The 53,647-nt window shown below is 68.9% G+C and carries 66 protein-coding genes (1 of these 66 cut by a window edge); 22 read left to right on the top strand and 44 right to left on the bottom strand.

Annotated features, from left to right (window positions below; translation table 11 throughout):
• From ACIBKY_RS26965 to ACIBKY_RS26950, 4 genes are all read left to right on the top strand, one after another.
• A protein-coding gene (locus ACIBKY_RS26965; RefSeq protein WP_397100622.1) for a 2Fe-2S iron-sulfur cluster-binding protein crosses the window boundary here: on the top strand, positions 1–637 show its 3' portion. 368 nt of this gene lie to the left of the window's left edge; the window shows 637 of its 1,005 coding nt (coding positions 369–1,005); its start codon lies off the left edge, out of view; it ends in the stop codon at positions 635–637.
• A gap of 147 nt (positions 638–784) precedes the next feature.
• Positions 785–1,732, top strand: coding sequence for an MBL fold metallo-hydrolase (locus ACIBKY_RS26960; RefSeq protein WP_397101317.1), 948 nt, complete (start codon positions 785–787; stop codon positions 1,730–1,732).
• The gene (locus ACIBKY_RS26955; RefSeq protein ID WP_397100620.1) at positions 1,711–3,243 is read left to right on the top strand and encodes an FAD-dependent monooxygenase; all 1,533 of its coding nucleotides are present in this window, start codon (positions 1,711–1,713) and stop codon (positions 3,241–3,243) included. The genes ACIBKY_RS26960 and ACIBKY_RS26955 overlap by 22 nt, the downstream gene beginning before the upstream one ends.
• Before the next feature lie 13 nt (positions 3,244–3,256).
• Complete coding sequence (locus ACIBKY_RS26950; RefSeq protein ID WP_397100618.1) at positions 3,257–4,642, top strand: trehalose-6-phosphate synthase; 1,386 nt, start codon at positions 3,257–3,259, stop codon at positions 4,640–4,642.
• Here ACIBKY_RS26950 and ACIBKY_RS26945 read toward each other — a convergent pair.
• A complete protein-coding gene (locus ACIBKY_RS26945) occupies positions 4,623–4,901 on the bottom strand; it encodes a DUF4235 domain-containing protein (protein WP_397100616.1) in 279 nt (92 codons plus the stop codon). The genes ACIBKY_RS26950 and ACIBKY_RS26945 overlap by 20 nt on opposite strands.
• A 79-nt stretch (positions 4,902–4,980) precedes the next feature.
• On the opposite strand from ACIBKY_RS26945, the gene valS reads away from it, so the two are divergent.
• The gene (gene valS, locus ACIBKY_RS26940) at positions 4,981–7,479 is read left to right on the top strand and encodes a valine--tRNA ligase (protein ID WP_397100615.1); all 2,499 of its coding nucleotides are present in this window, start codon (positions 4,981–4,983) and stop codon (positions 7,477–7,479) included.
• On the opposite strand, the gene ACIBKY_RS26935 is transcribed toward valS, so the two are convergent.
• Entirely contained in the window at positions 7,476–9,614 is a 2,139-nt protein-coding gene (locus ACIBKY_RS26935; RefSeq protein WP_397100613.1) for a DUF6351 family protein, read from the bottom strand. The genes valS and ACIBKY_RS26935 overlap by 4 nt on opposite strands.
• A gap of 86 nt (positions 9,615–9,700) precedes the next feature.
• Between ACIBKY_RS26935 and ACIBKY_RS26930 the strand changes: the two genes are divergently transcribed.
• Genes ACIBKY_RS26930 through ACIBKY_RS26905 form a run of 6 tightly spaced genes read left to right on the top strand, consistent with a single transcriptional unit; the run spans position 9,701 to position 13,711 of the window.
• Positions 9,701–10,909 carry an AI-2E family transporter gene (locus ACIBKY_RS26930; protein WP_397100611.1) on the top strand — a complete coding sequence of 403 codons (1,209 nt, stop codon included), beginning with the start codon at positions 9,701–9,703 and terminating at the stop codon, positions 10,907–10,909.
• Positions 10,910–10,920: 11 nt separating this feature from the next.
• On the top strand, positions 10,921–11,475 hold the full coding sequence (locus ACIBKY_RS26925) for a PaaI family thioesterase (RefSeq protein ID WP_397100609.1): 555 nt from the start codon (positions 10,921–10,923) through the stop codon (positions 11,473–11,475).
• A 20-nt stretch (positions 11,476–11,495) separates the two neighbouring features.
• Positions 11,496–11,975, top strand: a complete 480-nt coding sequence (gene dut, locus ACIBKY_RS26920; protein ID WP_397101315.1) for a dUTP diphosphatase — start codon at positions 11,496–11,498, stop codon at positions 11,973–11,975.
• Positions 11,976–11,987: 12 nt separating this feature from the next.
• Positions 11,988–12,626, top strand: a complete 639-nt coding sequence (locus ACIBKY_RS26915; RefSeq protein WP_397100607.1) for a DUF3710 domain-containing protein — start codon at positions 11,988–11,990, stop codon at positions 12,624–12,626.
• Between the two features lie 28 nt (positions 12,627–12,654).
• Complete coding sequence (locus ACIBKY_RS26910) at positions 12,655–13,044, top strand: OB-fold nucleic acid binding domain-containing protein (RefSeq protein ID WP_184971835.1); 390 nt, start codon at positions 12,655–12,657, stop codon at positions 13,042–13,044.
• A gap of 4 nt (positions 13,045–13,048) precedes the next feature.
• Positions 13,049–13,711, top strand: coding sequence for a DUF3159 domain-containing protein (locus tag ACIBKY_RS26905; RefSeq protein ID WP_397100605.1), 663 nt, complete (start codon positions 13,049–13,051; stop codon positions 13,709–13,711).
• Between the two features lie 409 nt (positions 13,712–14,120).
• Here ACIBKY_RS26905 and ACIBKY_RS26900 read toward each other — a convergent pair whose 3' ends face one another.
• Positions 14,121–14,780 carry a potassium channel family protein gene (locus ACIBKY_RS26900; protein ID WP_379609728.1) on the bottom strand — a complete coding sequence of 220 codons (660 nt, stop codon included), beginning with the start codon at positions 14,778–14,780 and terminating at the stop codon, positions 14,121–14,123.
• Positions 14,780–15,445, bottom strand: a complete 666-nt coding sequence (locus tag ACIBKY_RS26895; protein WP_397100603.1) for a potassium channel family protein — start codon at positions 15,443–15,445, stop codon at positions 14,780–14,782. The genes ACIBKY_RS26900 and ACIBKY_RS26895 overlap by 1 nt, the downstream gene beginning before the upstream one ends.
• 102 nt (positions 15,446–15,547) lie before the next feature.
• Here ACIBKY_RS26895 and ACIBKY_RS26890 point away from each other — a divergent pair, with 102 nt between their 5' ends.
• Positions 15,548–17,590, top strand: a complete 2,043-nt coding sequence (locus tag ACIBKY_RS26890) for an APC family permease (protein WP_397100601.1) — start codon at positions 15,548–15,550, stop codon at positions 17,588–17,590.
• On the opposite strand, the gene ACIBKY_RS26885 is transcribed toward ACIBKY_RS26890, so the two are convergent.
• Positions 17,568–19,214 (bottom strand): alpha/beta hydrolase, encoded by a 1,647-nt coding sequence (locus tag ACIBKY_RS26885; RefSeq protein ID WP_397100599.1) that lies wholly within the window; start codon positions 19,212–19,214, stop codon positions 17,568–17,570. The genes ACIBKY_RS26890 and ACIBKY_RS26885 overlap by 23 nt on opposite strands.
• An 88-nt stretch (positions 19,215–19,302) precedes the next feature.
• Here ACIBKY_RS26885 and ACIBKY_RS26880 point away from each other — a divergent pair, with 88 nt between their 5' ends.
• Positions 19,303–20,532, top strand: coding sequence for a class I SAM-dependent RNA methyltransferase (locus tag ACIBKY_RS26880; RefSeq protein WP_397101313.1), 1,230 nt, complete (start codon positions 19,303–19,305; stop codon positions 20,530–20,532).
• Positions 20,533–20,684: 152 nt separating this feature from the next.
• Here ACIBKY_RS26880 and ACIBKY_RS26875 read toward each other — a convergent pair whose 3' ends face one another.
• The gene (locus ACIBKY_RS26875; RefSeq protein ID WP_397100597.1) at positions 20,685–20,924 is read right to left on the bottom strand and encodes a GntR family transcriptional regulator; all 240 of its coding nucleotides are present in this window, start codon (positions 20,922–20,924) and stop codon (positions 20,685–20,687) included.
• Positions 20,925–21,196: 272 nt separating this feature from the next.
• Here ACIBKY_RS26875 and ACIBKY_RS26870 point away from each other — a divergent pair, with 272 nt between their 5' ends.
• The 3 genes from ACIBKY_RS26870 to ACIBKY_RS26860 are packed head-to-tail and all read left to right on the top strand — an operon-like array spanning position 21,197 to position 24,206.
• Positions 21,197–22,099 carry a hypothetical protein gene (locus ACIBKY_RS26870; RefSeq protein ID WP_397100595.1) on the top strand — a complete coding sequence of 301 codons (903 nt, stop codon included), beginning with the start codon at positions 21,197–21,199 and terminating at the stop codon, positions 22,097–22,099.
• Positions 22,096–24,063: a hypothetical protein gene (locus tag ACIBKY_RS26865; RefSeq protein WP_397100593.1), complete on the top strand. Its 1,968-nt coding sequence runs from the start codon at positions 22,096–22,098 to the stop codon at positions 24,061–24,063. The genes ACIBKY_RS26870 and ACIBKY_RS26865 overlap by 4 nt, the downstream gene beginning before the upstream one ends.
• Positions 24,027–24,206 carry a hypothetical protein gene (locus tag ACIBKY_RS26860; RefSeq protein WP_397100591.1) on the top strand — a complete coding sequence of 60 codons (180 nt, stop codon included), beginning with the start codon at positions 24,027–24,029 and terminating at the stop codon, positions 24,204–24,206. The genes ACIBKY_RS26865 and ACIBKY_RS26860 overlap by 37 nt, the downstream gene beginning before the upstream one ends.
• Before the next feature lie 191 nt (positions 24,207–24,397).
• Here ACIBKY_RS26860 and ACIBKY_RS26855 read toward each other — a convergent pair whose 3' ends face one another.
• The 7 genes from ACIBKY_RS26855 to ACIBKY_RS26825 all read right to left on the bottom strand — a co-directional run bounded on the left by ACIBKY_RS26855 (position 24,398) and on the right by ACIBKY_RS26825 (position 27,131).
• A complete protein-coding gene (locus tag ACIBKY_RS26855) occupies positions 24,398–24,760 on the bottom strand; it encodes a hypothetical protein (protein WP_397100590.1) in 363 nt (120 codons plus the stop codon).
• A complete protein-coding gene (locus ACIBKY_RS26850; RefSeq protein ID WP_397100588.1) occupies positions 24,757–25,014 on the bottom strand; it encodes a hypothetical protein in 258 nt (85 codons plus the stop codon). The genes ACIBKY_RS26855 and ACIBKY_RS26850 overlap by 4 nt, the downstream gene beginning before the upstream one ends.
• Complete coding sequence (locus tag ACIBKY_RS26845; protein WP_397100586.1) at positions 25,011–25,172, bottom strand: hypothetical protein; 162 nt, start codon at positions 25,170–25,172, stop codon at positions 25,011–25,013. The genes ACIBKY_RS26850 and ACIBKY_RS26845 overlap by 4 nt, the downstream gene beginning before the upstream one ends.
• Before the next feature lie 56 nt (positions 25,173–25,228).
• Positions 25,229–26,068: a helix-turn-helix domain-containing protein gene (locus tag ACIBKY_RS26840; RefSeq protein ID WP_397100584.1), complete on the bottom strand. Its 840-nt coding sequence runs from the start codon at positions 26,066–26,068 to the stop codon at positions 25,229–25,231.
• 14 nt (positions 26,069–26,082) lie between these two features.
• Entirely contained in the window at positions 26,083–26,616 is a 534-nt protein-coding gene (locus tag ACIBKY_RS26835) for a DUF6879 family protein (protein WP_397100582.1), read from the bottom strand.
• Positions 26,613–26,819: a hypothetical protein gene (locus ACIBKY_RS26830; RefSeq protein ID WP_397100580.1), complete on the bottom strand. Its 207-nt coding sequence runs from the start codon at positions 26,817–26,819 to the stop codon at positions 26,613–26,615. The genes ACIBKY_RS26835 and ACIBKY_RS26830 overlap by 4 nt, the downstream gene beginning before the upstream one ends.
• A 102-nt stretch (positions 26,820–26,921) precedes the next feature.
• Complete coding sequence (locus ACIBKY_RS26825; protein WP_397100579.1) at positions 26,922–27,131, bottom strand: hypothetical protein; 210 nt, start codon at positions 27,129–27,131, stop codon at positions 26,922–26,924.
• A gap of 150 nt (positions 27,132–27,281) precedes the next feature.
• Between ACIBKY_RS26825 and ACIBKY_RS26820 the strand changes: the two genes are divergently transcribed.
• Positions 27,282–27,890, top strand: a complete 609-nt coding sequence (locus tag ACIBKY_RS26820) for a DUF4352 domain-containing protein (protein WP_397100577.1) — start codon at positions 27,282–27,284, stop codon at positions 27,888–27,890.
• Positions 27,887–28,459, top strand: coding sequence for a hypothetical protein (locus tag ACIBKY_RS26815; RefSeq protein ID WP_397100575.1), 573 nt, complete (start codon positions 27,887–27,889; stop codon positions 28,457–28,459). Before ACIBKY_RS26820 ends, ACIBKY_RS26815 begins: the two co-directional genes overlap by 4 nt.
• Positions 28,460–28,519: 60 nt before the next feature.
• On the opposite strand, the gene ACIBKY_RS26810 is transcribed toward ACIBKY_RS26815, so the two are convergent.
• Positions 28,520–28,798 (bottom strand): hypothetical protein, encoded by a 279-nt coding sequence (locus ACIBKY_RS26810; protein WP_397100573.1) that lies wholly within the window; start codon positions 28,796–28,798, stop codon positions 28,520–28,522.
• A 66-nt stretch (positions 28,799–28,864) separates the two neighbouring features.
• Positions 28,865–29,242: a hypothetical protein gene (locus ACIBKY_RS26805; protein ID WP_397100571.1), complete on the bottom strand. Its 378-nt coding sequence runs from the start codon at positions 29,240–29,242 to the stop codon at positions 28,865–28,867.
• Positions 29,243–29,350: 108 nt separating this feature from the next.
• Here ACIBKY_RS26805 and ACIBKY_RS26800 point away from each other — a divergent pair, with 108 nt between their 5' ends.
• Positions 29,351–29,608, top strand: a complete 258-nt coding sequence (locus tag ACIBKY_RS26800) for a hypothetical protein (RefSeq protein ID WP_397100569.1) — start codon at positions 29,351–29,353, stop codon at positions 29,606–29,608.
• Between the two features lie 9 nt (positions 29,609–29,617).
• Here the strand turns inward: ACIBKY_RS26800 and ACIBKY_RS26795 are convergent, their stop codons facing one another.
• From ACIBKY_RS26795 to ACIBKY_RS26735, 13 genes are all read right to left on the bottom strand, one after another.
• Positions 29,618–30,364 carry an N-acetylmuramoyl-L-alanine amidase gene (locus tag ACIBKY_RS26795; RefSeq protein WP_397100567.1) on the bottom strand — a complete coding sequence of 249 codons (747 nt, stop codon included), beginning with the start codon at positions 30,362–30,364 and terminating at the stop codon, positions 29,618–29,620.
• Positions 30,365–30,366: 2 nt separating this feature from the next.
• Positions 30,367–30,636, bottom strand: a complete 270-nt coding sequence (locus tag ACIBKY_RS26790) for a hypothetical protein (protein WP_397100565.1) — start codon at positions 30,634–30,636, stop codon at positions 30,367–30,369.
• An 11-nt stretch (positions 30,637–30,647) separates the two neighbouring features.
• A complete protein-coding gene (locus tag ACIBKY_RS26785; RefSeq protein ID WP_397100563.1) occupies positions 30,648–30,923 on the bottom strand; it encodes a hypothetical protein in 276 nt (91 codons plus the stop codon).
• The gene (locus ACIBKY_RS26780) at positions 30,920–32,740 is read right to left on the bottom strand and encodes a hypothetical protein (protein ID WP_397100561.1); all 1,821 of its coding nucleotides are present in this window, start codon (positions 32,738–32,740) and stop codon (positions 30,920–30,922) included. Before ACIBKY_RS26780 ends, ACIBKY_RS26785 begins: the two co-directional genes overlap by 4 nt.
• Positions 32,741–32,752: 12 nt before the next feature.
• Positions 32,753–34,198, bottom strand: coding sequence for a hypothetical protein (locus tag ACIBKY_RS26775; RefSeq protein ID WP_397100559.1), 1,446 nt, complete (start codon positions 34,196–34,198; stop codon positions 32,753–32,755).
• Positions 34,177–34,587: a hypothetical protein gene (locus ACIBKY_RS26770; protein ID WP_397100558.1), complete on the bottom strand. Its 411-nt coding sequence runs from the start codon at positions 34,585–34,587 to the stop codon at positions 34,177–34,179. The genes ACIBKY_RS26775 and ACIBKY_RS26770 overlap by 22 nt, the downstream gene beginning before the upstream one ends.
• A gap of 47 nt (positions 34,588–34,634) precedes the next feature.
• Positions 34,635–35,075, bottom strand: coding sequence for a hypothetical protein (locus ACIBKY_RS26765; protein WP_397100556.1), 441 nt, complete (start codon positions 35,073–35,075; stop codon positions 34,635–34,637).
• Positions 35,075–35,617: a hypothetical protein gene (locus ACIBKY_RS26760; protein ID WP_397100554.1), complete on the bottom strand. Its 543-nt coding sequence runs from the start codon at positions 35,615–35,617 to the stop codon at positions 35,075–35,077. The genes ACIBKY_RS26765 and ACIBKY_RS26760 overlap by 1 nt, the downstream gene beginning before the upstream one ends.
• The gene (locus ACIBKY_RS26755; protein ID WP_397100552.1) at positions 35,614–35,877 is read right to left on the bottom strand and encodes a hypothetical protein; all 264 of its coding nucleotides are present in this window, start codon (positions 35,875–35,877) and stop codon (positions 35,614–35,616) included. Before ACIBKY_RS26755 ends, ACIBKY_RS26760 begins: the two co-directional genes overlap by 4 nt.
• Positions 35,878–35,886: 9 nt before the next feature.
• Positions 35,887–38,796: a hypothetical protein gene (locus ACIBKY_RS26750; RefSeq protein ID WP_397100550.1), complete on the bottom strand. Its 2,910-nt coding sequence runs from the start codon at positions 38,794–38,796 to the stop codon at positions 35,887–35,889.
• 153 nt (positions 38,797–38,949) lie between these two features.
• On the bottom strand, positions 38,950–39,471 hold the full coding sequence (locus tag ACIBKY_RS26745) for a hypothetical protein (RefSeq protein WP_397100548.1): 522 nt from the start codon (positions 39,469–39,471) through the stop codon (positions 38,950–38,952).
• Entirely contained in the window at positions 39,471–39,929 is a 459-nt protein-coding gene (locus ACIBKY_RS26740) for a phage tail tube protein (RefSeq protein ID WP_397100546.1), read from the bottom strand. The genes ACIBKY_RS26745 and ACIBKY_RS26740 overlap by 1 nt, the downstream gene beginning before the upstream one ends.
• Positions 39,929–40,333 (bottom strand): minor capsid protein, encoded by a 405-nt coding sequence (locus ACIBKY_RS26735; RefSeq protein WP_397100544.1) that lies wholly within the window; start codon positions 40,331–40,333, stop codon positions 39,929–39,931. The genes ACIBKY_RS26740 and ACIBKY_RS26735 overlap by 1 nt, the downstream gene beginning before the upstream one ends.
• 117 nt (positions 40,334–40,450) lie before the next feature.
• On the opposite strand from ACIBKY_RS26735, the gene ACIBKY_RS26730 reads away from it, so the two are divergent.
• Positions 40,451–40,891 carry an HNH endonuclease gene (locus tag ACIBKY_RS26730; protein ID WP_397100542.1) on the top strand — a complete coding sequence of 147 codons (441 nt, stop codon included), beginning with the start codon at positions 40,451–40,453 and terminating at the stop codon, positions 40,889–40,891.
• Here the strand turns inward: ACIBKY_RS26730 and ACIBKY_RS26725 are convergent.
• The 5 genes from ACIBKY_RS26725 to ACIBKY_RS26705 all read right to left on the bottom strand — a co-directional run bounded on the left by ACIBKY_RS26725 (position 40,880) and on the right by ACIBKY_RS26705 (position 42,621).
• The gene (locus ACIBKY_RS26725) at positions 40,880–41,227 is read right to left on the bottom strand and encodes a hypothetical protein (RefSeq protein WP_397100540.1); all 348 of its coding nucleotides are present in this window, start codon (positions 41,225–41,227) and stop codon (positions 40,880–40,882) included. The two genes, ACIBKY_RS26730 and ACIBKY_RS26725, sit on opposite strands and share 12 nt — an antisense overlap.
• On the bottom strand, positions 41,224–41,538 hold the full coding sequence (locus ACIBKY_RS26720; protein ID WP_397100539.1) for a hypothetical protein: 315 nt from the start codon (positions 41,536–41,538) through the stop codon (positions 41,224–41,226). The genes ACIBKY_RS26725 and ACIBKY_RS26720 overlap by 4 nt, the downstream gene beginning before the upstream one ends.
• Positions 41,531–41,962, bottom strand: a complete 432-nt coding sequence (locus tag ACIBKY_RS26715; protein WP_397100537.1) for a hypothetical protein — start codon at positions 41,960–41,962, stop codon at positions 41,531–41,533. The genes ACIBKY_RS26720 and ACIBKY_RS26715 overlap by 8 nt, the downstream gene beginning before the upstream one ends.
• A gap of 70 nt (positions 41,963–42,032) precedes the next feature.
• Positions 42,033–42,386 carry a hypothetical protein gene (locus ACIBKY_RS26710; RefSeq protein ID WP_397100535.1) on the bottom strand — a complete coding sequence of 118 codons (354 nt, stop codon included), beginning with the start codon at positions 42,384–42,386 and terminating at the stop codon, positions 42,033–42,035.
• A 1-nt stretch (position 42,387) separates the two neighbouring features.
• Positions 42,388–42,621 carry a hypothetical protein gene (locus ACIBKY_RS26705; protein WP_397100533.1) on the bottom strand — a complete coding sequence of 78 codons (234 nt, stop codon included), beginning with the start codon at positions 42,619–42,621 and terminating at the stop codon, positions 42,388–42,390.
• 174 nt (positions 42,622–42,795) lie between these two features.
• Between ACIBKY_RS26705 and ACIBKY_RS26700 the strand changes: the two genes are divergently transcribed.
• Positions 42,796–42,954: a hypothetical protein gene (locus ACIBKY_RS26700; RefSeq protein WP_397100531.1), complete on the top strand. Its 159-nt coding sequence runs from the start codon at positions 42,796–42,798 to the stop codon at positions 42,952–42,954.
• A gap of 20 nt (positions 42,955–42,974) precedes the next feature.
• On the opposite strand, the gene ACIBKY_RS26695 is transcribed toward ACIBKY_RS26700, so the two are convergent.
• The 7 genes from ACIBKY_RS26695 to ACIBKY_RS26665 form a co-directional block, all read right to left on the bottom strand.
• On the bottom strand, positions 42,975–43,310 hold the full coding sequence (locus tag ACIBKY_RS26695) for a hypothetical protein (RefSeq protein ID WP_397100529.1): 336 nt from the start codon (positions 43,308–43,310) through the stop codon (positions 42,975–42,977).
• Positions 43,311–43,322: 12 nt separating this feature from the next.
• Positions 43,323–44,336, bottom strand: coding sequence for a major capsid protein (locus ACIBKY_RS26690; protein ID WP_397100527.1), 1,014 nt, complete (start codon positions 44,334–44,336; stop codon positions 43,323–43,325).
• Between the two features lie 23 nt (positions 44,337–44,359).
• The gene (locus ACIBKY_RS26685) at positions 44,360–44,971 is read right to left on the bottom strand and encodes a hypothetical protein (RefSeq protein WP_397100525.1); all 612 of its coding nucleotides are present in this window, start codon (positions 44,969–44,971) and stop codon (positions 44,360–44,362) included.
• Between the two features lie 70 nt (positions 44,972–45,041).
• Positions 45,042–46,169: a phage minor capsid protein gene (locus ACIBKY_RS26680; protein ID WP_397100523.1), complete on the bottom strand. Its 1,128-nt coding sequence runs from the start codon at positions 46,167–46,169 to the stop codon at positions 45,042–45,044.
• Positions 46,170–46,370: 201 nt separating this feature from the next.
• On the bottom strand, positions 46,371–47,912 hold the full coding sequence (locus ACIBKY_RS26675; RefSeq protein ID WP_397100521.1) for a hypothetical protein: 1,542 nt from the start codon (positions 47,910–47,912) through the stop codon (positions 46,371–46,373).
• A gap of 893 nt (positions 47,913–48,805) precedes the next feature.
• A complete protein-coding gene (locus ACIBKY_RS26670; protein WP_397100519.1) occupies positions 48,806–50,065 on the bottom strand; it encodes a PBSX family phage terminase large subunit in 1,260 nt (419 codons plus the stop codon).
• Complete coding sequence (locus ACIBKY_RS26665; RefSeq protein ID WP_397100517.1) at positions 50,062–50,568, bottom strand: helix-turn-helix domain-containing protein; 507 nt, start codon at positions 50,566–50,568, stop codon at positions 50,062–50,064. The genes ACIBKY_RS26670 and ACIBKY_RS26665 overlap by 4 nt, the downstream gene beginning before the upstream one ends.
• A gap of 130 nt (positions 50,569–50,698) precedes the next feature.
• Between ACIBKY_RS26665 and ACIBKY_RS26660 the strand changes: the two genes are divergently transcribed.
• Positions 50,699–51,325 (top strand): hypothetical protein, encoded by a 627-nt coding sequence (locus tag ACIBKY_RS26660; protein WP_397100516.1) that lies wholly within the window; start codon positions 50,699–50,701, stop codon positions 51,323–51,325.
• Between the two features lie 195 nt (positions 51,326–51,520).
• Here ACIBKY_RS26660 and ACIBKY_RS26655 read toward each other — a convergent pair whose 3' ends face one another.
• The 4 genes from ACIBKY_RS26655 to ACIBKY_RS26640 all read right to left on the bottom strand — a co-directional run.
• Positions 51,521–52,018, bottom strand: a complete 498-nt coding sequence (locus tag ACIBKY_RS26655; protein WP_397100514.1) for a hypothetical protein — start codon at positions 52,016–52,018, stop codon at positions 51,521–51,523.
• A 29-nt stretch (positions 52,019–52,047) separates the two neighbouring features.
• The gene (locus tag ACIBKY_RS26650; protein ID WP_397100512.1) at positions 52,048–52,740 is read right to left on the bottom strand and encodes a hypothetical protein; all 693 of its coding nucleotides are present in this window, start codon (positions 52,738–52,740) and stop codon (positions 52,048–52,050) included.
• Between the two features lie 21 nt (positions 52,741–52,761).
• A complete protein-coding gene (locus tag ACIBKY_RS26645) occupies positions 52,762–53,157 on the bottom strand; it encodes a DUF6248 family natural product biosynthesis protein (RefSeq protein WP_397100510.1) in 396 nt (131 codons plus the stop codon).
• A 103-nt stretch (positions 53,158–53,260) separates the two neighbouring features.
• Positions 53,261–53,647, bottom strand: a 387-nt coding sequence (locus ACIBKY_RS26640; RefSeq protein ID WP_397100508.1) for a hypothetical protein, incomplete at its 5' end; no start/stop codon positions are given.

Below are 53,647 nucleotides of genomic sequence, written 5' to 3'. Positions count from 1 at the left end.
GCTGACCACCACGCTGGAAGTCGAGCCGCTCAGCCGCTTCACCCTCGTGTACGGCAACAGAACCGCCAGAGAGGTCATGTTCGCCGAGGAACTGGCCGACCTGAAGGACATCTACGGCAGCCGACTCAACCTCCTCCACGTCCTCAGCCAGGAGCCCCAGGAGGCGCCGATCGCCAGCGGCCGCATCGACGCGGACAAGATGCGCACCCTGCTGCCCCTGCTGGGCGAGGCCGACGAGTACTACCTGTGCGGCCCGATCGGCCTGGTCGAGACGGTCAGGGGGATGCTGGGAGGCAGGCGGGTCCACTACGAGCTGTTCTACGCGGGGGAGCCGGTCGCGAGGGCGCACGCCGTACCGGATGGGGCGGTTTTCGACTTCACGCTCGACGGCCGCACCACGCGCGTGAACCTGCGCGACGACGAGAGCCTGCTCGGCGCCGCGCTGAGGGTGCGCGCGGACGCGCCCTACGCGTGCAGGGGCGGCGTCTGCGGCACCTGCCGCGTCCGGCTGAGCCGCGGTGAGGTCACGATGGACCAGAACTACGCGCTGGAGCCCGGAGAACTGGCGGCCGGCTACAGGCTGGCCTGCCAGAGCCACCCCGTCACCGGTCACGTCACAGCGGACTTCGACGCCTGAGAACGCCCAAAAACCCGAGAACCCCAGAACGCCCGAACGCCCGAACGCCCGAGGGCCTGAGAAACGCCTGAACGCCTGAGAAACGCCTGAACGCTTGAGGAACGCCTGAACGCCTGAGAAACGCCTGTCGTGAAGGAGTGGAAGAAGATGGCCAAGCCGTTCGCCTCATCGGAGGATCTGGGCGAGAAGCGGCAGACGCTGCACGTCCTGGCCGAGGGCGTCTACGCGCTCACCGCCGAAGGCGACCCCAACGTGGGCGCGGTCGAGGGCGAGGATTTCGTGGTGTGCTTCGAGGCGCTGGCCACCCCGGTCGCCGCCCGCGAGTGGCTGGCGAAGCTGCGTGAGCACACGGACAAACCGGTGCGCTACCTGGTCCTGTCCCACTACCACGCGGTGCGGGTCCTGGGCGCCTCGGCGTTCGGCGCGGACGTGATCGTGGCGCACGAGAAGACCCGCGAGCTCATCGCCGAGCGCGGCGAGCAGGACTGGGCCAGCGAGTACGGCAGGATGCCGCGCCTGTTCAAGGAACCCGCCTCGATCCCCGGCCTGACCTGGCCCACCGCCACGTTCAGCGACCGCTTCACCATCGAGCTCGGCGGTGACAGGGGCGAGCTGGTTCTGCACTACTGCGGGCGCGGCCACACCGAGGGCGACCTGGTGATGTGGCTGCCGAAGCACCGGATCATGTTCGCCGGAGACCTCGTGGAGTCGCAGGCCGCCCTGTACACCGGCGACGCCTTCCACCGCGACTGGGCGTCGGGCACGCTCGACCGGGTGGCGGCGTTCGGTGCCGAGACGCTGGTCGGCGGCAGGGGCGCGGTGGCGACGGGCAAGGACGGGGTCGAGGCGGCCATCGCGCAGACCCGCGAGTTCCTGGACGTGATGATCAGGGAGGTGGGCGGCAGCCGTACGCTCAAGGAGGCCTTCGAACGCACCCACGCGGCGCTCGCGCCCCGCTACGGACGCTGGCCGATCTTCGAGCACTGCCTGCCGTTCGACGTCTCGCGGTTGTGGGACGAACTGCACGGGATCGAGCGCCCGGTCATCTGGACCGCCGAGAGGGACAGGGACGTATGGGCGGCTCTGCAGTCATAGTGGTCGGCGCGGGCCCGGTCGGTCAGACGGCGGCGCTGCTGCTGGCCCGCTGGGGGCTGCCGGTGCTGGTCCTGGACCGCAGGCCGGCGCGCGACCTGGAGGGCTCGCGTTCGATCTGCCAGCAGCGCGACGTGCTCGACCTCTGGTCGTGGCTGGGCGTGCCGCAGGTGGCCGAGGAGGGTTTGACCTGGACCACCGCGCGCACCTACTACCGCGACCGCGAGCTGTTCTCGTGGAGCTTCGGCGCGCAGGGCCCGCTGCCGCCGTTCGTCAACATCTCGCAGGCCCGCACCGAGGAACTGCTCGACGCGGCCATCGCCGCGGAGCCGCTGATCGAGGTGCGCTGGGACCACGAGGTGACCGGCCTGGAACAGGACGGCGAGGGGGTGACGGTCCGCTGCGGCGATCGGGTGACGCGCGCGCCCTATGTGCTGGCCTGCGCGGGCGCCCGCGCCCACGGGGTACGGCAGGCGCTCGGCGTCACCTTCGACGGGCACTCCTTCGACGACCAGTTCCTCATCTGCGACATCCGGGCCGATCTGCCGGGCTGGGAGCAGGAGCGCCGCTTCTACTTCGACCCGGAGTGGAACCCCGGCCGCCAGGTCCTCATCCACCCGTGTCCCGGCTCGACGTATCGGATCGACTGGCAGGTCCCGCCCGGCTACCTCGCAACATCAGATGATATTTCGCGAAAAATCAGGCAAATCATTGGTGATCGGCCGTATGAGCTCGTCTGGCAGTCGGTCTACCGCTTCCACTCCCGGATCGCCTCCCGGATGCGCGTGGGACGGGTCCTGCTGGCCGGGGACTGCGCCCACCTCGTGGCCCCCTTCGGCGCCCGCGGGCTCAACTCCGGCGTGCCCGACGCCGAGAACGCCGCCTGGAAGCTGGCCGCCGTCCTGCGTGGCTGGGCTCCGGAGGAACTGCTGGAGACCTACCACGACGAACGGCACGCCGCCGCCCGGGAGAACCTGGAGGTCACCACGGCCACCATGCGCTTCCTGGTGCCCACGGACGAGGCCGGGCGGGCGCACCGGCGCGACGTGCTGGAGCGGGGCGCGATCGAGGAGGTCGACTCCGGGCGCTTCGCCGAGCCGTACTGGTATGTGGACTCCCCGCTGACCACGCCGGGCCGACCCTTCGCCGGGCGCCCGCCCAGGGGACAGGCCCCGGCCCCGGCGCCCGGGGTGATCCTTCCGGACTGTCCCGTGCCGGGCGGACGGCTGCGCGAGATGTGCAGAAGCGGTTTCCTGCTACTCCTGGGTGAAATGTGTGATTCGGGTTTGTTTGCCCAGATCCCGGGGAAGGTGACTACGGCGCCGCTCGCCGTTCGCGAGCTCGCGGAGATCGATGGGACCGGAGCCCTGGCCGAGACTCTCGGTGCGGCGCCGGATGAGGCATGGCTCGTCAGGCCCGACGCCCACATCGCCGCGATGATCCCCCATGCGGGGACCGAAGAGGTGGCGGCCGCCGTGAGCCGTGCCTTGCGGCTTGCGTACAGTGAGTCGTAGGAGGGAATCCTTGGTGACCAGCCGTAGCTCGTTCCTGATCGTGGCGAACCGCCTGCCGGTGGACCGCACGGTGGGGCCTGACGGAACGGCATCGTGGCGTCGAAGCCCCGGAGGACTGGTCACCGCCATCGCCCCGGTCATGCAACGCCGCAAAGGCGCCTGGCTCGGCTGGCACGGCGCCGCCGACGAACTCCTGGAGCCGTTCGAGAACGACGGCATGGACCTCATCCCGGTCCCGCTGACCTCGGAAGAGGTCGAGCTCTACTACGAGGGCTTCTCCAACTCGACCCTCTGGCCGCTCTACCACGACGTGGTCGCGCCGCCGGTGTTCGAACGCGAGATGTGGGAGTCCTACCGCACCGTCAACGAGCGCTTCGCGCAGGCCGCCGCCGAGGTCGCCGAGCAGGGCGCGGTGGTGTGGGTGCAGGACTACCAGCTGCAGCTGGTTCCGGCCATGCTCCGTGAGATGCGGCCGGACCTGCGCATCGGGTTCTTCCTGCACATCCCGTTCCCGCCCGTCGAGCTGTTCTGGCGGCTGCCGTGGCGGCGCGAGCTGGTCGAAGGGCTGCTCGGGGCGGACCTGGTCGGCTTCCAGCTGCCGGGCGGGGCGGCCAACTTCCGGATGCTGTGCAGGCGGCTGCTCGGCCTGCCGTACAAGAGCAACGAGATCTTCCTGGAGGACCGGGTCGTCACCACCCAGGCCTTCCCGATCTCCGTCGACTTCTCCGAGCTGGACACGCTCGTGCGCGAGCCGCACATCATGCACCGGGCCAAGGAGATCCGGGTCGAGCTTGGCGACCCCGAGCACGTGCTGCTCGGCGTCGACCGGCTCGACTACACCAAGGGCATCGGCCAGCGGCTCGAAGCCTTCGGGGAGCTGCTGCGCGATGAGAGCCTGGCTCCGGGTGAGGCGGTGTTCGTGCAGATCGCGACGCCCAGCAGGGAGCGGGTCGAGGAGTACCGGCGGCTGCGCGACGACATCGAGCTGCAGGTCGGCCGGATCAACGGCGAGCACTCGGTGCTGGGGGCCCAGCCGGTGCAGTACTTCCACCAGTCCTATGACCGGGAGGAACTGGCCGCGCTCTACCTGGCCGCCGACATCATGGTCGTGACGCCGCTGCGCGACGGGATGAACCTCGTGGCCAAGGAGTACGTCTCCTGCCATCACGATCTGCAGGGCGCGCTGGTGCTGAGCGAGTTCGCCGGGGCCGCCTCCGAGCTGCGCTCGGCGTACCTGGTCAATCCGTACGACGTGGAGGGACTCAAACGGGAGATGATGGCCGCCATGAACGCCTCGCCGCACGAGCTGGCCCGGCGCATGCGCACGATGCGGCGCCGGGTGGCCACCTACGACGTCGACCGCTGGGCCAGCGAGTTTCTCACGGCTTTGGAGTCTTGAGCGCCTTCCAGGCGTCATAGCGCTTCTTCGCGGTCTTGTTGACCACGATCTGCGCCACCGACATGCCGACGCCCATCACGACCGCGTAGCCGATGGCCTCACCCATGCTGACCTCGGGGGACTCCGAGTCGATCGGGGGCTCCTTGCCCGTCGCCTTGACCCAGACGAACCCGAGCAGCTTCTTGGCCGCCCAGGCGGTCGCCAGACCCACCAGGCCGCCGATCACCCGCCATGCGACATCCGGCTTGTCGTCCGCCATTCTGATCACTCCTTCGCCTATGTAACGAACACTAGTCTCTAGCTTCTGCGAGCCGTGCGAAGCCGTACCATACGGAGGCATGACTCAACAGCGACTACGCCATGCCGCCATGCCGGAGAAACCGACTCTCGACGGCCTGGAGCAGGTATGGGTAGCGCGCTGGGAAGAGGAAGGCGTCTACCGCTTCGACCGTACCCGTGAGCGGCCCGAGATCTTCTCGGTCGACACCCCGCCGCCCACCGTCTCCGGCTCGCTGCACGTCGGACACGTCTTCTCCTACACCCACACCGACATCATGGCCCGCTACAAGCGGATGGCGGGCTACGAGGTCTTCTACCCGATCGGCTGGGACGACAACGGCCTGCCCACCGAACGCCGGGTGCAGAACGTCTACGGCGTGCGCGGCGACGCCTCCCTGCCCTACGATCCGGAGTTCGCTCCACCGGACAAGCCGGGCAAGCGGGAGATCCCCATCTCGCGGCGCAACTTCGTCGAGCTGTGTCACAAGCTGACCGCCATCGACGAACGGGCCTTCGAGGAGGTCTGGCGGCGCGTCGGCCTGTCGGTCGACTGGTCGCTGCTCTACACCACGATCGGCGACGACTCCCGCGCGGTGTCGCAGCGCGCCTTCCTGCGCAACCTCGCGCGCGGCGAGGCCTACCTCGCCGAGGCGCCGACGCTCTGGGACGTCACCTTCCGCACCGCCGTCGCCCAGGCGGAGCTGGAGGATCGCGAGTGGCCGGGCGCCTTCCACCGGATCTCCTTCTACGGCGACCAGGGGCCGGTCTTCATCGAGACCACCCGCCCCGAGCTCATCCCCGCCTGCGTGGCGCTGGTGGCCCACCCCGACGACGAGCGCTACAAGCCGCTGTTCGGCACGAGCGTGCTCACGCCGCTGTTCGGCGTCGAGGTGCCGATCGTGGCCCACCGCCTGGCCGAGATGGACAAGGGCTCCGGCATCGCGATGATCTGCACCTTCGGCGACGTCACCGACGTCACCTGGTGGCGCGAGCTGGGGCTGGCCACGCGCTCCGTCATCGGCTGGGACGGGCGCCTGCTGCCCGAGCCGCCGGAGGGCGTGGACGGCGAGCCGTACAAGGAACTGGCCGGCAAGACCGTCCACAGCGCCCGCGAGCGGATCGTGGAGATGCTGCGCGAGTCCGGCGACCTCGACGGCGAGCCCAAGCCCGTCCAGCGCACGGTGAAGTTCTACGAGCGCGGCGACAAGCCGCTGGAGATCGTCACCACCCGCCAGTGGTACATCCGCAACGGCGGGCGCGACCAGGCGCTGCGCGAGCGGCTGCTGGAGCGCGGGCGGGAGCTGAAGTGGCATCCGCCGCACATGCGGGTGCGCTACGACAACTGGGTCGAAGGGCTCAACGGCGACTGGCTCATCTCCAGGCAGCGCTTCTTCGGCGTGCCGTTCCCCGTCTGGTACAAGCTCGACGGCTCCGGCAACCGGCTGCACGACGAGCCGATCCTGCCGCCGGAGGAGATGCTGCCGATCGACCCGTCCTCCGACGTGCCGCCCGGCTACACCGAGGACCAGCGCGGCGTGCCCGGCGGCTTCGCCGGTGACACCGACGTCATGGACACCTGGGCCACGTCGTCGCTGACGCCGCAGATCGCCGGTCGCTGGGAGACCGACGACGACCTGTTCCGCCGGGTCTTCCCCATGGACCTGCGCTCGCAGTCGCACGAGATCATCCGCACCTGGCTGTTCGCCACGGTGACCCGCTCGCACCTGGAGTTCGGCGGCCTGCCGTGGAGCGACGCGGCGGTGTCGGGGTGGATCCTCGACCCCGACCGCAAGAAGATGTCCAAGTCCAAGGGGAACGTCGTCACCCCGATGGCGCTGCTGGAGCAGTACGGCTCCGACGCCGTGCGCTACTGGGCCGCCAACGGCCGCTACGGCGTGGACACCGCCTTCGACCCCGGCCAGCTCAAGGTCGGCCGCAGGCTGGCCATCAAGATCCTCAACGCCTCGAAGTTCGTCCTCGGCTTCGGCGACGTCGGCGGCGAGGTGACCGAGGCGCTGGACCTGTCCATGCTGGCCGCGCTGGACGAGGCCGTCGGCGAGGCGGGCCGGGCCTTCGAGTCCTACGACCACACCAGGGCCCTGGAGGTCGCCGAGCGGTTCTTCTGGTCGTTCTGCGACGACTATCTGGAGCTGGTCAAGGCGCGGGCGTACGAGGGGGACGCCTCGGCGGTCGTGGCGCTGCGGCGGGCGCTGGAGACACAGCTGCGGCTGTTCGCGCCGTTCCTGCCGTTCGTCACCGAAGAGGTCTGGTCGTGGTGGCGCGAGGGCTCGGTCCACCGCGCCGCGTGGCCGCAGTCCGCCCCCGGCGCGGGCGACCCCGCCGTGCTGACCGTGGCCTCGGAGATCCTGCGCCGGGTGCGCAAGGCCAAGTCCGAGGCCAAGCAGTCGATGCGGGCCGAGGTGTCCAGGCTGACCGTCACCGGCCCCGAGGTGGCGCTGGTACGGCTGGCCCAGGACGACCTCTGCGGCGCCGGCAACGTCGAGGAGTTCGTCCTGGAACCGGGAGAGTCGCTCACCGTCGAGGTGGAGCTCGGCTAGTAGTCGCACACCCCCGCCGGGAAGACCGCGTCCAGGCGGGCGCGCTCGGCGGGGGCCGGCGTCCACGTGCCGTACAGGCCGCGGGCGATCGCCTTGGCGACCGGCTGCAGCCGGCACTTGAAGACCCCGCCCTCGATCGGGCCGCCCGCCACGATCCGGCTCGTCGAGTACAGCGGGAACGCCTTCGTGCAGGCGCCCGGCTCACGGCGGTCGAGGATGCCGTTCCACACGCCGCGACCGGCCGCGATCTGCGTGCCGTCGGTGGCGAAGCAGCGGTCCACCGCCAGCGGCGGCTTGTTGCCCGGCACCCCGCGCCACGGGCGCTCGCGGATGTTGGCCATCCACGCGTCGATGACCTCCAGCGCCTGCGGTGTCTGGTCGAAGCGTGGCCCGTCCGGCCGGGCGTCGGTGAACCAGATCACCTGGTTGCCGGCGTCGCCGTCATGGTCGAGCATCCGCTGCCGCGAGGCGAACGACTGGTGGCTGTTGTGCATGTCGAGCTGGTCTTCCAGGTAGTGGCGCCAGTCGATGACCGGGATGTCGATGTCGCCCCTGAAGACCAGGCCGCTGCGCTCGACGTTGCGGATCGCGACCGGGTCGCCGGTCCTGCGGCCGGTGGCGACGTTGCGGGCGCTCCACGGGTCCCAGCCGGCCGGGCAGGCGGCCGGGACGAACGGGCAGCCCTCCTGGACCATGTCGCGTGACTCCTTCCACGAGCCCGCCTTCTCGTTGACGTCCAGGAACTCCTCGGGGGTGATGGCGCCGTCACGCAGGGCCTTCAGGCCGTACTGCACGCCGACGTTGTCCCAGGGGGAGCGGGCGTAGCCGTCGGGGCCGACGCCGTAGACGTTCCTGAGGTCTTCCCAGTGGGTCCAGTGGACGGTGTCCTTGACGCCAGGCGGGTCCATCTTGGCCCACTCGGGGTCGTTGTCGTCGGTCCACTTCGGGTTCATGGCCAGCGGGGTCAGGCCGCGCCAGCCGATCACGCACTCGCTGGCGCCCGGCTGCCTCGTGTAGGGGTTGGCGACGGTGTCGCTGGCGTTCAGGCCGATCAGGGCGGTCCTGGAGTCCCAGTTCGCCCAGCGCGGGGTGGCGTCCATGTAGCGTTCGAGCAGCTCGCAGTCGCCGATGTGGATGGTCTGGGTGACCATGTCGGGATAGGAGTACTGGGGGATGGCGGCGTCGATGATCCGGTCGCCGTGGTTCTGGCCGTAGATGTATTGCTGGATGGCGCCGCCGGAACCGCCCACGCCCACGGTGTAGAGCGGCCTGCCGTACAGCTCGATGAAGCGTTCCTTGACCATCAGCGCGGTCTCGCCGCCGACGATCAGGTTGTAGTGGGTCGAGGTACGCGTGCCGGAGGAGTGCAGGATCGCGTAGCCCAGGCCCAGGCCGTGCGGGTCGAGGGCGCTGCCGCCGAGCGTGCCCTGGTCGCGGCCGATCGCGACGCCGCCGTCGAAGCGGTACATGGCCCGCTGGTTCCAGCCGCCCTCCACGACCGCGATCGAGTAGAGGAAGCGGTTGATGACGCCGCGCTCGCGTTTGACCACGAAGTCGACGGTGCGGCCGTCGAGCAGCTTCGTCGTGGACATGTCGGCCGGGCGCTCGGCGGGCATCGGCTTCCACTGGCCGCCGGTCGAGCGGTAGATCCGGTCGGTGACCGAGGGCGCGAAGCAGTCCTTGCTCCAGCCGCCCTCGACCCGGTAGCCCTGCCGGGCCTGGTTGTCGGCCACGGGCGGGCCGAGGCCCGTGCGCTCGGTCTTGCAGACGAACGGGTACTGCTGCGGTCCCGAGAAGATCGGTCCCGAGATCGGGTGGTTGCGCAGCCGCAGCACGTCCCGGTACGGCCGCGCCGTCGCGGTGACCAGGTTCTCGCCCGAGCGCAGGCCGGTCACCAGGCCGGTCGCCGTCCTGCCGCCCGGGTCGGGGACGAAGGCCGAGGTCACGTCCTCGCCGTTGCGCAGCACTTTCAGCCGCGGGGCGAGCCGTACCCTCAGCAGGGCATCGCCGCCGCTCACCTGGTCGGCGCGGCTGGAGAGCACCTCCAGCGCGAGGCCGCCGCCCGCGTGGGCGGGTAAGGCGGTGAGACCGGACAGCGCCATGAGGAGCGCCACTAAGATCGGGACAGCCTTCATGCGTCGAACGTGACATGGGCCGCTGACGTTGCACAGGCCCGAATATGTGCGCGCATCTGTCGGTGGGACGTGCCAGTCTTGAACACGTGTTCTCCGACCGACTGACGAAACTCGTGCCGCCCTTCCTGGCCCGGATGGCGGCGTGGAGTGCCTGCCTGATCCTCGTCGGCGTGGTCGTCTACGTCTTCGCGCAGGTCATCGCCCGGCTCAGCTTCGTGGCGCTGCCGGTGGCGATCGCGCTGCTGCTGGCCGCTCTGCTCTATCCGCTGACGCGCTTCTTCCGCGGCGTCGGGCTGCGCCCGATCTACGCCACCTGGCTGACGATGCTGGTGGCGCTGGCCATCCTGGGCGGCACCGGCTGGCTGGTGGGCGCGCGGGCCAGCGAGGAGTTCCCCCAGCTGACCAAGCAGATCACCGCGACGATCAACAACGTGCGCGACTGGCTGCTGATGGGCCCGCTGCACCTCAGCGAGGCCGAGCTCAGCAACTGGACCGGGCAGATCACGAACTGGATCAGCCAGCAGCAGGCGGCGCTGACCAGCACGGCGCTGGCCGCCGGTCAGGTCTTCGTGGAGATCCTGGCCTCGATCGTGCTGCTGCTGTTCGTCACGTTCTTCCTGCTCAAGGATGGCGACCGGATCTGGGGCTGGTTCCTGAAAGGGTTCGGCGGCATGGCGCCGCGGGTCGACAGGGCCGGCACCGCCGCGTGGGTCACGATCTCCCACTATGTCCAGGGCACGGTCGCGGTCGCCGCGGTGCACGGCGTGATCATGGGCATCGTGCTGGCCGGGCTGGGGGTGCCGCTCTGGGCGGCGCTGGCCGTACTGATCTTCCTGGCGAGCTTCATCCCCATCGTCGGCATCTTCTTCGCCGGCACCGTGGCCACGCTGGTCACGCTCGGCTCGGTCGAGCCGTGGAAGGCGCTGGTCTTCCTCATCGTGCTCATCGTCGAGCAGCAGCTGGAGAACCACGTGCTGCAGCCTCTGATCGTCGGGCGGGCGCTCAACTTCCACCCGCTGGCGATCATCCTGGTGCTGGCGGTCGGCGGCATCATGGGCGGCATCGCGGGCGCCGTGGTGGCGGTCCCGGTGGCCGCCGTCATCTACCGCGCGCTGCCCGAACTGCGCCACGATCCGCCGCAGGAGCTCCCGGCCGCGAACCCGTCCACGCCGCAGGAGCTCCCGGCCGCGAACCCGTCCACGCCGCAGGCCCCCGAGAAGCCCGCACCCGGCAAGCCCGGCGTCCCCCCGCCGGAAGCGGCCGCCGAGGACGTGGCGGCCTCCGGCAAGGAGTAACCTCGTCACCCGTGACACGTTCCTCCCTGACCACGCCTCCCGAGGGCGCGGACCAGCCGAAGGCGCACCTCAACGCGCCCCCGCCGGGTTCGGCGCTCGGCTCCCACTACAGCCGGTGCTTCGGCTGCGGCGCCGACCACCCGACCGGCCTCCACCTCGCCGCCCGCACGCCCGACGGGGCCACGGTCGAGGCGGAGTTCACCGTCGGCACGGCCCACCAGGGAGCGCCGGGGCTGGCGCACGGCGGCGTGCTCGCCGCCGCGATGGACGAAGTCATCGGAATGTCCATCTGGCTGTTCCACAAGCCGTATGTCACGGCCCGCCTGGAGACCGACTACCTCCTCCCGGTTCCCGTGGGCACGACACTCCACCTGCGTGCCTGGTGCACCGGTATGGCGGGGCGGAAGGCGTACCTTGAGGCTGAGGGGCGCGTCGGCGCCCCGGACGGCCCGGTCGCCGTCCGCGCCGCGGCGCTGTTCGTAGAGGTGAACATGGAGCACTTCGCGCAGCACGGCGACGCCGAGGCCATGGCGGCCGAACATCACGAGTACGAGGTGAACCCGTGAGCGGGAGTGAGTCCGGCGCAGTGGGCGGAGCGGACGGGCGGCGTGCGAGCCTCGCGCGCCCGACGGACACAGAGGTCCTGATCCAGCGGCTCGACCGCGAGCTGCCGCCGCCGTCCTATGCCCATCCGGGCGACGCGGGTGCCGACCTCTACGCCGCCGAGGACGTCGAACTGCTGCCCGGCGAGCGCGCGATGGTCGGCACCGGCCTGGCGATCGCGCTGCCCGACGGCTACGCCGCGTTCGTGCACCCGCGCTCGGGCCTGGCCGCCAAACACGGCGTGACCCTCGTCAACGCCCCCGGCACCGTCGATGCCGGATACCGTGGCGAGATCAAGGTGACGCTGATCAACACCGACACCAAGAACGCCTTCCGCCTGCGCCGCGGCGACCGGGTCGCCCAGCTGGTCATCCAGCGTGTGGAGCGCGCCGCCTTCGCCGAGGTCGAGCGCCTGCCCGGATCGGCACGCGGCAACGGCGGCTTTGGTTCTACCGGACGTTAAGGAGTGAGGAACGTGTTCCGACGCAAGCGTCGCGAGCAGGACCCGGTCGCCGAGGAATCGGCGGCACGCGAGCCCGGCCGCGAGTCGGGTCCCTGGGACGCCGACGAGACGCACCCGGAGTCAGACCGGATCGACCTGGGTGGCCTGCGGGTCCCGCACCACCCGGCCTTCGACATCCGCCTGGCCGCCATGGGCGACCAGCACGTCAGCGTGATCGCCCTCTATGAGGAGAGCACGCTGCAGGTCCAGGCGATGGCCGCGCCCAAGTCCTCCGGCCTGTGGGACGAGGTACGCACCAAGATCACCAGCACCGCGAGCGGCCTGTCCGTCAGCGAGGGCCCGCTGGGCCCCGAACTGAGAGGCGAGGTCGAGTCCGACGGCGAACGCCGCCAGATCCGCTACCTCGGCGTCGACGGCCCGCGCTGGCTGCTGCTGGCCATCATCAGCGGCAGGGCCGCCCTCGACGAGAAGGTCGCGGAGGAGTTCCTCGACTTCGTCAGGGACATCGTCGTGGTGCGCGGCAGCGACCCGATGGCCAGGGAAGAGGCGATCCCGCTTCGCCGTCCCAACGAGAACACCCCCGAGCAGGAAGCGTCCGACCCCGGGCTCAACCCCTTCCAGCGAGGACCCGAAATCAGTGAGATTCGCTGACGCCTCTCATCACATAAGCTGAGTCATCATGACGAGTACGGCAGAGCCCCACAAACGCGGGGGATTGCGCGGCTTCTTCAGCCGGCTTGCCTCCCCGCAGTCCGAGATCGAAGCTCAGGAACTGCGGGAGGACGCCGACCAGGCCGGCGCCACTCCCATCGTCAGGTGCGGCGGCCGACGCCGCTTCTGCGTAGCCGGTACGCTACGTACCGTGACGCTGCGTCCCCGTGGTGGGGCGCCCGCGCTGGAGGCCGAGCTCTACGACGGGTCCGACGTGATCGACCTCGTCTGGCTCGGCCGCCGCAGGATCGCGGGCATCGAACCCGGTCGCATCGTCAAGGCCGAGGGCCTGGTCAGCATGCAGGACGGGCGCAAGGTGATGTTCAATCCACGATACGAACTGCGTCCAGGGAGCTGATCAGGTGAGCGCCGAGGCCGAGGAAGTCGCCCACGACACCGTCGAGTCGGCGGTGCGCGCCCAGCTCGGCAAGGCACTGGGCGGCGTGCGTGGCATGATCGAGGCCGCGGTGCCCACGATCGCCTTCACCGTCACGTGGATCACCACGGAGCAGCTGAAAACCTCGCTCATCGTCAGCATCGCGCTGGCGGTGCTGCTGCTCCTGGCGCGCCTCGTGCAGCGTTCCACGCCACAGTTCGTGATCAACAGCCTCATCGGCATCGCCATCGGCGCCTTCTTCGCCAGCCGCTCGGGTGACGCGAAGGCGTACTTCCTGCCCGGAATCCTCTGGAACGCCGGCTACTCGGTGGCGATGCTCATCTCGATCGTCACCCGCTGGCCGGTGGTGGGCTTCCTCATCGGCTCGGTCACGGGCGATCCGACGGCGTGGCACAAGGACCCGGGGATCGTGCGGCTGTGCACGCGGCTGACGTGGCTGCTGATGCTGCCGTGCGTGGTGCGGGTGGCGGTGCAGCTGCCCGTCTACCTGTACGGAGGAGACGAGGCGGTGGCGGCGCTGGGCATCACCAAGATCCTGATGGGCTGGCCCCTCCAGGTCGCCGCGCTCGCCGCCATGCTCTGGCTCCTGGGCCGCGGCCGCACGCCCATCAAGCCGTCGGTGGCGTGATTCTCTTCTTCTGATGGCTGCGTGCGGCTAGGGGTTTCCGGCCCTCTTTACGTTACGGCCCGCCCCAGCCACCCCCACCCGCCGCACAGGGCCGGGCCCCGTCCAGGGGCACGGCCGTCCAGCGTGCATGGCGGGCCGCCGCTACGACCGCCCCGCCGGCCACCCGACGCTGCCGCTGGAAACCCGGGCATGCGTGCTTTTCAGCGGTAGCCGGGTCCGGGGCGGGCGTTATGGCGGCCCGCCCCGCACGCTGGACGGCCGTTTCCCTGGACAGAGGCCGACCACGTGCGGCGGGTGGGGGTGGCTGATGCCGGCCGTAACGGATGGTGCTCGTGACGATGGCTTGCCGTGACGGATGGTGTTCGTGACGATGGCTTGCCGTGACGGATGGTGGGGCTTGGACGGAAAGTCAGTGGGAGGACAGCAGGTGTGCGAGATCCTGCTCGACTTCCTGGTTGGCGACGAAGAGGAGCTCGTCGCCCGCCTCAAGGGGGTCGTCGGCGGTGGGGACCAGGACGCGGCCCTCGCGGAGGATGGCGACCAGGGCCGAGTCCGTGGGCCAGGGGACCGAGCCGGCGCGCTGGCCCACCACGGGGGCGTCGTCGGCCAGCGTGAGCTCCACCAGGTTCGCCTGGCCCTGGCGGAACGTCATCAACCTCACCAGGTCGCCCACGCTCACCGCCTCCTCCACCAGCGCGGACAGCAGGCGCGGCGTGGAGACGGCGACGTCCACGCCCCAGGACTCGTTGAACAGCCACTCGTTCGACGGGTGGTTGATGCGGGCCACGACGCGCGGGACGCCGTACTCGGTCTTGGCCAGCAGCGAGACCACGAGGTTGACCTTGTCGTCTCCGGAGGAGGCGACGACGACGTGGCAGTTGTTGAGCCCGGCCTCGTCGAGGGAGGAAATCTCGCAGGCGTCGGCGAGCAGCCATTCGGCGCGCGGCACCGTGTCGATCTTGATGGCTTTGGGGTCGATGTCGATGAGCAGGACCTCGTGGCCGTTCTCCAGGAGTTCGGCGGCGATGGAGCGGCCGACGGCCCCGGCGCCGGCGATGGCGACGCGCATCAGTGGTCCTGTTCCGGCGCCGCGGCGAGCACCTTGTTGATCCGGTCCATGTCGTTTTCTGCGGCGATGACGTGCAGGATGTCGCCTTCCTGGACCATGGTCTCGCGCTTGATGACCAGGGCCTCGCCCATGCGGTTGACGAACGCGATCCGGGCCCCGGCCTGCTCTTCGAGGTCGACGACGCGGGTGCCGACCCAGGCGGCGTTCACCGTGACCTCGGCCAGGATGACGGTGCCGGTGGGGTCGCGCCAGAGAGGTTCCGCGCCCTCGGGCAGGACGCGGCGCAGGATCTGGTCGGCGGTCCAGCGCACGGTGGCGACCGTGGGGATGCCGAGCCGCTGGTAGATCTCGGCCCGGCGGGAGTCGTAGATGCGGGCGACGACGTTGTCGACACCGAACGTCTCGCGGGCGACGCGGGCGGAGATGATGTTGGAGTTGTCGCCACTGGAGACCGCCACGTAGGCGGCGGCCGACTCGATGCCGGCCTCGATGAGGACGTCGCGGTCGAAGCCGACGCCGGTGACGCGGCGGCCGCGGAATCCGGCGCGCAGGCGGCGGAACGCCTGCGGGTCCCGGTCGATGATCGCGACCGAGTGGCCGTTGTCCTCAAGGATGTGGGCGATGGTCGATCCCACCCGGCCACAGCCCATGATCACTATATGCATACTCTCCGCCGTCCGCGGTTTGGCAGGTCTCGTGTATCAGTATGGCCTGATAAGGGAGCGCCGTAACTGCCGGGCGGGAGGAGAGGGCTAGCATCGGTTTACGTGGCGAAGGTAACGGATCTCCTGAAACGCGTCCTGGTCGGCAGGGCGCTGCGCAGCGGCCAGCTGCATGAACAGCTGCTTCCCAAACGCATCGCACTCCCCGTGTTCGCGAGTGACGCACTGTCCTCGGTGGCCTACGCGCCACAGGAGATTCTGGTCATCCTTTCGCTGGCGGGTGTGTCGTTCTACCACTTCAGCCCCTGGGTGGCCATCGCCGTCATCGTCGTGATGCTCACGGTGGTCGCCTCCTACCGGCAGAACGTCCACGCCTACCCCAGCGGCGGCGGCGACTACGAGGTCGCCACCACGAACCTCGGCAAGAACGCCGGCCTGACCGTGGCCAGCGCGCTCATGGTGGACTACGTGCTGACGGTGGCCGTCTCGGTCGCCAACGGCGTCGACTACGTGGGCGCGACGGTGCCGTTCGTGGCCGAGCACAAGCCCACCGTCGCCATCGTCATCGTCATTCTGCTCACGGTCGTCAACCTGCGTGGCATCAGGGAGTCGGGCGCCGCCTTCGCCATCCCGACCTACGCGTTCATGGCCGCGGTCATCGGCATGATCGTCTGGGGCGGCATCCGGCTGCTGGTCCTCGACGACGACCTCAAGGCTCCCACCGCCGACTACGGGATCGTCGCCGAGCAGACGAACCTCACCTCCTTCGCCGCCGCCTTCCTGATCCTGCGTGCCTTCTCCTCCGGCTGCGCCGCCCTCACGGGCGTCGAGGCCATCAGCAACGGCGTGCCCGCCTTCCGCAAGCCCAAGAGCAGGAACGCCGCCACCACGCTGCTCATGATGGGCCTGGTCGCGATCACGATGTTCGGCGGCATCATCGCGCTCGGCCTGGCCTCCGGCGTGAAGGTCTCGGAGCACCCGGCGCTGGACATCCTCATCGACGGCAGGCCGGCGGGCGAGAGCTACTACCAGCAGCCGATCATCTCCCAGGTGGCCGACGCGGTCTTCGGCAGCGGCTCGTTGCTGTTCGTGGTGATCTCGGCGGTGACCGCGCTGATCCTGTTCCTGGCGGCCAACACCGCCTTCAACGGCTTCCCGGTGCTCGGCTCGATCCTGGCCCAGGACCGCTACCTGCCGCGCCAGCTGCACACCCGCGGCGACCGGCTGGCCTTCTCCAACGGCATCGTCATCCTGGCGCTGGGCGCCTGCCTGCTGCTGTGGGGGTTCCAGGCCGACGTGAGCCGCCTGCTCAACCTGTACATCGTGGGCGTCTTCGTCTCGTTCACGCTCAGCCAGACCGGCATGGTCATCCACTGGACGCGCCACCTGAAGACCGAGACCGATCCTCGGGTACGCCACCAGATGCACCGCTCGCGGACGATCAACTTCTTCGGCGGCATCATGACCGGCCTGGTGCTGATCGTGGTGCTGCTGACGAAGTTCCTGGTCGGCGCGTGGATCGTGTGCATCGCGATGCCGATCCTGTTCCTGATGATGAAGGCGATCCGCCGCCACTACGACAACGTCGCCGCCGAGCTGGAGATCACCGAGGAGTACGACCCGTCGATGCTCCCGGCCCGCAACCACGCGATCGTGCTCGTCTCCAAGGTGCACAAACCGACCATGCGCGCCCTCGCCTACGCCCGCGCCACCCGCCCGTCCACGCTGGAGGCCATCACCGTCGGCGTCGAGGGCGACGAGGCCCGCCGCCTGCAGGAGGAGTGGGAACGGCGGGGCATCCCGGTCCCGCTGAAGATGCTCGACTCGCCCTACCGGGAGATCACGCAGCCCGTCCTCGACTACGTCAAGACGCTGCGCCGCCGCTCGCCCCGCGACGTCATCACCGTCTTCATCCCCGAGTACGTCGTCGGCCACTGGTGGGAGCACCTGCTCCACAACCAGAGCGCGCTGCGGCTCAAGGCGCGCCTGCTGTTCAAGCCGGGCGTGATGGTGACCAGCGTCCCGTGGCAGCTGCACTCCTCCGACCGGCTCAAGGGCCGTCCCGAGCCGTTCGCGCCGGGTTCCGTGCGCCGTCCCTGGCACCAGGTCATCAAGGACGAGCAGCTCACGGGGAAGAACGAGCGCTGACCAGCGCGTGAAGGCGGGCGGTGTCGGCGGCGCTCCAGCCGTCCGGCGCGGCGATGGCCGCCCAGCCTTCCACCACGTTCGCGCCGTAGACGTGTCCGTGCCCGGCCGGGACGTTCAGCGCGACCGACATGTCCCCCAGCACCTGCCAGAACGTCACCAGCGGGAACCAGTTCATCTGCGGGTTGACGTCCGGCCCGCGCGGCGCGGTCAGCCACTCCGGCTTGGCGTAGATGAGGTCGGTCGACCACCACACGACCGGGTCGGAGGCGTTCTGCAGGTACACCACGCGCGGCCGCGCCCACGGCCCCGGCGGCCAGGACAGGTCATCCGGATACTGCCCGAAGCGCACCGTCCTGCCCTGCTCGTACACCGGCCGCCACACCGGGCTGTCGGGCTCGCGCCCCGCGCTCACCGTCCGCCAGATCGGGTTGGCGTCCGGCGGCCCCACGAACAACGCCCCGTCGGCCCTGCCCACCAGGTCCGGCAGGTCGCGGAAGGCGCCTTCGAGCTCGAAGCTGCCCAGGCTCTCCCCTGACAGGACCAGCAGCGGCCGCTCGCCCGGCGGCAGCCGTTCCCACCGCGCGCGCACCGCGTCGAACAGCGCCTTGCCCGCCCGCGCCGCCTTGCCGCGGTCCACCAGGAACGACACCCAGCTCGGCAGGTAGGAGTACTGCAGGGCGACCATCGCGGTGTCGCCGTTGTACATGTACTCCAGGCTGTCGGCGATCTGCTCGTCCACCCACCCGGTGCCCGTCGTCCCCAGCACCGCGAGCACGGGACGCGCGAACGCGCCCGTCCTTTCCAGCTCCCGTACGGCCAGCGCCGCCTGGGCCGCCGGCGTGGGAGCCGCCTGCAGGCCCACGTAGACCCGGATCGGCTCGGCGGGCCGCTTCCCGGAGAAGGCGCGCAGCCGGGACGTCGCGATCGCGCTCCCGGTGAAGTTGCGGCCCTCGCGCCCCAGGGCGGACCAGCCCACCAGCGAACCCGCGCCGCCGGACACCTTCGCCGAACCCGGCCGCCGCACCCCGGGATCGGTGGTGCCGTTGGCGACCGACGAGGCGTCGTTGACCGCGTTGACGAACCCCGAGAACAGCACGTCGTTGGCCAGGATCCCGACGACGGCGGTCACGATGACGATTCCGGTGGCCTGGGCGATGGGCACCGGGACGAAACGGTCCAGCCAGGTGATCAGTTTGCGGCCGCCGAGCCGTACCGACCGGGCCAGGAGCAGGAAGAGTGCGAACAGCGCGACGCTCAGCGCCAGGATCGCCGGCGGGAACCAGGTGATCCGCCTGGTCATCCCCATGAGCGCGCGCAGGTCGTCCTGCCAGCCGAGGCTGTACCACAGCGTCACGCCCGCCAGCGCGGCGCACACCGCGATCAGCACCCGCCAGGCCAGCACCCGCCCGCGCTCGGGCAGCCGGTAGCCGATCAGCGCCCGTCCCGCCGCGCCCGCGCTCGCGCCCACGGCGTAGCCGATGATGCCGGTGACCCCGCCCATCGCGCCCTGCATGACCCACGGCCTGGGCAGCAGCGTCGGCGTGAGCGAGGCGCAGAAGAACAGCGTGGCGGCCAGCGTGCCCCCGAACCCGAGCCGCCGCCGAACCACCCGCCCCTCACGCATGGTTACATAGCGTAGTTAAGGCAGTGCTCGGTGGAGTCGGCCGGGTGAGGGCCTAGGCTGTATTGCTGTGGAACAGGCAACTCTCGAGCTGACGGTAGGCCCGGTCGCGCATGGCGGCTGGTGCGTGGCACGCCATGAGGGGCGGGTGGTGTTCGTACGCCACGCACTGCCCGGAGAGCGAGTCCGTGCCCGGGTCACCGAGGAGACGACCCGGTTCCTGCGCGCCGACGCCGTCGAGATCCTCCAGGCCTCGCCCGACCGGGTCGTGCCGCCGTGCCCGTACGCCGGCCCCGGCCGGTGCGGCGGGTGCGACTGGCAGCACGTCACGCTGGAGGCGCAGCGGGCCATGAAGGCCGACGTGGTCGCCGAGCAGTTGCGCCGCCTGGCCGGGATCGACCGCGAGATCGTGGTGGAGGAGGTTCCGGGGGCCAAGGACGGGCTCGGGTGGCGTACCCGCGTCCAGTTCGCCGCCACGCCCGGCGGCGAGCTCGGCTTCCGCCACCACCGCTCCCACGACATCGAGGTCGTCGACGCCTGCCTCATCGCCCACCCCGAGGTGGAGGCGGTGGGCGCCGAGGCGCGCAACTGGAAGGGCGCCGCCGGGGTGGAGGTCATCGCGTCGTCGAGCGGCGAACGCAACGTCGTCATCGCGCCCCGCCCGCGCCGCACCGTCGCCGTCCCCGACCTGGAGGCGCCCGCCTCCATCCTCGTCAACCAGGGCAAAGGCCGCAGCGACGCCCGCCACGGCTCCGGCAACCTCCACGAGCGGGCGGACGACCGCGAGTTCCGGGTGACGGGCAGCGGCTTCTGGCAGGTACACCCCGGCGCCGCGGAAACCCTCCTGGACGCCGTCCTCACCTATGGCCAGCCCGAACCCGGCGAATGGGCGCTGGACCTGTACTGCGGCGTGGGCCTGTTCGCCGCCGCGCTGGCCGAGCGGGTGGGCGACGAGGGCGCCGTCTTCGGCCTCGAATCGGAGGCCGCCGCCGTCCGCGACGCCCGCGCCAACCTCCGCGACCTCCCCCAGGCCAGGGTGGAAAGAGGCCGGGTGGAGGAGGCCCTCGACCGCTTCCAGATCGAACGCGCCGACCTGGTGGTCGTCGACCCGCCCCGCTCGGGCCTGGGTCGCGAGGTGGTGGACCGCATCGCCTCGCTGGAGGCCGCCAGGATCGTCTACGTCTCCTGCGACCCGGCGACCCTGGCCCGCGACCTGGCCTGGCTGGACGAACGCGGCTACCCCCTCACCGACCTCCGCGCCTTCGACGCCTTCCCGATGACCCACCACGTGGAGTGCGTGGCCCTCCTGGTCAAGGCTTAGAAACGGGCTCCGACCAGCGGCGGGACAACGGAACATGTCTCTGGAGGTCTCCGGGTGTCTCCCGATATCTCAAGATCATGACGCATGAGCGACGCACGATCATGAAACGCCCCGTCCCTCGTTCTGGTGACGGGGCGTAGTCAGCGACAAGATCAGTCGTCGTCCGGCTCGGGACCGACGAAGCTCCCGAGATTCGGCCTGGTGTACACCAGCCGCCGCTCGCGCAGGCCGGCCATCGCCTTCCGCGCGGTCACCTTGGCGACCGCGAACTCTTCGATAAGGGCCCGCTCGGTGATCAGATAGCCACGACCGTACTCGCCGGTGTCGATCCGCTTCGCGATCACCCGCACGATTTGCTCCCAGCGCGGGAGATCAGCCCGCCAATCGATCATGAACCGCAGCGTAGGGGCACGCCCGACCGCATCCGTACGCAAGAGTACGCACGCGGGGGGATAGGTACCTATAGACCGGGGTGACCTGCGTCATCTACCGTGGGAAGTCCCCTGGTCGTCGCCTGCGATTAGCCCTCGCCGCGGCGACCAGGGCTCCAGTTCGACAACTCCATAACGAAGAAGGCCCCCACCCGGCGCCAACCAGGTGGGGGTTCTTCCAGCTCAGACGCCAACTAGACCTTGGAGTCCGAACCATGGCACACGATATTGCCATGCCCCCAGCGGCACCAGCCCCGGCCGCGCAGGAGCCCAACACCCAGCCGCCGGCGAGCCCGCCCGGCCGCATCTGGGCCATCGGCGTCCTCGTCCTCTCGGCCGCCGTGTCCATGTCGATGAACACCTGGCACGCCCTCACCGCCACGCGACTGCCCGTCGCCCTGGCAGTGCTGTACGGCGTCGCGCCGGTCGCGCTGGCCGCGATGCAGTCCCACGCCGTCGCACTGCGGGCCCTGCGCCGGGAGAAGGTGGGCACGTTCCGTCGTCTGCTCACGTTCGGCCTGGTGCTCGGCGGGCTCGGGCTGAGCTTCCTCGGGATCTACGACCTGTTGAGGCATGCCGTACCTGACCCGATCCCGGCTGTACCTCTCCACGAGCCCGCGGTGTTCTTCAGCATCGTGCTGGACGTGATGGCGTTGGCTGCTCTACACGAGCTGCTGCGCGAATCTCCTGCGTTCGCGACCGCTGCCCTGGCGACCATCCCGGCTGTACCTGCACGCGTGGAGCAGAGCCCCACACGTGAATCCGAAGGGGGCACCGAGACCACCTCAACGGTGGGAACAGTTGTCTCCATTCCGGGGTCCGGCACCGCTGCCGACGGCGCTGTACCTGAACCGATCTCGGGTGTACCTGCGCAGGTCGCAGCCTCGCCGGAGGACGTCGACCACTCTCCTGTCGAGGACGGCCAGGCGGTGTCCGGCATCGACCAGGTACAGCCCGAGATAGCCGCCGACGTGGACGCACCTTTCCGCCCGGTTGCGGTGGCGCAGTTCCTCGCCGAGGTGGCCCAGGGCGAACCGCCGTCCGTCCGGACGATCAAGGACCGGATGGGCGTAGGTACGGACCGGGCCCGCCGCCTGCAGTCGTACCTCGGCCAGCTGGTGGAGGCGGCGCAGTGACCACCGACACCTTCACCCGTCCGCAGACGCCGCCCGACTTCTGGACCAAGCCGCCCAGCCGAACCCGCCGCGTCGTCCACGCGCTCCGGCAGGGCAAGTACGGGCGGCGCACGGCGAAGTTCACCTACCGGGCTGCTCTCGCCCCGTTCGCGGGTACGGGCGTGGTGACGAAGATGGCCTGGCGCTGGATCCGGGCCGACGACTACGCGGGCACCGAGGACTACGTGTTCCGCGAGAAGGTGCGTACCCGGCGTCGCCGTACCGCGTGGGCGACGGGGATCGTGTCGCTGGCAGGGACGGCGGCGGCGACCGCGGTGTGGAGCCCGGCCGCGCCGTACCTCGCACTCGGCGCCGTAGCCACCGTGACGACCGCCGTCGAGGTGCGCAAGCGGATCGTGGAACGTCCTGTGCCGTTCAAGTTGCCAGGCCGCAAGGGCGGCACCCCGCAGGAGAACCAGGTCGTCCGCGCGGCGATCGACGCCAAGCTCGGCCGCTCCGAGGGCATGAAGCTGGCGACGCCGGTGCTGACGGAGGACGGCGGCTGGTCGACGATCCTGCAACTGCCGCCCGGCCAGCGCGCCCGCGCTGCCCTCGGTAAGGAGGCAGACTTCGCGTCCGCGCTCGGCGTGGGGGAGACGCAGGTGGTGTTCGAGCTCATCCCCGAGCACGCCGGCCGCCTGGCCATCTACGTGAGCAAGGCGGACCCGTTCCTCAAGCTGTACCCGTCGCCGCTCGTCGGCCAGGCCGAACCGCTCGACTTCTGGGCGGGTATCCCGGCCGGGGTGAACGGCCGCGGCCGAGGCGAGATGCTGCGCCTGGTCGACGCCTGCCTCCTGGTGGCGGGGGAGCCGCGCGCGGGTAAGTCTGCGGCGGTGAACGGGATCATCGGTGCCGCCGCCCTCGCTGTCACCCCCAAGATTCACCTGTTCGATGGCAAGGGCGCCGGTGACCACCGGCCGTGGCGGTGCATCGCCCACACGGCGGAGAAGCGCAACGCCAAGGGCCTCCTGGAGCACCTGCGGCTGATGCAGGCCCAGATGGAGCGCATCTTCGACATGCTCGACCGGGCGGGCGGCGCGTCCAAGCTGAACCCGGAGCTGTGCCGCCAGTTCGGGGTCGACGTCGAGCTGACGATCGTGGACGAGATGCGCTACTACGTCACTTCCCCGCAGGGCGCGGAGATCGTGGCGATCGCCGCCGACATCGCGAGTAGGGGCCCGGCAGCCGGGGTGCTGCTCGTGCTCGCGACGCAGCGGATGACCAAGGACGCGCTCCCGCCCGAGCTGAAGGGGGTGTGTTCGCTGCGGTGGGCGATGCGCTGCCCCGACGTCATCGCCTCCAACGCGGTGCTCGGCCCGGGGGCGGCGGGCGCCGGTTATGACGCCTCCGAGATCCCCCGCAGCCACCGCGGCGTCGGCATCTTGGACGCGGACGGCGCGGACCCGATCCGGCTGCGCTCCTACTTCCTCGACGACGACGGGCTCGCCGCCGTCGCGGCGACCGCGTACGCGCTGCGCGAGGCAGCCGGGATGCTGCCACCGGCCGAGCAGGCGACCGCCGTCGATCCGATCGAGGAGATCCTGGCCGCGATGGGGGAGGGCGACCGGATGCACACCGCGGACCTCCTGGAGGCGCTCGGCCCGGGGTGGTCTTCTGGCCGGGTCGCCGAGGTGCTCAAGCCCTACGGGGTCACTCCGGGCCAGGTCGTGATCGGCGGCGTCAACCGGAACGGCTACCGCCGCCAGGACCTCGAAAGCGCTCTTGGCACCTGCCTGAACCGGGTCTACCTGGGCTCTACCGCCTCGGGAGGGTCTACCTCGCCTCTACCACCGCTGGCCTGCGCGGTAGGGGCGGTAGACCCTCCCGGGCGCATCCCTTCACACATCCCCACAGCCGGCCCTGCCCGGCAGAACGGGAAGGAAACGCCATGCTGCTCGCCCTCGTCCTGCTCACTCTGCTCATGATCTGGTTGTGGTGGGACTGGGCCCGCCACCCGCGCAAGTCCTGCTCCTCCTGCCAGGGCACCGGCCGGAAGCCGTCCGGCTGGAACCGGCGCGCATACGGCGAGCGCCGCCAGTGCCGCGGCAAAGGCGACCTGCCCCGATAGCGAGGGCATAAGAGTGGCCCCGTCTCCTGTGGCCCTCCTGAGGGGAGGGGAGACGGGGCCACCCTGCCCCACACCCGCATGGCCCTCCAGCCAGCGGTGTGAGGTAACCCGGCCGCACGGCGAGTACGTGGGAAGCCGGGGGTTGATCGCCCGCCCCCTGCACGGGTGTGGTCCGGCAGAGGGCGGGTCGTCTACGGATTCTTCTTCGGGGTGTCGCGGCTGCTGAGGATCTCGCCTGCCACGATCGGGTACTGCTGAATCAGGTCGCGGAGTATCTCGTGCTGCTCCTCTGGAGAGCGAAGGCTGAGCCACGTCTTGCCGTGGAGCTCGTGTGCGAAGGCGCGCTGCCAGTTATCGGTCGTCCACGCCCTGGCCAGGCCTTCCCAGCTGCCTCCGCAGCTGGCGAGGATGTTGCGGGTCGCGGTCTTGAGCTCTTCCTGGTCTTCCTTGTTCGTGCGCTTGGCGAGGGCCTCCTCGTAGGCGGCCTTGATCTGGGCAGCGGTGACGTCGCCGTGCATGAGTTCCCAGTTCGCCATGTCCTCGGAATCCGTCATGCCGCGCGCTCCTCGCGTAGGACCGTCTCGGCTCGGCGGCTCCAGTAGGCGGTGCAGGCGTCGAGCTTCACCCGGGTGGACGCTGTGATGGTGAACGTCCACGACCTGCCTGCCTGGTCCGGCTGGCCGGTGTCCCAGAACGTCAGGTGGTAGCCCCGCGGGGGGCGGCGCAGCCGGGCGCGCTCGACCTCGGCCGAGGTGAGCCGGCCGTCCCAGATGGCGCAGTACTCGGCGCGGATCTGAAAGCCGGTCATGCCGCGCGCCGGAGGATGTGGGCCACGCGCAGGATGGCGGCCTTGATGTGCGCCTGTTCTTCGTTGACAGCGGTCGCCTGATCGCCGGAGGTCTTGTGCTGGAGGTGGATGACGCCATCGGCGTCCTGGACGTGGCAGTTGGGGATGCGGAGGGCCATGTCTCCGAATGTCCAACGCAGCAGGTCACACGCTCAACGAGGTTTCTCGAAGTTTCTTAAAGATCTTCGCTGGCCTTGGCGATCATCTCCTCCGCCCGGCGACCGTAACCGGCCAACCGGACCAGCCCCTTGAAGTGCCGCTCGTACAGCGCGATCTCGTGCGGCTGCGTCAAGCTGATCCCCGCCGTCACCGTCTCCGTCATCACGACCCGCGCATCGAAGATCCAATAGCCAGCGTGCGGGCCCAACTCGTAATCGGCCTCCCGAGGCACCACGCCGACCCTCAGCCGCGGCAGAGCGGCCATCTCGGCCAGCAGGTGACCCAACTGCTCACGCATCACCCCAGCGCCCCCCACACGCGTATACAGGGCCTGCTCGGCGAGCACCACGTGGAAGTGTCGAGTCCCCATGCGCAGGATCGACTGCCGGCCGATGCGAGCCGCGACCGCGGCATCCAGGTCGTCAGCCGGCACCTCGTAAAACGCCATCGACCTGGCCATGATGGCGCGGGCATACGCCCGGGTCTGAACGAACCCCGGGATGTGGAACGGCTCCCAGATCCGCCACCGCGTCGTCGACAGGTCCTCGGTACTCAAGGCCCGCTGCACCCGGCGCTGGCCAGCACGCATCTGGCGGCGCCACTCCACATACTGCTGCTCGATCGCCCGCGCGGTCGCGATCAACTCCGGTACCTGGTCCTCGGCGCCGCAAATCCGGCACCAGACGCGAATGTCCTCCGCGCTCGGCGCCTGCCACCCGCCCTCCAACTTCGACACCCGTGGAGGACGCCATCCGGCCCGCGTGGCCAGCTCCCGCCCGGTGAGCTCCGCATCACGGCGGATCTCACGGAGCCGAGAACCCAGGGCCTCGCGGGCCGGGTCAGTAGGCGCAGGCACGAGTGCGGCTGCGATCAGACAGGCTGCATGTACTCGGAACGCACATACTCGGCATGCGGGATAGCCCGGTCCCAGACGAGATCACGTGCGACACGGTAGCGGCTGATCAGGGCGGGGTCCGTCTCGGACGCGAATGCACCCTGCCGGCCGTCACCCGGGAACACGCTGAGGACGAGCTTGTCATCGTCGAACAGCCAGCAGTCCTCCACCGGGAAGTCGACGTCCTCGGCGAGGTGGCGCGGCAGGTAGCGGATATCGTCGCCAGCCGCGACGTTATCGCCTGCGATCTCCAACAGCCAGCGGGTGTAGGTGGAGTGCGGCACGGTCACCACGCGCACGCGCTGGATGACGCATCCGGCGCCCGTCCGCTCGCGCAGGAAGCCCTGCCACGGTCGGCGCCACGCGTGATCGTCGTACTCGCCCGCCTGCCACTTCCGCAGCGGTTCCGCCTCGGAGTCGACGTGGTAGGCGTCCTTGAGCTCCAGGTGGAAGGCGCGTACGCCCGGCTGGAAGTGCTCGCGGAAGGCGTCGCCGCTGATCAGGTTCACCCGTCGCCCTTCGGCAGGTGGCCCATGAGCGCCGTCGGGACCCTGAGCACGAGCTCGCCCGCGGGGACGGTGCCGATCGCGGCCAGGCTGCCCGGGTCGGTGACCTCCCAGCCCTGGAGGACGTACTCGTCGCGTTCGTCGTCGAGCCACAGGGTCGGCGAGTTGCCGCCGTCCGTTTCCTTGCCGAGGAAGTGCAGGGCCATCAGATCTCCCGTAAGTGTTTCTCGGAGTTTCCCGACTAGCGGATCGTCTCCGGATGCATCCTGGTCGTCAAGGAGAGAAGAGTGTGGCCGCGGCCGTCCGCACTACGCGTCCGGGTGCCCGCCCAGGCGCTGGACGAGGGTGCGGGCGCGGGCCACCTCCGCGGCCAGGGCATCGAGCGCGCGTTCGGCCTCAGCGAGGTCGGGTGCGAGGGCGTCGCCCTTGGCGATCCAGATCTGTTCGTTGATGGCCTCGGCCGCGTGCCTCACGGGGTGGAGCACGGAGACGAGGGCGACGCGGTCGAGCTCGTTCATGCAGGCGAGCGTACACCGCGACTCGAAACTCTGTTCGGTCGAATGTCCACATCTGGCCATACCGGTCACGCATGCAACGCCAACCACATACGCATCTAGAGCGTCCCAACGCCTATCCTCTTGCGCGTCTCAACGGCCACGGAGGCCCTGATGTCCTACCAGCCCTACGGCCAGCAGCCCACTCACGCCGGCCCGACTCCGCAGCCGTACCCGCCGCAGTACAACGGCTACGCCTACGGCATGCCACCTCCAGCGCCGCCTAAGAAGAGCAACCGCGCCTTCCTGCTCTTCTGCATCGGCGCCGCCGTGGTCGTTCTGGGCGTCCTTGGCGCGGCGGTCGTCGTGGCCAGCAACGGGCCAGCGGCGAAGCAGGCAGGCATCGGCGAAGCAGTGAGGGACGGCGATCTCAGCATGGTCGTGGCCAAGGTCGAGCGGAGAGACCGTGTCGGCAGTGTCAGATTCGGCAAGGACGCCCAAGGCGAATTCGTGCTCGTCCACCTCTCGGTTCAGAACAACGGCTCGCGATCCGCAACGTTCGCCGCAGCGTCTCAGAAGCTGCTGGCCGGGGGCGCCGAGTACAAGGCGGACGGTGCGGCCGGCGTCTACCTCCGCGAATCGAACCTTCTGTTCGAGCGGATCAATCCGGGCAACATGGTGATGGGCGTCATTGTCTTCGATGTGCCCCGCGGTACCCAGATCGACAGCATTGAGTTGCATGATTCGGTGTTTTCACGTGGTGCCAAGGTGTCGCTCCAGTGAACGCGTCCTCAGCACCGTGGATCACATCGGCGGCGATAATTGCAGCCTGCGCTCTGGCCTTTACGCTGGTGTCGTTCTGGTGGCTTCATGTGCGGCAAGGACGGCTCAAGTCGTTCGAGCCCACCACTTTCGGGGCGATGACCGAGCGAACGCGTGCTCATATCCGGCTTCCAGTGGTTCTATTCAACAGTGGCCCGAAGCCGATCATTGTTCGTGATCTACAGCTTCGGCTGGCTAGCGGCAGCGGGAAGGCTCACATCCTCCCTTGGCACACCAGCAGGACCCGGCTGAAGCCCTCCGAGGATGACTTCCTCGATTTCCCGGCGGTTTTCTCGATAGAAGGCTGGAAAGGGCAACAGATCTTCGTCCAGTTCGGCATGAACGACGGATTCGACGGCCCCCTAGCCGCGCAGGACTACCAGGCATCGGTGGAAGCGAAAGTAGGCCATAAGGAGGGATGGGTTCCACTTCTGGCGTTTACTCTCCGAGGTGGCAATATTCGGCACCCGAGCAACTTCATCACCTACAGCAACGCTTTGAAGGCTCCTGAACCGACAGGGCACCCGTAGCACCAAGAAAACGCCCCCGCCCTCCCGAAGGAGAGCGGGGGCGATCGCATGCCTGGGCTGTTAGGGGCGCTCGGCCCAGCCCTGGATGACGAGCTGCCGGCCGCGGTCGTCGCGCGGGTCGGCGACCGGGGTCACCTTGCGCTGGCTGGTGAACCAGGCCCAGGCGAACAGGGCCGCGTCGAAGAGCTGCTCGACGCCGTTCTCGGTGAGTTCCCACTCGGGCGGGAGCCAGCCGAGAGCGATGCCGAGGCGGGCGAGGCCCATGAGGACCAGGGCGAGCGCGCCCCGGACGAGCAGCGGGTAGCGGACGGCGAATGGGGTCTTGGGGGCAGGATGCATTGCCTCCTCCTTCGGGAGACGACGAAGCCCCGGCCAGCAGGCTCGGAGCGGGGCGACCGAGGACGGTCAGGAGGTGGGGGTCGGCGTCGGGCTGGGGGTGGGCCGGGCGCACGCGTAGGCGGGGACGCCGACGGCGGCGTCGGTACCGCGGGTGCAGATCGCGGTGACGCCCTCGAAGGTGAAGTGCATCTTGGCGGGCATCTTGAACGCCGGGGGCACGCCGTCGATGGACGGCACGAGGACTTTGCGCTCGCCGCTCTTGCACTTGCCGTGACGGCTCTTCGGAAGATTCTTGGCTTCCAGGACGCGCACGGCGCCCTTCGGGCTGATGCACAGGCCGTATGTCTTGGCGGGCTCCTTCGCCGTGACGGAGGCGGCGGCCAGGCCGGTCCCGCCGGCGAGGATGAGGGCGAGGGCGGCGATGGGTGCGATCTTCTTGAACACGGAGTTCTCCTGTGCTCGGGGACATGAAATGGCCCAGGCACACGGGCCTGGGACGACTGGAAATCTCAACAGGAGATTCGCCCCTTTTGGGCCTTGTTGAGACATGGCATGATCGCGGTCGTGAGTGAGCCTGAAGAGCCGAAAACGCCCGTGTCAGCTAAGGCGTCAGGCCGTTCGGACGAATTCGACTATCTGCGACAGTTCGGTACGACCACGGTTGTCGCTGCGCTCGTGATCGCCTGCGCCGCACTCGTGATGGAAGGCGGCGATCCGCCGCTGCCGTTGATCGGTGGTTGCCTGATGGGCGCGCTGGTGGGCGTGGGTTTGCGGATCGAAGCGGCCATCCGGAGCCGCACCCCCAGCTGAAGGCGGCGGCTACCAGCCAGCGCGCCAGGTGTTCGGGCCGACGATGCCGTCGACGGCAAGGTCCTCGCGGCGTTGGAGCTTGCGCGTGTTCGCCGCGGTGGTCTTGCCGTACCAGCCGTCGACCATGGTCTTGAACCCAGCCTGGGTGAGCGCGGCCTGCCAGGCGCGCACGTCCGCGCCGTGCATCATCGGGCGGCCGGTGAGGTATTTGAGGAGGCGTCCCGGCCACGCGGGCGGCTGGTCGTCGTCGGGGGTGCCCGCGATGATGCGCTTCGCGCGGACGATGATCTCCCGCTTCTGCGCGATGATCCGCGGCCCCGGGCAGCTCGTGTGTCCGCCCCATGCCTGCCCGCCCATGGAATGGTGGCCGAGGCCGCGCCCGTTCGGGTCGCTGGTGCTCTGGAGGGGCACGTCGTGGACGCGGTGGGCCCAGGCGAGGACCTCGGCGCAGCGGTCGAGCTGGGCGTCGGTGAGCTCGTCGCCGCCGCGGCCCTCGTTCTCGATGCTGATCCAGCGCGAGTTGCCGTCGCCCTGCGTCCACGCCTTGTCGCGGGTATCGACCCACTGGCGCAGCTGCCCGGACCGGCCAGTGCCGAAATGCGAGCTGGCCTGAGCCTGCCGGTTGCGGAACCACGAATCGGTGCCGCCGAGGGTGCCGGCCATGATGTGCAGCACCACGCCGCGCACCTCGCGCTGGCCGCCTAGCGTGTAATTGACGGTGATCGGCATCCAGGTGGCGCCGGGCATGCGGGCCATGGTCAGCCTCCTCGGACGAGGGCGATGAGGGTGAGCACCAGCGAGGCGAGCGCGATGAGGGCGGCCAAGGAGGGGAGTGGCCACCGGCCCCTCTCCAGGGTGCGGATGCGGGATTCGTGGTCGGAGAGGTCCTTGGCCAGCTCGCCATGCGCCTGGGCGACCTGCTCGACCTTGCCGTCGATCTTGTCGAGTTTGCGGTCGGTCTGGAGGAGCTGGTCGTAGATCTCCCGCGCTCCGATCTGGACGGGGCCGAGGGGGTCGGGCTGCGTCACGAGGGCTCCGTTCAGGTGTTGATGATGTTGCCGTCGCGCAGCGAGATCAGGAGCGCCTTCAGGTCGAAGAACAGGAAGGCGATGCCGTTGGACTGCGCCTGCGCGTACGCCTGGTTGTACGAGGCGGGGGCGCTGCCGAGGTCGAAGTCCGTCTGCGACACCGCCGCCCCCTTCGGGAAGTCGATGGTCAGGCCGGGCCGCACCCGGGCGTCGGCTTCCAGCTTCTGCAGGCGCCGCTCCATGTCGCGCAGGATGCGTTCCAGATCGGACCCGTACTGGTCGGTCACGGCACCTCCACAGCTTCGAGAGTGAGAGTGACTTCTTCGCGACCCCGGCCTTTGCCGGTCGGTCGCACTTCGATGCCGATGATGCGCTCGGAGATGTCGAGGCCGGCGCCGCCGTCTTCGCGCTCATGCCACACGTCTGTGATCAACAACCTCGCGTAGTCGCCGAGGCTGTTCATGGTGAGGGTCGAGCGCTTCGCGGGCAGGACGGTGACGGTGCGCACCCACAGGGCGCCGCCCGCCACGTCGGCGTAGTAGGCGGCGAGCGTGTCCAGCTCGTCCTGGTCGAGCGACTGGGTGGGGTGGTCGACGAGGTGGTCGATGCGGGGCCAGCCTGCTGCCCGGTGGGCGGTGGTGACGAGCTCGGACATGAGCGGCACTGCGGTCTCTTGGGCCTCTACCTGTGGTGTGCCGCCGCGGACCTGCCAGTCTGTACCGCCGCGCAACGCGTCCATGTCGAGGCCGTAGGAGTCGATGTCGCCGCCGTGCGGGCTGGTCGAGAACACGTGCTGGATGGACGTGCTGATCTTGGGCGCGCCCCACACCCACGTCGAAACGACGTCGCCGGACTCGTCGACGGTCTCGGCGAGGAAGTACTCGAAGCCGTTGCCGGTCTTGGAGAACTCGGCCACGACCCGGCCGTAGCTGGTCGCGTCAGTCGACTTGATCAGGAGCGGCCGAACCTCGCCCGTGCCGCCAGGCTGGTAGACGATGCCGAGATCCCCGCCGAGCTTGGTGAGCCCGTGAGCCAGCACAAACCTTGCGTTGTCGATCTGCTCGTCGTCACTGCCGTCGAGGGTCTCGGTGACGCGCAACGAGAACCAGACGGCGTCCAAGGTGCTGGCGCGAAGCTCGATCGCGATCTTCCCGTCCTGGCCGCGTGAGAGGCGGGCGCCGGTGAGCAAGTACCGGCCGCGCAGCTCGCCGTCTCGCCAGATGCGGATCTGGACCCGGCCGGGGCCGGCGGTCAGGTCGGTCCGGAGTTTGGGGATGATCCGCCGTACGGCGGCGGCCACCCTCGTGTTCGGGATGGGGAGCGAGCAGGAGAAGCGGCCGGGCTCGCGAAGACGCTTGGAATAGACGGGATCGCGCGGGTAGATGTCGTCGATGTACTGCCCGGAGAGCAGGTCGTGCGCGGTGTAGCGGTAGAGGGCGCGGCCCTTGACCGCGTAGGCGGGCACCGGCGGCGGCTCCGGGGTGTAGTCGCCCGGGGCGACGATGAGCGTCCACGCCTCCCACGCGGCGACGACCGCCAATCCGGGGTCGATGTGGCGGACCGGCAGCGCGGCGCTGGACAAGCTCGTGCGGGCGCCCAGGAAGGCGCTGGTGTTGCCACCGTCGTGCGCCTGGTCCTCGACGGCCATGCCCTCCGGAGCGAACGTGATGGGCACGATGGGGTTACCCGCGATGCAGTAGCGGACCTCGACGCCCGCGGCCACCCCCGGCGAGGCTGCCGGGCACGGGACCCCGGCCTCGGGGGCAATGCCTCCGGAGTCGGTGACGGCCAGGATGCCGGACAGGGTGGCGCCGCGCAGGTGGAGGAGGCCGACGAGGCCGCGGTCGCCGTCACCGAGCTCGACCGCGTACGAACCCGGATTGTCGGGGCTGGTCACGCTCGCGTACAGGCGGGTGCCCTCGAACTCGGCCTGGATGGTCCAGGGCTGGCCGCCGGTGATGTCGACATCGTCGAGGCTCCCGTTGGTGGTGACGAAGGCGAGGACTGTGTCACCGGCCATCACCCCGGCCGGGGCGTCGACGAGGTCGAACGGTCCGGTGACGGGGGTGACGGTCGCGGCGCGCGGCGTGGCGGTTCCCGGCACGACTCCACCCCCTTAGCTGATGGCGTGGCGCCAGAACGTCTCCATACCGGCCGTCCCGCCGGTGTCGCACGTGAAGAGCAGCGTGTTCGCGCCGGGGTCGAACACGAAGTCCTTGACCGAGGTGGAACCCGGTACGAGGTCGTTGAGGTGATCCGTCTCGCCGATGAAGACCCTGCCGTCCGTCACCTCGACGACCAGGGTTTGCCCCTCGGCGATGACGGTGTCGAAGGCGATCACCCGGTCGTTGGTCAGGTTCTCGACCTGGACGCCGGTGGCCGGGCCGGGGAAGCGCAACTCTCCCGGCGTCGAGTCGTTACCGTCGTTGAGGATGCTGGTATGCACGTCCTTGGCGATGGTCAGCGAGGAGCGGACCGGGTCATACCGGCGGGGGTCGCTCGCGGTCCATTGGAGGCCGCCGTGCATCAGGCCGAGCCGTGCGCGGCGGTCGATCGGACCGGGCTTGCGGTCGGACAGGAAGGCGCGTACTAGCCGCGGTTGGAGGTCGTCGAAATCCCACACCACCAAGTAGCCCTCATCCTCGGTCTGGGCGGGCCCGGTGGCGAGCACCAGGTCGTGGACGACCTGGCCGATCTGGTCGCGCGGGGCCTTGATGAGCATGCCCCAGTTGATGATGCGTTCCCCGCTGTACGGCTGGCCCGGATAGCTTCCGGATGAGTCGGGCCTGTCGACGTTGCCGCTGATCCACGGTGCGGAGTCGATCCAGCCTTCGAGCCGCTGCCACGAGTACGGGGTGAGCGACCCGAGGAGGGTTCCGTTCCATTCGATCTGACCCGGCCGCGTGATCGCGTCCCCTGGCAGGACCGGGACGGTCGCCATGATCGCGGGTACGGCGGCGGCCACCGCGACCGGCGCGAGGGTGACGTGCGCGTCTGCCTGGATGGCGGGCGCGTACAGGGCGACCACTGCGGCGATGGAGGCGAGGGTGGCGTTGGAGCTGACGGCCAGTTGCGGCGCCGGGACGTCTGCGGTCGCGGCGATGGTGGTGGGTGAGACGACCTCGGTGTTCTCCGTCGTCACCGACGGGTCGGGGATGCTGGTGGTGGCAGGGACGGTGCCGAGGACGGTGCTGGAGCTCGCCGACACAGCGGCCGTAGGCACGGTCGTGGTGGCGGCCACGGTGGCCGGGGTGGGGGAGGCGGACACGGTTGCCGTCGCCCCGGGTACGGCTGCTGTCGCGGCGACGGGGCCGATGGTGACTGACGCGTCCGTGTTCAGCGCCCCCGGCTCCGTCGAGGTGCCGGTCCCGCCTGACAGGGTTTGCCCGTTGCCGCTGTCGTCGGTGGTGCCCGCGGTGGTGAACCGGTAGAACGCGAACAGGTTCGACGTGCGAACGGGGCTGTTCGCTGTGTACTCGGCTTCCAGCTCGGCGCCGGATAGTGCGGCCGTCCAGATGCGTACGTGGGACAGGCAGCCGTTCAGCCACTCGGCTCCGTACACGGATTCCCGAGCCGTAGCCGGGTGATGTCCGTCGTCCCGGATCCGAGCGGGGGCGTGAACGAGGTGAACGAGCCGGCGCCTTGCGCGCGGAGCCGCACGATGGTGGTGGAGGCGTTGACGCTGACGCCGACGAAGTACCAGGTACCGACCGTGAGCGCGGTGAGGTCCTCTGCGGCGGCTTCCGTGGATATGAACAGGGTGGTGCCGTCGCTGCTTGCCCCGATGACCAGCAGGTCGCTGGTGCTGTCGTCGTCGAGGCAGAGGAAGGTGGAGTAGTTGTTGCGGTCAACGGACAACTTCGCCCAGAAGCACAGGGAGAACGTCGACGTGGATCCGATGGTGACGGTGCGGACGTAGTCCTCGCCGTCGGCGTCGAAACGGACTGCCATGCCCGCCCACCTCCTTCACTGTCAGCGGGGACGGGCGGGGGCGCCGGCTACGGCGGGGTGAGGTCGAACGTCACCAGCCCGTTGGAGTGCGGCGTGACGAGTAGGGTCCCGTCGGCCGTGTTATAGGCAGTGACGAGGTCGACGCCGAACATGAGTGGGTCACCGGCGACGGCGGCGGCGAAGAAGTCGATGAACCTGACGCCCGACAACGTGCTGCCGGTCCACTGGAATGCGTTCGACGAGAACTTCGATACGCCCGCGCCGGGCCGGGTGAAAGCCGTACCGAGGACGACGACGCCCTCAGCCGTGTAGCCCGTCCCGCTGATCTCGTTCGTCGCGCTGTAGGCGGTGTCGCTGTTGTAGTTGACCGCGCCCGCCTTGGTCGCGTTGTAGAGCGCTGCCTTGTGGTCCTCCGCGTCCCAGACGAGGCCCAGCGCGGTGGCGTCGAGGATGTCCTCGAATGTCGGTAGGTACACACCGGATGCCATCAGCTGTCCTTCCTGGCAGTGGCGCGAGCACGCGACTTCACGGTGATGCTCGGCGCGGTCACGTCTGCGCTGCCGGGCGGCAGATCCGGCGGCACCGGATCACCAACCACGACCCCGCCCAGCGCCGCCAGCTCGCGCCGAAGTGGTACGGCGAGCGCGTTCAGCGCCTCCAGCTCCGCGTGGGCGGCGACGAGCGTGAGCTCCACCTCGGCGCGGGCCTGCGGATCCTCCCGGGCGTCGTTCTTGCCCGTCTTGACCAGCATCGGCCCGGCGAGGATCTCCTCCAGGCGCGGGATCGTGCGGGTCTGGAGTTTGTCGATCTCGGCTTCCCGGCGCAGCCAGGTGCGCGTCTCCTCCATGCGGGTGGCCGCCTCCACCTTGGCGGCCTTCGCAGCCCGGATGGCGCCCACGTCGCCGCCCTCGACGGCCTCCCAGTACGCCTCCTTCGCCTGGTAGAGGGCCTCCTCGATGGGCTCCAGCGCGTCTTCCAGTGCGCGCACCGCCTGCCGGGCCTTCTGGCCGTGACGGACGATCCTCTTCATCCTCGGTACTCCTTGCTGATCGTGACGCCCGTCCACGGGTTGATGCTGAGGTGAGGCAGGACGACACGCGCGTCCTGACCCGACCAGCGCATGCGGATCTTGTTGCCGTGCTGGTCCGTGGTGACCTTGATCCAGTGGCCGGTCACGATGTCCCGGTATTCGCGGACGACCGGCCGGATCTGGTGTGACCAGCCGCGCGGCCGGGCCGCCACGGACCGGAGCCGCCGTAGGTCGGCCTCGCTGTATCCCTGCACGCTCATGCTGACCTCCTAGACCAGGCCGGATGCGACGACGTTGAAGCCCACCGTCTTGCCGATCTTGTCGATATCGGGCTCCTCACGAACCGTCGACCCGGACATGTCGACGTTGACCGTCACTCCGGACCCAGGCGCGGGCGGCGGGCCCTGGGAGACGCCGTCCAGACCAGTACCAGCCGACCCGCCGACACGGCCGCCCGCAGTGGCCACGGACGCGTCTGCGGGCCCGCCGGGCTGCATCCCGGCGACCATGCGGCCGAGACTCCCGGCCGCCTGAGTGGCGATCTGGTTGGCGACGCCGGTGATCGCGGAGATCGCCTGCGGTCCGCCGGTGGTGATGCCGAGGGCGAGGCCGGCCATGGTGTCGAGGCCGACGTCGGCCATCACCTGACTGGGACTCTTGATCTTGAGCTCGCGCTTGATTGCCGACACCAGAGCCTTGACGATCTTCGTCATTGCGGCGTCGATCTTCTTCAGCGAGTCCTGGAGGCCCTTCAGGTAGCCGTCCCCGGCCTTCTTGCCCACGTCGTACAGCGCGTCGGCACCGCTCTTGCCCAACTTCTTGGACATGTTGTCGATCTGCTTCTGGGCCTTGTTGATCGCCTTGATCTCCGACCCGTCCGCGCCGACCAGCATCTCCGCGATGGACGCGCCGCCGTCGACTCCGGCCTCGATGATCTGCCGCAACGTCTCTTTGTTCAGGCCGCGCTTGGCCAGGGTCTGGATGTCGTTGGCGAAGTCCTTGATCGACTGCGCTCTCGACTTGAGCGCTCCCGAGAAGTCCCCAGCCTGGAGCTCCTCCTCGTTGAGCCCGGTGATGCTGGCCCATTCCTTCGCATCGCCCGCAATGGTCTTCGCCATCTCCTTCGCCGCGGCCAGCTGCTGGACGAGTTCGTCACGCTGCTTGGCGAGCTTCGCCAGGCTGTCGTTGCCCTTGGTCACGAAAGCGATGAGGCCGTCGGCGACGTCAGGCTGGGACTTGAAGGCGTCCTTGATCTTGGCCACCATCTGCTGGACGGCGGCGACCGCCTGGCCCTCCTCCTCGGTGAGGCCCTGGATGAGACCGCGTACGGTCCATCGGCCGACCTCGGCCATTACGGTGCTGGGGCTCTTGATGCCGAGGAAGTCCTTCGCGCCTTTGAGTGCGCTGGCGGCCAGGTCCTTGGCCGCTTGGACGGCCGAGCCGATCATGGATCGGATTCCGGCGATCAGGCCGCCGCCGAGGTCCGCGCCGGCCTTGGTCGCATCGCCCTTCAGGCTGCCTAGCTTGCTGGTGACCTTGCCGACTTCGGTCTGTGCCTGCTTGGAGTCGGCGTCGATCTTGATGTCTTTGTTCGGTGGGATCTTGGTGACGGTCTTCCCGAACTCATCAACGATCTTGATGCCCGTCTTCGTCCGCTCCACTGTGTAGCCGAGAGACTCGGCCAGCCCGACCAATGCCTGACCGCCCAGATCTGAGCTTCCGGCCAGCTTGGCCAGCGCGCCCGCGTTCTTCTCGAACGCCGCCGACGACTTCTCGGTCTCGCCCGTCGCAACCTTTTCAGTCTCCGCCGCAGCTGCGAGCTTGCCGAGCATCTCCTCCAGCATCTGGCCGCGCTCGCGACCCTTGATCGTCCCCTTCTCCATGCCGTCCGTCAGCTCGGCGATCGCGTCCTTCAGGTTGTTGCTGGCACCGAGCGCGGCCTGGGCCGGATTGAACAGCTCATCCAGCGACGTCTTGAAGTTACGGACGCCAGCAGCGGCCGAATCCGACTCGCCGCCGACGTCGCCGATCGTCTTCTTGATCCGCTCGAACGCCGCGTTGGTGTCGTCGATCTTGGTGTCGAACAGGTTGAGCACGCCCACGGTTGGGTCGATGTCCAGCAGGTCGCCGGCGCCCTGAATCTCGGTGATGCCTTCCCAGATGTCGGCCAAGACGGAGACCACATCGGCGCCTGTGTCGATCACCTTGGTCATGCCGACCACGAGGTCGCCGAACTCGTCGGCGTGATCGCTCGCGGTGCCTGCTAGGGTGTCGATCGCGCTGTTGAGGTTGGTGAAGATCTCCGGGCTGCGGGTGGCTAGCTCGTCGAGGATGTCGCCGAAGCCTGCACCTAGATTTTCGAGACTGGGGCCCATGGAGGCGATCCCGTCGCCCCACGCGTCGATGAAGCGGTCGACGTCGGGGACGAGGTCCTCGAAGGTGCGGCGCAGGGACGGCTTGAGCCGGGCGAACACCCGCTCGGCGACGTCTGCGGCGCGGAGGACGCTGCCTTCCATCGGCTGCGCGACGTCGGCCAGCTCGTCGCGCAGTTCGCGGCCGAGCCGCGTCCACCGCTGCTGTACGGCGTCGCCCTGGGCGACCGACATGACGCCCACCGCGACCAGCGCGCCGCCCAGGGCGAGGGTGATGCCCGCGGCCGCGACAGTAGCGACGGCGGGCAATCCGGCGATGGCTGCCCCCGCGAGCCCCACATTCGCGGGCCCCGCCTTGCCGACCAGGTCGAACGCCCCGCCGAGTGCCGATGAGATCCGGCCTCCGGAGCGCTCGGCCCCGTCGCCGAGGCCGTCGAAGAGGTTCTTGCCCTCGGCCACGAACCGGCCGCGCCCGTCACGCAGCCTGCCATCCGCGCCGCGCACGAACGCGTCACCCGCCCGCTCGCCAGCGGCCCGTGCCGCAGGCTCCGCCGAACTGAGGCTCTGCTCGATCCCGGCGACGAGCCTGGACAGGTCCTTGAGCGCGTCGTCCGGGTCCATGCCGTCGCTGATCGACTGCGCCACCCGGGCGAAGCCACGTTCGACCGTGGACTCGATCCGATCGGTCGTGGAGGTGGTGACCGCGTCCAGCCGCTGGAGGCGGCGCTCCGCCTGATCGAGGCCGCTGTCGAAACCGCGGTCGTCGGCGTCGATGATGGCGACGAGTTCGCCGACGGTCATGCTCACGAGAGACCACCGCCTCTCGCGCTACGTGCTACAGGGTGTCGATGAAGTCGGCCGCGCGGTCGCCGCTCAACTCCAGCGGTGCGTTGGCCGTGATGTGGCGGTACAGCGACCGGGTGGAGAGGCCATACAGGTAGACCTTGAACTGGCGCCAGGTCAGTGCGGCGATGTCTTCCGGCGTGAAGCCGTACTCCCTCTTGAAGTCGGCTTGGATGACGAGCCAGTACCGCCTGATCCGCTGCTCGTCCGGGCCGAGCCAGTTTCTTTTCCCGAGCCGGACCGCGCCTGCTGGGCCTGCGCCATCTCGTGCGCCTTGCGGAAGGAAGTGGGGATGCCCTTGCCGTTCGCGTACCCCCACGCGAACACGACCCGGAACTCCTCCTCCTTCATGCCATTCGCGATCCACGCGTCGAGTGCGTCGGCGCCGAAGAGCGCGGCCACGAGCCCCTTGAAGTCGTCGGCGCCTTTGACCTTGTCGAGGGTGCGCTCGAACATCAACGGCAGATCGTGCGGCACCTGCACCTCGACGCCGCGGATGATTCGGGTGGTCGGCCCGCCCAGCTCGGCGGCCTTCTTGCGTTCGACCTCGTCCCAGTACGCGTCCCACTCCTCGAACTCGTCCTCTTCATCTTCGGGGAGGTCTTCGTACGCGTCGTCGACTGGCTCGGTCGCCGACATCAGGCCACCGCCGCCGTGGTGGTGAGCCCGCTCTTGGTGATCGTGGCGGCCCAGGCTCCGACGGCGTTCGTATCGCCGCCCTTCTCACCCAGCACGGTCGTGGCCTCCCAAATCTTCCACGTGGTGTGGCGGGGGTGGCGGAACCGATACCTCGCGATCGAGTCTTCGCCGAGCTTGTCCTCGCCGGCGTTCTCTTCGACCTGGGCGCGGCCGGGCTTGGGCAGGCCGGTGGCGGAGTCGTTCTCCTCCTGCCCGGACAACACCATCGAGGCGCCGCGCTGCATGATCCACTCTTCGTAGGCGCCCTGCGAGTCGAAGTCGGTGCGCACGGCGCGTTCAACGTTCTCGCCGGGGTTGATGGTGAGGGTGGCGAGGTTTTCGACGCGGAGCCAGGTGCCCGGCGTGGAGGTTTCGGCCTCCACGATCATGTCGCGGGCCTTGATCTTCACGGACGCCATTAGTTCTCCCTATTCGTGCTGGTCCGGCTGATCTCGCAGCGGACGTTGACGGTGTACTCGTCGCGCTTGTTCGCGTCTTGGCCGATGTAGACGGGGCCGCCGTTGAGGCCGACCATGAGCGACAGTCGGGTGCCGCCGACCAGCATGAGGTCCTGGAGGCCGTTCAGCGCGTCGTAGATCGTTTCGGCGTCGTGTTCGGCTATCCGGGGGTCGGCGGCCGGGCCGCGGCAGCGGAATTGGATCCGGGGCTCGTCGTAGTTGTCGGCCAGCCGCGACTCGGCGCCGCCGTACCGGGCGACTGCGACCGCGCGGTCAGGAGCGGCGGGCATCTTCGTGGCGAAGTGAGGTCCGAGGTCGAGGTCGAGCTGGTCGAGCAGCGCGAGCAGCTCCTCCAGGAGCGTCATAGCTACCCCCGGTCTTAGAGTGCTGGCATGCCAGAAGGACGCCCCGCAATCCCCGCCGAACTGAGACGGGCATTGCTCGTTGAAGCGGGCCACCGATGCGCGATTCCAACGTGTCGTGTGATCGGCCCGCTGGAATTCGAGCACATCGACGATTGGTCGAAGGTGCGAGCCCATGAGTTCATCAACATGATCGTTCTCTGCGCGAATTGTCATGGACGAAAAGGCGACGGTCCGGGCCAGATAGACCGTAGATCTCTACGCCAGTACAAGGCCAACCTCAGCATCCTGAACAGCCGATACAAGGGAGTCGAGCTACAGCTCTTGGAATGGCTGGTAGAGAATCCCGATCAAGAAGGAGCCGCCATATCGCGCGGGATGCACTGGGCGGTCTACGGTCTCATCCGAGATGGAGTCGTCCGGCATATCCAAGTGCACCCTGCTCCCGGCGTGCAGATGGGGTATGCCCTTCTCGTGGACGGCCTCATTCTCACAGACGCAGGGAAAGTGCTGGTCGGCAAGATTAGAGAAGGCCGTCCAATGAATGATCTACCGGAGTGATCGTCGGATCTGAGCGGCGATCAGCTCCCACATGGTGCCCGCCTCGTCGTTGAGCGGCTGCTCCAGGTACTTGGCCTGCCGGCCCGGGTCATGCCGCCAGGTCAGCTCTTCGTGCTGGCGGACGGCGTACACGGTGTCGTAGGAGACGGCGGCGCGGAGCGCGCCGTCGTCGACGCTGGCAACCGCGCTGTTGATCAGCGTGGACTCCTCGATCGGCGCGACCGCCGTCGACCGCTCCAGCAGGTGCTCGGCGGCCTTGTGCAGGCCGCGCACCGCGCCCGCACGCTGGCGTGCGCGGATCTGCTTGGTGTTGAGCTTGAGTCGGGCGCGCGTCATTGGAGAGCCACCTCCAGATGATCGGGCGTCGGGAGACCGCCGCCATCCCGGCGGAGCGCGGCGAGGACCTGCGCCTGGCGGCCGTTGACGGTGACGCGGGAGCCGACCGGGCACGTGGTGTCGAGGGGCATGTAGATGACGGTGCGGGCCACGATCTCCTCGCCGGTGTTGTCGAGGATCTTCTGCAGCTTGTCGTCGACGAAGCACTTCACCTCGACAGCGGCGCCGTACTCGGGGCCGAAGGGGCCTTCGCCCTCGTGCGGCTCGACCTCGACGGTGTGGCGGAGGAGCCAGGCCGGGATGCTACCCATCCGCCACCCTGGCGCAGCGGTAGGTGTACGGCTCATGGCCGGTCAGCCCGGCCTGCTGGAGGACCTGCCAGGCTTGTGGTGCGAGGCGGGCGGCGGCCGAGCCTCCACCACCCGCCCCGGCCTGCGAGCCGCGCCCCCGCCTCGCCAACCGGAGGGAGCCGAGCTGCACGTCATCCCACTTGCCCGACACGCCGGTGCCCGATTCGCCCTCCTCCACCCACGCGGCCACCTGCTCGCACGTCGCCTCCATGAGCGCGGTCATGTGCGCGGCCTCGGTGGGCATCCCGTCCTCGTCGACGGGGTAGACGGCGGAGAGCAGCGCGGTGTCCACCTCGCGGGAGGCCCGGGTCAGGAGGAGCGTGATGCCGTCGGGCGGTGTCTGGCCGGTGTACGTCTGGTAGTCGCTGCTGGTCGCATACGCCATGGGCACCTCCCAGGTGGTCGCGGGCGGGACGCAGCACCCTCAGCCATCGCCCGCCCGCGGGTTCGACCGGTCAGGCGTCGAAGACGGCGACCGTGACGTTGGTCGGGGTCGTCCCGGCGTAGTTGACCCACACCGACCCGTCCGGCTGCCGGTACGACGCGTCGAACGGGCCGTACGGCCGCCACTTGCCCGCGGCGACCGCATTCCCCGGCAGGTCGGCGACGGCCAGCGAGGACGGCCCCACGACGCTCGGGTTGACGAACGTAGGCGTCAGCGCGGCGTCGTCGCCGTTGAGGACCACGAAGATCCGGTGCGGCGCCCACTGGAACGAGTTGCCGTCGGTCAGCTCGGCCGCGGTGTCGACGGCCTCGGGGTCGATGCCGGCCTCGGTGAGCTTGGTGGCGGTGAGAGCAGTACGCGCCATGTCAGCTCACCACCGCGATCGGGCACTTGGCCACGGCCGTCTGGCTGCCGGTGGTCGCCGGGAACACGCCGTCCAGCCCGCTGCCGAAGGTGAAGCCGGGCGACTTGCCGCCGACGGCCGCGGCCGCAGTGACGATCGGCGCGCACCCGATCAGCGTGTTCACGGTCGTGGTCGCCGTGGTGGTGGTGGCGACGATGTAGAAGCCGTCCTTCTTGATGACCTGCGGCGTGGCCAAGGCGAGCTTCTTGGCGGTGTTGACCGCCCACGCCGCGGTGAGGATGTCCGCGGTCTGCGCGAGCAGCGCCCCGTCCGGGTCATACAGGGCGTGCGCCGGTGAGTCGGGGTGTTCTCCGCGGTGTTGCCCGCGACGAAGGCAATGCTGGTGATCAGGTCGCCCTTGCGGAGCCAGATGCGGGTGCCGATCGCCACCCCCGACGAGGTCGCGGCCAGGTCGGACGTGCACGCCCACGCGGGGATGTTGCTCCTCACGAAGGCGGACTGGTCCTGCCCGGGCAGGGCGTTGAACGGCAGGTCGAGCGCGGCGGCGTCCGCCAGCACGCCCTCGTAGTAGCGGCCGAGCGTGGTCATCTACTCGCCCTCCTTCTTCTCGGGGTTCTCGCCCTGCTTCTGCTCGGGCTCCTTGGGGGTCTGCTTGGCCGGGGCACGCCGCGCCTTAGGCTTCTCCTCGATCTCGGGCAGCGGCTGGCCGGACGCGTCGGTCTCGACCACCTGGTAGCCGGGCCGGCGCTGGGCGAACAGGACGGCGGACCGGCCGGTCTGCACCATCGGGTAGTCGGCCTCGCACTCACCTGACTCGCCGCGGGCGTCGTCGAAGGACACGCGGGCGACGCCGTCGGCGAAGGAGATGGCGCCGACGCGGCCGGTGAAGTCCGGCCGCGGGCTGTGGATCTCGAAGTACCTCATCACGGTGGCCTCCTACTTGACCTTGATGTTGCGGAAGACACCGCACGAGCGTGCGTGCTTGAGCACCAGCGTCGCCGGACCCATTTCGAGTTCGCCCGTCTTGACCGCGCCAGCCGTGTCCCAGTCCGGGTCCCAGGTCCGCATCAGCTCGCGGCCCGCCACGCTGGCGCCGTGCAGAGCGTCCATCCCGAACCGGACCGCGTACAGGTCGGTCAGGTTAGTGATGTTGCCGCCGCCTCCGCCGCCGTCCGGGTCCCGAGTCTCGATCGGCACGATGTAGCTGTTGCCGGTGAAGTCGTCGTTCTTCGTGCCGAGGTCGACGAGGACGGCGTTGCCGTACCGCTCGATGACGCGGCCGAGGTCGTCGGACTCCTTGGTGTACAGGCCTGCGCGCTTGGCGATGGCCTTGATGCGGGTCATGAGGACCCGGTTGCCGAGCAGCGCGGTCGGCTGGTCGTTCATCAGGCTGAGGAACTCGTCCAGCTGGTCGGAGACGGTGATGGACTTCTCGGCGGTGTCGACGGTGGCCGCAGACCAGTCCACGTAGTAGGTGCTGGTGTTCTGAAAGTGCTCGGTGACCGACCCGGTCAACGCCACGTCGAGGCCGTCGAACCCGAGCGCGTTGCTGGCGTGGTCGCCGTTGACGAGCTGGTCGGCGAAGGTGACACGGCAGCCCTTGATCAGCTCCGACGTCTGGAAGGCCATCTCGTCGGTGCGAGCCTGACCCAGGTGGGCCAGGACTCGGTCCAGGTTGTAGGCGCCGCCGAACGGGTACAGCGAGCTGCTGATCTGGACGCGGCCGGCCTGTGCGGGCGTGTACTCGGTGTTGTAGGCGCGGAAGGCGCCGCCGCGGGTCTGGGTGAGCCGCGAGTAGGTGTAGGCGAGGGTGCCACCACCGGTGGGGTTCGCGGTGTCGTCGAACGTGATCTGGTCCAGCAGCCACGACGTACGCCGGGTTTCGTCGATCACTGCGTAATCGACGTCGCTGCTGGCGTTGCGCATGGCGTCCGCCAGGGTGATGGCCATTACTCACACTCCGTGTAGAGGAATTACTTGTTTGTGCGGGCGTATGCCTCGCGGAGGTTCTTCGGCCGCTCGCTGGTGCCGGCGGAGCCGTTGCCGCCGCCGAAGTCACCGCCCGAGGGCGGCGGGGTCTTGGGGGCGAGCTTGGCCAGCCGGTCGACGGCCTTCTTGATCGCGGCCTCGTCGACATCGCCCTTGTCGTCGACGAACTTGCCGACGTCGATGTACTCGGCGGCGTCGCCCAGGTCGAGGTTCTTGCGCGCGAGCGCGGTCTCGAACTTGGCCTCGGCCAGCTTCCGGCCGGCGGCCACCAGCGCGGTGGTCTCGCCTTCCTTGCGGGCCTTCTCGACGGCCTTCTCGGTCTCCGTCATGGAGGCCTTCTTGACCTTGTCGAGCTCGTCGGCCGCTGTGCTGTTCTCCTTGGCGCGTTTCTCCCACTTGCGGGCCTCGGCCTTCCAGTCCGTCCCGTCGCCATCCTGTGCAGGAGGGGCTGGTGGGCTCTCGGGAGGCTTGGTGTCGTCGGCGGGCGGTGCGCCGCCCTCGGGTGCGCCTTCGCTGCCGCCTGCCTGGAGGCGGATGGGGCGGCCGTTCTTGCGGTAGCCGATGATGGCGCCGGGGGCGTGGAACAGGTGCTGCATGGTGTCTCCCGTGCGGGATGGTGGGGTGGCCCGTGCGGGCCTGGCCGCCACGGAGGTGTGGCGGAAGTCGTTAGCGGGCGCGGCCGATCTGCTCGCGGTACGGCAAGCGCTTGAGGCCGTGCTCGTCGATGTGGGCGCGCAAGACGGCTTGCCACTCGCGCACCTTCGCGTCGGCCTTGCGCTTGGCGACCGGGTCGAGGGCGCCAGCGGAGCGTCGTTTCCAGCGGCGGATGTGGCGTTCGATGGCGCGCTGGCGCTGCTTGGCCTCGTAGCCGTCGGGGTCGCTCACGGCGTTATCGACCTTGGTGACACCCGGCAGGAACAGCGACGTCGAGTGCGTGCACTGGGGGTGAAAGAGCCCGGCCGCGCGCGCGACCGCGATGGGGACGACGTTCACGGCGATGATGCGGTCGTCGACGATCTCGTCCTCGCGCAGCACCCGCCCGGACTGGCCGGAGAGGGATAGGACGCGGCGTTCCCACGGGCGGCAGAGTTCGCACTCGCGCGGGCTGTCGGAGACGATGACGAGGTCCTCGCCAGCGTCGGTGAGGCGGTCGGCGTGGCCTTGTCGCATGGCCTGGTGGGTGCCGGTGCGTACGGCCATCTCGACGTAGGAGGCGAGCTCCCACCTGCGGCCGGACACGTCGGTGAAGCCCGTGACGCCACGGTCGAGGAAGCTCTCCCACGCGCGCTGTGCCGCCTGCCGTCGCGTCTGCACCCCGAGCAGTACCTCAGGGAGCGCGGCGCGGGCGATCACCTCACGGTAGACGTCGAGCGCCCACCTGAGGATTTGGGTGTGCGTGCTGCGCAGGGTGAGCGCCAGCTCGCGCGCGAGCCGTACCAGCGCGCCGAGGCCGGGGAGCGCCTCCAGCGCGTTCACGAGGTCGGGCAGGGGGGCGTCGGCCTGGATCTGGAGTTCGCGCAGGGCTTGCTGGCCGCCGCGCTGCGCCGCGAGGGCGATGGCCTGCCGTACCCGGTTGTCGGAGTCAGTGCCGAGTTTGTCGAGGATGACCTCGATGCGGCGCCGCAGCGTGGTGAGTTCGCGGAGCTTGTCGGCCGCCCAGTCCGGGCTGTCGATGCCCGCGCGCAGCGAGGTGGCGATGTCGCGGGCCAGCCGCTGCTCGACGCCCGTGTACAGGTCGAGCAGTGTGCGAACGAGGTCGTCGACGGTCGGGGTGGCCAACGTGACCACCCCCACGTGTTACTCCTTGCGGCCTCGTCGGGCAAACGTGGCCGTGCGTGACCTCCAGCCGTTCGGCATGTCGACCGCTGGCCCGTTCGTTGGTCCGGGGAGAGGTATGCGCAGAAGCTCGTACATGAACTCCAAGAGCTGCTTTCTGTCTTGGGCCTCGACAATCCTGAGCATGATGCCAAGAGTAAACGAATAGGTTACGCATCATCATTGCTCGGCATTTGTCAGTTCGTCCTCGCCTTCGCTGTTCTCAGCGGGCAGTTGGCCGAACGCGCCGAGGTCGGCGAGCGGATCCGGCCGCGCGTCCCCGATGAGTTTGACCTCGTCCTTCACCTGCTTGTCGTCCCAGTCCGGATGCAACATCTGGACGAGGGTCTCGTCAGAGGCGGCTTCGGCGCGCCGCCACAGTTCGGCGACCTGGGCTAGCTGCAGCATGTCCGGGGACACGCTGTCTGCGAGCACGAAGGTCGGCCGCTCGGGCGTGACGCCACTCCCGAAGAGCTCGGCTTCCAGAGCGAGGTGCATCTCGACCATGAACGCGATCTCGGGAACGGAGTACAGGCCCTTCACGCCGCGCGTCGTCAGGCTGCGGCGTTCCTTCGCCGACACTTCGGTTGCGGTCACTGCGACCTCACCCCGCAACCCGAACGACTGGGCCGAGTAGCCGGACGATCGGAGGATCGCCTCCAGGAGTTCGGCCTGGGTCTCCTTGTGCTCGGCTACCCGGATCTCGAACTGCGTCGCGGTGATCTCCATGCGGTCGTCGCCGCCGAGGACGTTCATTGCCTCGTAGATCTCGCGGTTCGGGTCGAAGTAGGCGCCCTGGCCGGGGCCGAGGTTCTGGAGGTAGGAGGAGGGGACGTGGATGCGGCCCAGCCCGTTGCGGATGTCACGCATCCACGACGTCCAGGTCTGGTCGAGCTGATCCATCAGCCCCATGATCGGGCCGTCGAAGTCGGAGCGGCCGAGCGGGGCGCCGGCCGGGTAGTTCCGCCACATGCGTTGCGGGCGCATGTTCGGGACGTGGACAGCCGTACAGCGCGGCAGGTTCGTCGAGGTGGAGGGCGGGAGCTTGGCGGTCTCGGGATGGGCGGTGAGCGAGATCTGGTCGCCCAGGTTGCCGGGGCCGCCGCGGTAGAGGCCGTTGAGGATGTAGCCCGGCTCGTGCCGCTCCAGATGGATGAGACAGTCGTTGTCGTCCTGCTCGACGATCCGCCAGAACGTCGCCGCGTAGAGGCGGCCGTGCCGCCACTCGGGCACGGCCGCGTCGGCGTGGACGGCGGCGATCCACGGCTTCTCGGCGACGCTGCTGTCCCACACGCTGCGCAGGTAGTGGGAGCCGAGAGCGCCGCCAACCTCCGCGCCTTCCAACAGGGTCGCCTGCAGCTGAGGGAGCATCTCGTCGATTCGCGCCTGCGTCTGCGGGTTCTCGCAGGTGATGGTGGGGGGTTCGGAGTAGAGGAGGGTCGCGCCCATGGTGGCCAGGTCGGAGGCGGCAGGGAGGTGGACCTTGGCGCGTTTCTGGCCTGAGGGGGTGGGTTCGCCCCAGAACCAGCGGGCGACGGCGCCGACGACGCCGCCGCGGTGCTGGGAGGGCCTGTTGGTGGGGAGGCCGGCGGCGGTGGGGTCGCCGTAGAGGGCGGCGAGGCGGTCGGCGTCGCCCACGTACCAGGCGTCGAGCGTGTTGTAGTGCTGGTAGATGGGCTGGAGGTGTCGGGGCGGCCAGACGCCGCCGGTGGGGAGACCCATCGGACCCCTTCAGAAAGTTGTCGCCGCTCTGTATGTGCACCATTCGCGTAGCTCATGCCCGCGCCAGTGCTTATGTGAGTTCCGAGCCTGTCTGTCGGCAGGAGGACGAATTGGGGGCTAGGTTGCCAATAGGGCAAACTGTGAAGTTTGCCGCGTTTGCGCAACCAGGAAGGTAAGCCTTCTGTGGCTACGCGGTGTAATCAAGCAAGCGGCTGCCATGGTATGTATATAAAGGTCAAGTGAGACATTCTGAGAGATGTCTGGGGATAGGGGCATCCCGAATGTTTTGCTTTCACCAGCCTAGTGCCATGGGAGGGAAATGGCTGGCATTCGAAAGCTCCTCGCGCCGACGGGAGGGGCGGTGCTGCTGCTCGCGCTCTTCGTAAACCCCGCAGGCGCTGCAGCTAAGCCCTTGTGTGATCCCGTAACGCCTGTATTCCTCGGGAGCCACTTCAACATCAAAGCCCAGGCGATGACCACATCCTTGCCGTGGGTGAACGGCGAAGCGAAGGTCGATTCGTTCACGGCTCCCTGTGGGACCATGGCCCAGATCGAGATCCAGCGCAAGGTATGTGGGTTCTGGGGATGTAATCCTAGAACGCGGGTAACTAGCGATTGGGTCGAGGTTCCGCAACGAGGGAATATTACGGTCTCGGCGCGAACATCCTGCAAAGAGGGTACGCACTCGTATCGCGTCTACGCGACATTGCGCTATCCGCGTATATCTGACGAGGGGCCCACGGGCTGGAAAATTGATGTGGGGCCTTGGCACAAGGTTACATGCACCTAGGAGGGAGAGTCTGCAGGTTGGGGGTGACATCCTCATCCCTACCTGCAGTATGTTCATTTCTGAAATCTCCTGCTCGATTAAATAGCGATACTAAACCACCATTCTAGTATGCGTCTATTGTTGGCTTGCATAGCTGGTGGCGCCAGATCTGCCGGGTGGTGTGGATGCCGTACCGGATCATGTCGAGGCCATGGTCGGCGACCTTGACGGGGACGTCCTCGCCCTGCTCGGCCTTGTCCTCGTCCCAGGAGTAGCCCGGGAACTCGTTGATGATCTCCGGGCAGGACGCGGCGATCTTCAGGCGGTCCGTGGCCAGCAGCGACGCGACGGTCATGATGCCCGGCAGGACCTCGTTGTCGCCGAGCGTCGATGTGAGCCCGTCCTCGTGAAGCTGCGCCCGGAAGCTGGCCGCGCTCGGGTCGATGACGGTGTACGGCGGCCGGCCGCCCGTCGCGTCCAGCCAGGCCCGGAACCGCGACGAGTACTCGACGTCGGTGAGCTGCCGGTACTCGCGCTTGCTGTCGTAGCGCCATTCGTGCGTGAGGTACAGCCGCTGATCGGCGCCCAGGCCCAGGCGCCCGGCATGGAACGGGTTCGTCGTCCCGTAGTCGGCCGCCGCACTGATCCACTGGGTGATGGGCGGCACCTCGCGCACAACGTGCTTGGCCGGGTCCCACATGTCGTAGATCGCCCCGGCCGCCAGACACCATTCGCCCTCGATGAACCGGCGCCGCCACAGGCCGACGTACTGGGCCATGAGCAGGTCGATGTACGACTGCTCCAACGACGGGTTGTCGCGGAGGGTGAAGTGCCAGCTCCTCACGCCGACTGCGGTGCCGCGGAGGAGGAAGTCGGTGCGGAGCCAGTGCGCCGGCCCGTCCGGGTTCGTCGTCGCCAGCAGCTTTGCCCCGGGCACGCGCAGGCGCGAGAGCAGCATCATCCAGAAGCCCTGCGGCAGCAGCGTCGCCTCGTCCACGTACGCGAGCGCGATCGTCGCACCCCGGATCCTGCCCTCAGCCTTCGCATCGGAGGCGCCGACGAGGTGGACGGTGCGGCCGAGGATGACCGCCGTGGTGGAGCCCTGGGTGTGGTGGACCTGGCCGGCCAGGAAGCCGAACAGCACGCTGGCCTGGAGAGGGTCGATGATGTTGCGCTCGATCGTCTGCAGGGTGCGGCCCACGATGACGATGAGGCCGTGGTCGGGGGCGCGGATGACCGCGATCAGGAACGCGAGCAGGCTGGCGATGGTCTTCCCGCTCGACACGGCGCCGGCCCACAGGGCGATCTGAGGCGTGGCCAGCGCGCCCACGATCGAACGGAGCTGCTTGGGGGAGAGTACGCGGCCGAGGGCGTCGAGGTTCACGCCTCCTCGTCCGGCAGGTTGGCTGCGGCGACTTCCAGCGCCTCGGCGATCGCGCTGAGCATCGAGCGCGCCTCGCTGGCACCGCTGTTGGCGTCGTAGTCGGTCAGCCTCAGGGCCTTCTCGACGGCCACGCCGACGGTGGACATGATGTCGCGCTTGTCGCGGAACGGCGGCTCGTCGACGGGGTGCTCGTTGTACACGTTGTCCCGGCCGCCGAACGAGTGGATGGTGCAGGGCTCCCAGAGCTGCTTGCGGAGGCGTGCGGCGTCGGCGAGGAGGTCGGAGGCGAGCTGGGCGCGCCTGGCGGCGTTGTCGGCGGCGCGGGCTTCGGTAGCCTGCCGGGTCTGCTTGCGGTCGAAGGTGATGCCCATGGCGGCGGCGGCGCGGCTGATGGTGGAGCGGTCGCGGCCGAGCTGCTTGGCGATGGCGTTGCAGCCGAGGTCCTGGGCGTGCAGCTGGCGGATCTGGGTGCGTTCGTCGTCGGTGAGGGGCGGGGAGGACATGAGCACCACCCCCGGGATCGCGCGAAAGCCCCGCTCTGTGGCCAGGCTGGCTCATATTGACCTGGCCTTCAGCGCAACATGGGTCTGATCGTCGGAGATATGCCTCATAGGCGACCGAGGAGGACCCAGGATGCCTGGATGGCTTGACCTGGAATGGGGCCGAGTGCCGGAGTACATAGGCTCCGTGATGGCTGGCACATCTGCCGTGGTTGCTGCTCTGGTCTACCGACGTAGCGTTCTTGAGAGGGAGCGGGACCAAGCGAGCCGCGTGGCAGCGTGGGTGGAGGAAGCCGACGAGGGTCGGCAGAAGCTATATGTGGCCAATCGGAGTGACGCCAGCATCTTTGAGATTGCCGTTAGGGTCTCCGAGGGCGACGGGCCGCTGGCTCTGCGAGAACTCCCCGCAGCGACGACCGCGGAAGCGATGGTTAAAGGTGCGCCAGTGTCAAGGACCTTTACGCGCGGGCTGGAGTTCTCGCCTGGCCTCATGTCGTCTATGGAGCTCCACTGGGTCACGGAGCTGACAGGATTGCCAGAGTTGACTTTTAGGGATGCCTTGGGGCGCCGTTGGGTTCGGGATCACTATGGTCGGCTTCGACGCATTCGTGCGGTGCGCAGAGAGCTTTCGAGTCTGAAAGCGGAGTACTCCTTGTTGGGGCTTTTGCGAGTCAGTCTCCAGCAGGACAAGCAGTTTCCCTCGGGGAAGCTGGATGTTGGCCGCCGCCGGCCGTCGGATCAGCCTGACGGTGAGGCGTAACTGTGATCAGATCCGCCTCTGGCCGTTTCAGGGATGGTGATGGTTGATCCCGGTCACGGCCAGGTTGGTGGTGGGGGGCATGGTCATCCGCTACGAACGCGAGAAGCCCCGCACTCAGGCGGGGCTTGCCAGGTCTTCGGGCATGCGGAAGACGCCTCGATCATGGGTTATCCACAGGTCGTGTGTCAAGCCAGGTCAGAGGCGAGGTGCGAGGACCTGCTCTGCAGCCTTCGGACCCATCTCGAACCAGTTACTCCAGATGATTCGTCCATTGGCCAGTTCCGCACCAATTCGGCCCCGGCTGCCTTGGGCCGGATCAGCGGGTTCCTCGGTTCCGCTAGTGCGCCACCGCTCCTGAGAAATGCCCTTTAGCGTGTGTGGAAGATCGCCGAATAGGCCGATTTCGCGCACGGGGTTCAAGCTGTCGTCGCCGTGGAACCCCACGACCTGCACTTCGCCCGCGCGGTGGTTGCTCACGATCACGTTCACGTACGTCTTGCGGATGAAACCGGGCTCCGGGTATTTCTCCAGGTCCTCAACGGAAACCGACGCCTTCACCTTGATCTTGTATCCGCCTCGCCTGAACGTCCGCCAGGTGAGGAGCTGTCCGATCACTGACACTGCTAGACCTGCAGCTCCTAGGCCGCGTGCGAACCAATCGGGCTCGGAAGCTGCGGTGGCCAAAACGCTCATGCACCAATGATCTCGTTCTGTCCCGTGTGCTACAGGAGTTTCGCCAACTTCTCCCAGTCCCTCAGCGGCCAGCACGGCTGACCGCCCCACCATGTGCCGACCTCGCGTAGCGGGGGCTCGCACACGCCCGTGCAGATGATGGCGACCTGGCCACCGGGCAGTTCGACGACGCGCCACGTCCACGCGCCGCCGGCCGGATGCTCGACGTCGACGCCGTGGCACCAGGGGCAGACGACGCGGACGGTCTGGCCGGTGTAGAGCATGGCCAGGCAGCGGGCGACCTGCTCGTACATGCGGGTCAGCGTGGGTTCGGCGAGGGCTGCCCAGGGGCCGGGCTCGTCCTCGAGGTCGCGCTGTTCCTCGAGTAGGAGGGCGCGAATGTGCTCGAGGTACGGCCGGGCGTCGAGCTGGCCGTGGGCGGGCGGGGCCGGCGGCGGGGCGATGGACCACTCGGTGAGTTCGGCGGCGAGGTCGTCGGCGCGCACCATGACATCCAGGGCGGTCTGGAGGACGCTGACGTCGACGGGCGCGGGTGACTGGCCGAGGCCGAAGGTGCTGCGCTCGATCCGCTCTACGCGGGCTTGGGCGTCACGCTCGGCGCGCACGGTGGCGGACACCTCGCTCTGCTGCCAGGGGCGTGGTGTGGCCATGGGGAGGCGGGCGTCGAGGAGGTCGGGCCAGTAGGCGATGAGCCAGTCGAGGGTCTCGACGACGTTGGTCACGGGGCAGCTCCGAGAGGGTGGTCAGGCGGTGGTGAGGTCGAACAGCGGCACCAGCTCGTAACGCGGTACGGCTGGCGCCGGCTGAGGGCAGGCGCAGGGACACGACCAGCGGCATACGCGGTCCGCGAGCCACACCTGGGCGACTGGTGTCGGCCGCGGTGGGCCGTCGATGGTGACGTGCTGGTACGGCTGGGCGAAGCATGCGGGGTGGACGCCGGTCCGGTCGGCGATCATCCCCTCGCGCGATTGGCGGGGGCCGCGGGTGCATCGGTTGTGCTGGTTGTGGGTGCAGGGGTGGCAGGCAGGCCGGTGGCAGGCGCATTGGGTGTAGTGGCCGGGCCAGGTGGTGGTTTCGACGTTGCGCATGCGGTCGGTCCAGGCGTGTTCGCGGACCCATGCGGCCTGTTCGGGGGTCATGAGGCGATCCGGATGCGGGTCTTGAGGCAGGTCGGGCAGCGTTGGGTGAGGACGCGGCCGACGGCTTCGATGGTGATCCACTGGTGACGGTGGAAGAGGCGCATCACGGCTCCCTGCCCAGGATGGCGCGAAGCTCGCGGAGGGTCCGGCCGACCGCGCCGAACCCCATCTCGATCAGCTCATCGAGGCGGGCGCGAGCGCGGGCGTTGGCGGCCTCGGCCTGGTCGGCACGCGCCTGGGCTGCGGCGAGCTGCTCGGCGGCCTGCGCCTCCGCGTGGACGGCCTCCACGGTGGCCGTGAGCACGTCATGCTGCGCGGTCTCCAGCTCGGTGTCGCGTACGTCGAGGGCGGCGTCGACGAGCCGGTTGAGGGCGCCGGCGGTGCCGAACGGGCCCCAGATGCAGCGGTCGGCGAGGGTGTCGCAGGCTGTGCATCGGCCGAGGGCGGCGGCGAGGGCGTCGTGGAGGCGCTGGCGGAGGGTGTCAGCCAC

The organism is Nonomuraea sp. NPDC050394, assembly GCF_044459065.1.
Lineage (GTDB): Bacteria > Actinomycetota > Actinomycetes > Streptosporangiales > Streptosporangiaceae > Nonomuraea.
The sequence above is the reverse complement of the archived record's forward strand: the minus strand, read 5'-3'. Positions and strand labels throughout refer to the sequence as shown.

Bases quoted from the DNA above. Each gene is read 5' to 3' on its own strand.
- ACIBKY_RS26960 (WP_397101317.1), top strand. From the start codon at position 785: ATGGCCAAGCCGTTCGCCTCATCGGAGGATCTGGGCGAGAAGCGGCAG.
- ACIBKY_RS26955 (WP_397100620.1), top strand. From the start codon at position 1,711: ATGGGCGGCTCTGCAGTCATAGTGGTCGGCGCGGGCCCGGTCGGTCAG.
- ACIBKY_RS26945 (WP_397100616.1), bottom strand. From the start codon at position 4,901: ATGGCGGACGACAAGCCGGATGTCGCATGGCGGGTGATCGGCGGCCTG.
- valS (WP_397100615.1), top strand. From the start codon at position 4,981: ATGACTCAACAGCGACTACGCCATGCCGCCATGCCGGAGAAACCGACT.
- ACIBKY_RS26935 (WP_397100613.1), bottom strand. From the start codon at position 9,614: ATGAAGGCTGTCCCGATCTTAGTGGCGCTCCTCATGGCGCTGTCCGGT.
- ACIBKY_RS26910 (WP_184971835.1), top strand. From the start codon at position 12,655: ATGACGAGTACGGCAGAGCCCCACAAACGCGGGGGATTGCGCGGCTTC.
- ACIBKY_RS26900 (WP_379609728.1), bottom strand. From the start codon at position 14,780: ATGCGCGTCGCCATCGCCGGCGCCGGGGCCGTCGGCCGCTCCATCGCC.
- ACIBKY_RS26895 (WP_397100603.1), bottom strand. From the start codon at position 15,445: ATGCATATAGTGATCATGGGCTGTGGCCGGGTGGGATCGACCATCGCC.
- ACIBKY_RS26885 (WP_397100599.1), bottom strand. From the start codon at position 19,214: ATGCGTGAGGGGCGGGTGGTTCGGCGGCGGCTCGGGTTCGGGGGCACG.
- ACIBKY_RS26875 (WP_397100597.1), bottom strand. From the start codon at position 20,924: ATGATCGATTGGCGGGCTGATCTCCCGCGCTGGGAGCAAATCGTGCGG.
- ACIBKY_RS26870 (WP_397100595.1), top strand. From the start codon at position 21,197: ATGCCCCCAGCGGCACCAGCCCCGGCCGCGCAGGAGCCCAACACCCAG.
- ACIBKY_RS26860 (WP_397100591.1), top strand. From the start codon at position 24,027: ATGCTGCTCGCCCTCGTCCTGCTCACTCTGCTCATGATCTGGTTGTGG.
- ACIBKY_RS26855 (WP_397100590.1), bottom strand. From the start codon at position 24,760: ATGACGGATTCCGAGGACATGGCGAACTGGGAACTCATGCACGGCGAC.
- ACIBKY_RS26850 (WP_397100588.1), bottom strand. From the start codon at position 25,014: ATGACCGGCTTTCAGATCCGCGCCGAGTACTGCGCCATCTGGGACGGC.
- ACIBKY_RS26845 (WP_397100586.1), bottom strand. From the start codon at position 25,172: ATGGCCCTCCGCATCCCCAACTGCCACGTCCAGGACGCCGATGGCGTC.
- ACIBKY_RS26830 (WP_397100580.1), bottom strand. From the start codon at position 26,819: ATGGCCCTGCACTTCCTCGGCAAGGAAACGGACGGCGGCAACTCGCCG.
- ACIBKY_RS26825 (WP_397100579.1), bottom strand. From the start codon at position 27,131: ATGAACGAGCTCGACCGCGTCGCCCTCGTCTCCGTGCTCCACCCCGTG.
- ACIBKY_RS26820 (WP_397100577.1), top strand. From the start codon at position 27,282: ATGTCCTACCAGCCCTACGGCCAGCAGCCCACTCACGCCGGCCCGACT.
- ACIBKY_RS26810 (WP_397100573.1), bottom strand. From the start codon at position 28,798: ATGCATCCTGCCCCCAAGACCCCATTCGCCGTCCGCTACCCGCTGCTC.
- ACIBKY_RS26800 (WP_397100569.1), top strand. From the start codon at position 29,351: ATGATCGCGGTCGTGAGTGAGCCTGAAGAGCCGAAAACGCCCGTGTCA.
- ACIBKY_RS26795 (WP_397100567.1), bottom strand. From the start codon at position 30,364: ATGGCCCGCATGCCCGGCGCCACCTGGATGCCGATCACCGTCAATTAC.
- ACIBKY_RS26770 (WP_397100558.1), bottom strand. From the start codon at position 34,587: ATGGCAGTCCGTTTCGACGCCGACGGCGAGGACTACGTCCGCACCGTC.
- ACIBKY_RS26765 (WP_397100556.1), bottom strand. From the start codon at position 35,075: ATGGCATCCGGTGTGTACCTACCGACATTCGAGGACATCCTCGACGCC.
- ACIBKY_RS26760 (WP_397100554.1), bottom strand. From the start codon at position 35,617: ATGAAGAGGATCGTCCGTCACGGCCAGAAGGCCCGGCAGGCGGTGCGC.
- ACIBKY_RS26755 (WP_397100552.1), bottom strand. From the start codon at position 35,877: ATGAGCGTGCAGGGATACAGCGAGGCCGACCTACGGCGGCTCCGGTCC.
- ACIBKY_RS26745 (WP_397100548.1), bottom strand. From the start codon at position 39,471: ATGTCGGCGACCGAGCCAGTCGACGACGCGTACGAAGACCTCCCCGAA.
- ACIBKY_RS26740 (WP_397100546.1), bottom strand. From the start codon at position 39,929: ATGGCGTCCGTGAAGATCAAGGCCCGCGACATGATCGTGGAGGCCGAA.
- ACIBKY_RS26735 (WP_397100544.1), bottom strand. From the start codon at position 40,333: ATGACGCTCCTGGAGGAGCTGCTCGCGCTGCTCGACCAGCTCGACCTC.
- ACIBKY_RS26725 (WP_397100540.1), bottom strand. From the start codon at position 41,227: ATGACGCGCGCCCGACTCAAGCTCAACACCAAGCAGATCCGCGCACGC.
- ACIBKY_RS26720 (WP_397100539.1), bottom strand. From the start codon at position 41,538: ATGGGTAGCATCCCGGCCTGGCTCCTCCGCCACACCGTCGAGGTCGAG.
- ACIBKY_RS26715 (WP_397100537.1), bottom strand. From the start codon at position 41,962: ATGGCGTATGCGACCAGCAGCGACTACCAGACGTACACCGGCCAGACA.
- ACIBKY_RS26710 (WP_397100535.1), bottom strand. From the start codon at position 42,386: ATGGCGCGTACTGCTCTCACCGCCACCAAGCTCACCGAGGCCGGCATC.
- ACIBKY_RS26700 (WP_397100531.1), top strand. From the start codon at position 42,796: ATGCGGGTGCCGATCGCCACCCCCGACGAGGTCGCGGCCAGGTCGGAC.
- ACIBKY_RS26695 (WP_397100529.1), bottom strand. From the start codon at position 43,310: ATGAGGTACTTCGAGATCCACAGCCCGCGGCCGGACTTCACCGGCCGC.
- ACIBKY_RS26690 (WP_397100527.1), bottom strand. From the start codon at position 44,336: ATGGCCATCACCCTGGCGGACGCCATGCGCAACGCCAGCAGCGACGTC.
- ACIBKY_RS26685 (WP_397100525.1), bottom strand. From the start codon at position 44,971: ATGCAGCACCTGTTCCACGCCCCCGGCGCCATCATCGGCTACCGCAAG.
- ACIBKY_RS26675 (WP_397100521.1), bottom strand. From the start codon at position 47,912: ATGGGTCTCCCCACCGGCGGCGTCTGGCCGCCCCGACACCTCCAGCCC.
- ACIBKY_RS26665 (WP_397100517.1), bottom strand. From the start codon at position 50,568: ATGTCCTCCCCGCCCCTCACCGACGACGAACGCACCCAGATCCGCCAG.
- ACIBKY_RS26660 (WP_397100516.1), top strand. From the start codon at position 50,699: ATGCCTGGATGGCTTGACCTGGAATGGGGCCGAGTGCCGGAGTACATA.
- ACIBKY_RS26655 (WP_397100514.1), bottom strand. From the start codon at position 52,018: ATGAGCGTTTTGGCCACCGCAGCTTCCGAGCCCGATTGGTTCGCACGC.
- ACIBKY_RS26645 (WP_397100510.1), bottom strand. From the start codon at position 53,157: ATGACCCCCGAACAGGCCGCATGGGTCCGCGAACACGCCTGGACCGAC.